Here is a 56,867-nt window from a genome sequence, read left to right on the forward strand (position 1 = left end):
CATGTCGATCAGCGGCTGCGGCACGCGCAGCGCGTGACGCACGGCGGCGGCGATCAGCGCCGCGCCGACGAGCAGCGGCACGTACGCGCTCGCGACCGCGACGGTGCCGTGCTCCGCGGTCTGCGCGAAGCCGAGCACGACGGCCGCGAGGCCGGGCGGCAGCAGACAGGCGCCGAGCAGGTCGAAGGGGCCGGGGTCGCCGCTGCCGCTTCGTTCGGTCGGCCCCAGCGCCCGCCGTGCCAGCAGCAGCGCCGGGATCGTCAGCGGGATGTTGATCCAGAAGATCCAGCGCCATGGGGCGTTGTCGATCACGAGGCCGCCGAGCAGCGGGCCGAGCGTCGGGCCGAGCACCATCGGCACGCCGATCAGGCTTGCGACACGGCCCGCGTCGCCGCCTGCGGAGCGCACCAGCATCGTCATGCCGACCGGCACGATCATGCCGCCGCCGAGCCCCTGCAGCACGCGGAAGGCGATCAGCGCCGGCGCCGACCAAGCGGTCGCGCACAGCAGCGAGGCGAGGCCGAAGAGGCCCAGCGACGCGCTCCAGACGCGGACCGCGCCGAACCGCTCCAGCGTCCAGCCGCTCAACGGGATCGTCGCGGCCAGCGCGAGCATGTAGCCGGTCGCGACGTACTGGATCTCCGAGACGGGCGCGTGCAGATCGCGCGCAAGCGTCTCCAGCGCGACGTTGACGACGGTCGTGTCGAGGAAGGTCATCGTCACGCCCAGCACGACGGCGACGCGCAGCAGCAGCTCGGCGCGCGCGGCGGCGGTGCTGGCGGCGGGGACGGGGGCGGGCGACCGGGCCAAGTGACGCATTGAATATATGATATAGATATCTTGTCCGGTGCAGAGGAAGGGAACTGACGATGGCTGCAGGTCCACTCGACGGCGTGCGCGTGCTCGACATCGCGACGATGCTCGGCATCGGGCACGCGACGTCGCTGCTGGCGGACTTCGGCGCCGAGGTGATCCACGTCGAGCTGCCCGGCCGCGGCGACAGCCTGCGGCAGATGGGCCCGTTCCAGGACGGGCAGTCGCTGCGCTGGGCGGTCGTCGGGCGCGGCAAGCGCTCGATCACGGCGGACCTCCACACCGCGGCGGGCCAGGCGCGCGTGCGCGAGCTGGTGCGCGTTAGCGACGTCGTCGTCGAGAACTACCGCCCCGGCACGCTCGCGCGCTGGGGGCTCGACTACGCAGCGCTGCGCGAGGTCAACCCCGCGATCGTGATGCTGAGCCTGACCGGCTACGGGCAGACCGGGCCCAGCAGCCACAAGCCCGGCTTCGGGCGCGTGCTGGAGGCCGTCAGCGGGCTGATGAACAGCACCGGCGCGGCCGACGGGCCGCCGCTGCAGATCGGCGTGCCGCTGGTCGACTACATCGCCGGCACGACCGCGGCGATGGCGATCTCGATGGCGTTGTACCGGCGCGAGCAGGACCCCGACGGCGCCGGCCAGGCGATCGACCTGTCGCTCTACGAGACGCTCGTGCGGATGCTCGACTCGCTGATCACGCGCTACGACGCGACCGGCGTCGCGCCCCAGCGCCAGGGCAACCGCTACGTCAACGTCGCGCCCTCCGACGTCTACGCGACGCGTGACGGCCGCTACCTCTTCCACAGCTCCGCGACGCAGACGGTCTTCGAGCGGCTCGCGCGCGCGATCGGTCGGGCCGACATGCTCGAAGACGAGCGCTACAGCCGCAACGCCGCGCGGATCGAGCGCGTCGACGAGGTCAACGACATCGTCGCGGCGTGGTTCGCTCAGCACGACTTCGCGGACGCGGTCGCGATCATGGAGGCCGCCGACGTGCCGGTCGGCCCCGTCAACACGATCGCCGAGGTCGCCGCCGACCCGCACCTGCGCGAGCGCGACAGCCTGATCCGCGTCGAGGCTGACGGCGTCGGCTCGGTGCTGATGCCCGGCGTGATCCCGAAGTTCTCGCGCACGCCGGGAGCGGTCCGCCATGGTGGACCTGCGCTGGGACGCGATGACGCGGAGCTCGCCCGATGAGCGGCGCGTGCATCCGCGACGTCGTCGTCACCGTCGTCGCGGTCCCCTACAGACCCGGCGTCGGGGCGATCGTCACCGCCGGACTCGTGCTGACCGAGGCGCGCCACGTGCTCGTCGAGGTGCGCACCGACGACGGTGTCGTCGGGCTCGGCGAGGCGGTTCCGCGGCCGTCGATCTACGGCGAGACGGTCGAGTCGATCGTCGTCGCGCTCCAGCAGCTGCTGGTCCCGCCGCTGCTGGGCATGAGCCCGCTCGACGTCGAGCGGATCTGGCAGCGCTGGGAGCGCGTCGTCGGCAACACGACCGCGAAGGCCGCGCTCGACATGGCCTGCCACGACATCCAGGGCAAGCTCGCCGGCCTGCCGCTGCACCGGATGCTCGGCGGCTGGGCGGGCGGGCGCATCCCGCTGACGATGCCGGTCGCGATCGCCGACGACATGGTCGAGCAGGCGAAGACGGCGGTCGCCGGCGGCTACGGGGCGGTCAAGCTGAAGGTCGGCAAGGACCTGCGCCGCGACGTCGCGACGGTCGAGGCGGTGCGCAGCGCGATCGGCCCTGACCCCATGCTCTACGCCGACGCCAACCAGGGCTACGGGACCAGCGACGCATTGGAGGCCGCGCGCCAGTTCGGCAGCCTCGGCGTCGACCTGCTGGAGGAGCCCGTCAGCGCCGGCAACACGGCGGCGCGCGTGCAGCTCGCGCGAGAGGCGCACGTGCCGCTGCTGCTCGACGAGACGCTGATGACGCAGAGCGACCTGCTGCGCGAGATCCAGCTCGGCACGCCGTCGGCGATCAGCGTCCGCAGCCCGCGCAGCGGGATCACCGGCAGTCGCAAGGTCGTCGCGTTGGCGGAGGCGGCGGAGGTCGCCTGCCTCGTCGGCAGCCACCGCGAGCTGGGCGTCGCGACGATCGCGAGCGCGCACCTGGCGGCCGGCTTCCGCGCGATGAGGCTGCCGGCCGAACTGGGCGTCAGCACGCTGCTGTCGCACAGCCTGCTGACCGAGCCGCTGCGGATCGACGACGGCTGGCTGACGCTGCCCGACGGCCCCGGCCTCGGGATCGAACTCGACCGCGCGGCGGTCTCGCGCCACCGCGTCGGCGACGCGATCGCGATTGCCGAGGCGGTCCGATGAAGCCCGCACGCAGCCTCCTGAGCACGCCGGGCAACCGCCCCGCGATGCTGGCGAAGGCGCTCACGTGCGGCGCCGACGCGATCGTCGCCGACCTGCAGGACTCGGTTCCGGCGGGCGAGAAGGAGCATGCGCGCGAGGCCGTGCGGGAGCTGATCGAGCGGCGCGGGAGCGGCGCGGCGAGTGCGAGCGGCGCGGCCGATGCGCCCGGCGCAAGCGCGACGGAGATCCTCGTCCGCGCCAACTCCGCCGCCAGCGGTCTGCTCGCCGACGACGTCGCCGCGATCGTCGCCCCGGGGCTCGCGGCCGTGCAGCTGCCGCAGGCCGAGTCGCCGGGGGACGTGCTGACGCTCGCGCGGCTGCTCGACGACGCCGAAGCCGCGGCGGGACTTGCGCCCGGAAGCGTCGAGATCCTCGTCTCGCTCGAATCGGCGATCGCGGTGCTGCGGGCGTTCGAGATCCTCAGCGCGTCGCCGCGCGTCGTCGCGACGATGCCCGGGATCGCGGAGAACGGCGACTTGGAGCACGACCTCGGCGCGGTCTACACGCCCGACGAGGTCGGCACCTTCCACGCTCGTGCCCACGTGCTGTTGGCGGCCCGCGCCGCCAAACTCGCGCACCCGGTCGACGGCGTCTACGCGCGCGTCGCTGACGAGGACGGGTTCGTCGCGAGCGCGACGCTCGCGCGCCGGCTCGGCTATCGCGGCAAGAAGGTGATCCACCCTCGCCACGTGCCGCTCGCCAACCGCATCTTCCAGCCGACCGCCGCGGAGCTGGACTTCTCCGCACGCGTGCTCGCCGCGCTCGACGCGGCAGAGGCGCGCGGCGGCGGCGCGACCGTCGTGGACGGGCGCATGGTCGACGTCGCGATGGCCGCGACCGCGCGACAGGTGCTGGCGTGGGGTAGAGACGACCGTGACCGAACGGCGGCCGCTGGCGCGCGCAGCGACCGCCGCGACGACCGCCCGGCAGTCGCCGACGCAAGCAGAGACAGCGAATGAGAACCCAAGGGAGCAACCGATGCAGGCAGTAGTCGCCGTCGAGCACGGACCACCGTCCGCGCTGCAGTTGCAGGAGCTGCCGGAGCCGGTCGCCGGCGAGGGCCGCACCGCGATCCGCGTCGTCAGCGCCGGGGTCAACTTCTCCGACGTGCTCACGATCTCCGGCAGATATCCGGGGCCGCCGCTGCCGTTCGTGCCCGGGATCGAGGTCGCGGGCAACGCGCTCGACGACGGCCGCCCGGTGATCGCGCTGCTCGAGTCCGGCGGCTACGCCGAGGTCGCGACGGCCAACGCGCGGATGGTCTTCGACGCCGACGGCCTCGACCTCGAGAGAGCCGGCGGCTACGCGCTCGTGACGCTCGCCGCCTATTTCGGCCTGCGCTACGCGGCGCGGCTGCAAAGAGGCGAGAGCGTGCTCGTGCTGGCCGGCGCGGGCGGGCTCGGCTCGGCCGCGATCCAGGTTGCGCGGGCGCTCGGTGCCGCGCGCGTCGTCGCGGTCGCCTCCAGCGAGCGCAAGCGCGAGATCGCGCTCGCGCAGGGCGCCGACGAGGCGCTCCCGTACGGCGAGCAGCTGCCGCCGACCGACCTCGTCGTGGACGGCGTCGGCGGCGAGGCGTTCGGCCAGGCGTACCGCGCGACGCGGCGGCTCGGGCGGGTGCTGCTGGTCGGCGCCAGCTCCGGCACGCCGCCCGCGCTGCCGGCGTTCCAGGAGCTGCGCGAGCGCGGCGTCGGGCTGGTGCCGTTCAGCTTCAAGGCGCTGCGCGAGAGCGACGGCGAGTTCGTCGCCCGCACGGCGCCGCAGGCGCTCGACCTGATCCGCAGCGGCGAGGTGCGCCCGCTGCTGGGCTCGTCTCATCCGCTCGCCGACGCGCCCACGGTGCTGGCGGCGCTGGCGGGCCGTGACACCGTCGGCAAGCAACTGCTGAGGACCGGACGATGAGACTCGCGACGATCGCGATCGATCGAAGCGACGCCACCACGGCCGCCGTCATCACCCCCGCCGGCGCGATCCCGGTCGAGGGCTACCGCGACGTCGGCGCGCTGCTCGCGGCCGGCGACGGCGGGCTGGCGGCGGCGCGCGCGGCTGCCGCGGCCGCGCACGCGGGACTCGCCCGGCCGCTCGCCCCCGGCACGCTTCGGGCGCCGGTCCTGCAGCCGGGCGCGACCGTCTGCGTCGGGCTCAACTACAGCAACCACGTACTGGAGATGGGCCGCGAGCTGCCGAAGCATCCGACGCTCTTCTCCAAGCTGCCGCGCGCGCTCGCGCAGCGGCCCGACCGCGCGAGTCTGCCCGCGCCGTCGCTGTCGCAGCAGGCCGACTGGGAGGGCGAGCTGGTCGTCGTGATCGGCCGCCGCGTCGGGGGCGTCCTCGAGCGCGAGCAGGCGCGCGACGCGATCGCCGGCTACACGCTGATGAACGACCTCAGCGTGCGCGACGTGCAGCGCCGCACGACGCAGTGGTTCGCCGGCAAGAACATCGCCGACTCGACCCCGACCGGCCCGTGGCTCGTGACCGCCGACGAGTTCGGCGATCCCGCGCGGCACGAGCTGGTGCTGGAGGTCAACGGCGAGCAGCGCCAGCGCTCCTCGCTCGGCGAGCTGATCTTCGACGCCGCCGACCTCGTCGTCTACGTCGCGCAGCTGTTCGCGCTGGAGCCCGGCGATCTGATCGCGACCGGCACCCCCGGCGGCGTCGGCCAGGCGATGACGCCGCCGCAGTACCTGCGCGACGGCGACCGCGTCACGGTGACGGTCGCCGCGATCGGCACGCTGGAGACGACGTTCGGCGTGCCGCGGGAGCCGGCCCGGGCGGCTCAGACGCGGGGGTAGGGGTACTGCGCCGCGCGGTGCTGGAACGAGAGGATCGCGGGGTTCTGCACGCGACCCTCGCGGATCTCGATCGCGCGGCGGACCGTTTCGCTGCCGTCCCACGCCGCGCCGCCGGCCATCACGATCGGCAGGTACTCCAGCAGCGCCTCGCTGTTCTCCCACGTCGCCGAGTTCCACAGGTACGACGGCGTGTGGTCGACGCCGTAGTAGTGCAGGCCTCTGCCGACGGGGAAGATCGGCGCTTCGAACGAGGTTGGTCGCGCCCACTCGAAGCCCATCCCGAGGTCGCACGAGATGTCGACGAACAGCGTGCCCGGCGCGAAGTGGCCGAGGTCTTCGTCCATCACGAACATCAGCGGCTCGTCGGGGTCCTGCAGGATGCAGTTGACGACGACGTCGTACTGCGCCAGCACCTCCGCGAGCGGTCCCGGCTCCGGATCCTTCAGCGCGAGCGTGCGGCTCGGGTTGGCGGGATCGCGCGCGAAGTGCTGCATCCGCACGGAGGCGAAGGGCGAGGCGACCGCAGCGACGCTGCGCTGCGTCAGCACCGTCACGTCGCTGATCCCGAGCGCCGACAGCGCGCGCACGGCGCCGCGCGCGGTCGCGCCGAAGCTGATCACCGCGGCGCGCAGGCGGCGGCCGTAGTCGCCCGTGGAGCCCAGCAGCGTCAGCGCGTGCAGGACCCCGCAATAGCCCGCCAGCTCGTTGTTCTTGTGGAACACGTGGACGTCGAAGTGACCCTCTCTCGTCCAGTGGTTCATCGCCTCCCAGGCGATCAACGTGAGTCTGCGGTCGATCGCCAGCTGGGCCATCCGCCGGTCCTGCACGCAGTGCGGCCAACCCCACACGACCTGCCCGGGGCGCAGCGTCTCGAGGTCCTCCGAGAGCGGCTTGGGCAGCAGCAGGACGTCGGTCTCCGCCAGCAGCTGCTCACGCGTGCGGATGCCTCCGACGAGCGGTTCGAGCTGGTCGTCGTAGACGCCGAAGCGATCGCCGTAGCCGCGCTCGAGGAAGATGTTGGCGCGCACGTCGGCGGCGATCCGCTCGAAGTGCGCCGGGTGGATCGCCAGCCGGTGTTCGTCCTGCTTGCGCGATGTCGCGACGACGCCGAAGCTCAGTTGACCCATCGACGGAGTGTAGGCGGCGCATCCGCAGCTCCCCGCGCGAGTAGGGGGTTCGGGCGGAACACCGTATGCTCAACGCGTGGCCGCGATCTTCATCACCCCTTCGCAGCCGCCGATCGATCGTCGTCGATGACGACGCTCGTGACCCGCGTGCTCGCGAAGCTCGAGCCCGGTGGGGCGCAACTGTCCGCTCTGCGCGTCGTGCGCGGACTGGAGGCGCACGGCATCGGCTCGCGCGTGCTGGTCGGCTGGGCGTCGCCTGACGGGCTCGCGCTGGCGCAGCGGATGGGCGTCACGGTCGACGTCTACGGCTCCGGCGGCGACCAGCAGTGGCAGGCCGACCCGCGCTTCGCGCGCTGGCTGGAACCGCGCCTGCGCGACGCCGCGCTCGTGCACGCGCACATGTTCGGCGGCTGGTGGGCGGCGAGCTGCGCGATCCCGGACGGCGTCCCGCTCGTCGCCAGCGAGCACAACGCGCTGACGTGGCCGACGGGCGAGCCGCCGCACGCCCTGCGCGGCGGACTCAGACGCGTCGACCGCCTCTACGCGCACGGCCCCGGCGCGCGGCGCGCGATGCTCGACGCGGGGATCGAGCCCGCGCTCGTGCACGACGGGATCTCCCCGGTCGCCGACCTCGACGGGCCGCAGCTGCCGGGCCTGCCGTCGCCGCGGATCGTCTTCGCCGGCCGCCTGCACGCCGAGAAGGGCCCGGACGTGCTGCTCGACGCGCTCGCGCTGCTGCCCGACGCGCCGCCGGCGCTGCTGCTCGGCGAGGGGCCGTTGAGAAGCCAGCTCGCGCGGCAACTGCGGCGCCTGGGCCTGCGCGGGCGCGTGAGACTGCTCGGCTGGCAGGCGCGGCCGAGCGGCACGATCGCCGGCGCGACGGTGCTCGTCGTGCCCTCGCGCGACGAGTCGTGGTCGCAGACGGCGGTGCTCGGGATGGCGCGCGGCGTGCCGGTGATCGGCACCGACGTCGACGGCCTCCCGAACACGCTCGCCGACGGCCGCGGGATCGTCGTCCCGGCCGCCGATCCCGCCGCGCTCGCGGTCGCGATCGACGACGTGCTGCAGGGCCGCCGCACGACCGATCTCGTGGGCGCCCGTCGCTATGCCGTGCGCTTCAGCCTCGAACGCGTCGCCGCGCAGTACGCCGCGGCCTATCGCGAGCTGACCGGCGCGCCGCGAGACGACGCGCCGGAGGACGACCAATGGACCGAACGGGCGGTGGTGCAGGCATGAGCGGCGAGGTGGAGGAGCGCGCGGGTGCGAGCGGCGAGGCGCGTCCGAGCGACGCCCGCGGCGGCGAGCGCGACGGCGGCGAGGTCGAGTGGATCGCGAGCGATCTGCTGGCGTTGCAACTGCTGCGGCCGCTGCTGGACGGCGGCGGCTACCTGCCGTGGAGCAGCGGCGCGATGCGCCCCGGCGGGCTCGTGACGATCTGCAACGAGATCGCGCTCGGCGGACGTCGCCGGGTTGTCGAGCTGGGCGCCGGCGCCAGCACCGTGCTGCTCGCACGCTTGCTGCGCGAGCAGGACACGGGCGCGACGCTCGACGCGATCGAGCACGACGCACGCTGGGCCGAGTGGGTCGGCAAGCGGCTCGCGCGCGAGGGTCTGGACGCGGTCGCGCAGGTCACGTTGGCGCCGCTGGAGCCGCATCCGAGCGCGGCCCTCCCCTGGTACGCCGCGGAGCCCCTCACCGCGGCGCTGGCAGGCACGCCGGTCGACCTGCTGATCGTCGACGGACCGCCCGCGTACGCGCCCGGGACGGGTCTCGCGCGCTATCCCGCGTTGCCGGCACTGCTGCCGTTCCTGGCGCAGGACGCGATCGTCGTGCTCGACGACATCCTGCGCGTCGGCGAGTCCGAGATCCTGCAGCGCTGGGAGCGCGAGACCGCGTTGCGCTTCGAGCGCCGCGAGGCCGAGGCGATCGCGCTCGGCCGCCGGATCGCCTGAGGCGCTCACCGCCCCGGAGAGCGCATCGTGCACTCCGGTCGCCGCGCTCACCGCGAGCGGCGGCAGGCGCGCCGTAACCGTCGAATCGGGCGAAAGCGGGTAGTAGCGTGGCTCTATGCGGCGGATCGCCAGAATCGTGAAGCGGACGCTGGTCTCGTTCTACGACGACCAGATGACCCAGCACGCCGCGGCACTGACCTACTACGGGTTGATGTCGCTGTTCCCGGGGCTGCTGCTGGCGATCTCGCTGCTGGGGCTCGTCGGCCAGTATCCGGCGACCTACAACGCGATCATGAGCTACATGCGCGAGGTCGCGCCGGCCTCGGCGCTCGATCCGCTCGACAGCTCGCTGCGCGCCGCGTTCCAGCACAAGGGCACCGCGGCGACGGCACTCGCCTTCTCCGTCGTGATCGCGTTCTACGGCGTGACCGGCGTGCTGGAGTCGATGCGACGCGCGATGAACGTCGTCTTCGAGGTCGAGAGAGGCCGCAGCTTCCTGCACCGCAAGACGGTCGACGTGCTCTCGACGATCGTGCTGATGACGTTGATCCTCGTCAGCCTGATCCTCGTCTTCGTCGGCGGCGGCTTCGCGGCGGATCTGCTGGGCTTCATCGGCCTCGGCCCCGAGGCCGCCGACGTCTGGAACATCGCGCGCTGGCCGGCTGCGGTCGCGGTCGCCGTGCTCGTCTTCTCGTTCCTCTACTACGTCACACCGGACGTCGCGCACCGCACCTTCCGCTGGGTCACGCCGGGCGCGATCGTCGGCGTGGCGCTGTGGCTGGGCGCCTCCTGGGCGTTCGCGCGCTACGTCTCCGGCGTCGCCAACGTGGGTGCGATCTACGGCGCCTTCGCGGGCGCGATCGTGCTGGTCGGCTGGATCTGGCTGTCGAACGTCGCGCTGCTGCTCGGCGCGGAGTTGAACGCCGCGATCGAGCGCGAGCGGGCGCAGCGCGACAGCGCCCGGCGTGAGCGGACGGTCGAGCTGCCGGTGAAGCCGGCGGGCGCGAGGTGACTACGGGCACCGATCGATTCGTGCCGTTGCCGGATCGGCATCGCGCGTACCCCACGCGTCGGCGTTGGGACGACAGTGCAACGGACGATCGATTCGATGTCGAGCGGTCGCCGAGACCGCGCTCAGCAGTTGCGGGACCGGGTTGATCGGCGTGCCGAAGAGGCGCACTTCGAAGTGCAGGTGAGGGCCGGTCGAGCGGCCCGTCGAGCCGACGTAGCCGATCCGGCTGCCGCCCGCGACCGACTGGCCGACGGAGACCGCGAAGCGCGACAGGTGCGCGTACCAGGTCTCGTAGCCGAGCCGGTGCTGAACGACGACGAGGTTGCCGTAGCCGCCGGTCGTGTACTGCGCGAGCGTCACGGTCCCGACGCCGGCCGCGTTGACCGGCGTGCCGAATGCCTCCGGGAAGTCGAGCCCGGTGTGCCGGCGCCCGCCGACCCAGCCGAACCCGTCCGTCCAGCCGCCCGGCACCGGCCGCAGGAACGCGACGGAGCCGCTCGGCGAGCCGGTCGACACGGTCCCGCTCGACCCGCTGCCGCTCGATCCGGACCCGCTGGATCCGCTCCCGCTCGACGGCACCCGCCGATGCCGCAGCGCGCTGATCGTCGCGGGTCCGGCGACGCCGTCGACCGACAGCCCGGCGGCGCGCTGGTAGCGGACGACCGCGTCGCGCGTGTTCGGTCCGAAGCCGCCGTCGAACCCGTCCGGCCCGAAGCCGCGTGTGTGCAGCAGGAACTGCAGCGCCGCGACGTCCCAACCGCGCTGCCCGCTGCGCAGCGGCCGGCTGCCGAGCGTCGGGCGCCCGCGCCGGCCGAGCGCGTGGCGCGTGCGCGGCCCGGGGACGCCGTCGGCTGCCAGCCGCTTGCGGTGCTGGAAAGCGCGCAGCGCGCGCTGCGTGCGCGGCCCGGCGATCCCGTCGACCGGACCGGGTGAGAGCCCGACCGCGCCGAGCGCGACCTGCAGCGCCGCGGTGCTGGAGCTTGCGGCGCCCGCCGGCGCCGTCGCCGGCCCGAGGGCGACCGCCGTGACGAGCGCTACCGCCACGCCGATCGATGCTGCGACGGTCCGGCGTGAGGACACACCGTCACGATGCCCGCCAAGGTGGTGCGCCGATGCGCCTGGGAAGCGTCTTGCAGGTTGCGGCGCGGTGCCGCTACGTGCGCTCTGCGTCAGCCGCTCGGCCGGGCCGGTCCTTCTTCGCCCTGACCGACTCCCAGCCGTCGTGCGCGTTCTGCTGCAGCGCGAGCAGCACGCCCTCGATGCGCGTGCTCCAGCGCTTCGAGCGCTCACCCGTCAGCGGGACGGTCAGCTCTCCGTCGCTGACCTCGGCGCCTGACCAGTCGAGCTGGCGCGCCGTCGTCTGGGTGCTCATCTGCGTCGTCCCGCCTTCCTGATCGCCTCCAGCACGTGAAGTTCCGGCAGGTGCCCGAGGGTGCGGTGGCGGCGAGTACCGGAATGCCCTCGTCTCAAGCTGTGTCTCACGGCCAGCATGCGTCTCATCGCGGTGTTCGAATGCGTCGTCATCGTGCGCTGCTCCCGGTCGTCGTGCCTGTTCGGAGCCTTCCCATCGGACGCGCAAGACATGTCGGTTTAACGACCGGGCCACGATCGCTTCACCGCACCGCAACGAGATCGGCGTGAACGCCTCTTACGCTCGCGCCGGATGCGCGCCGTGCAGGGAGCCGAGGCGCGTGCCTGTCCGTCTTGCCGATCCCTCCGGAGGACTCTCCATGCCATCATCACGTGCCCGTCTGGGCACGCTGTCCGCGCTTGCCGCAATCGCCGCGGCCGTACCGCTCGGACTGCCATCGCTCGCATCAGCCTCGTCCAACGGCGTCGTCATCTCGGAGCTGCGCGTCGGCGGCCCGCAGGGTGGCAACGACGAGTTCGTCGAGCTGTACAACTCGTCACCCGCCGCGGTCGCGATCGGCGGCTGGAAGCTGCAGGGCTGCGCCAGCGGCTCCGGCGCCGCGAGCGATCGCGTCGCGGTCCCGTCCGGCACGTCGCTGCCGGCCGGCGGTCGCTACCTGTTCGCCAACACTGCCGCCAACGGCTACTCGGGCAGCGTCAGACCGGACGCGACCTACGCGACCGGCTTCTCCAACTCCGGTCAGTCCGGTGCGCGCCTCGTCACGGGCAGCGGCACGATCGTCGACCAGATCGGCTTCGCCGGCTCGCCGTGCGCCGAGGGCTCCGGCTTCGACCTCGCCAGCATCGGCACGACCTCCGGCAACAGCGGTCACCGCACCGGCACCGGCGAGTCCACCGACACCGACGACAACGCGGCCGACTTCAGAATCGGCGCGGCGAACCCGCAGGCGTCCGGCGGCGGCACGACCGACCCCGGCGACCCGGGCGATCCGGAGGACCCGGACATCACGCCGATCCACGCGATCCAGGGCAGCGGCGCGGCCAGCCCGATGAGCGGCCAGACGGTCACGATCGAGGGCGTCGTCACCGGCATCGACGACCTGATGGGCTCCAACTACACGTCGGTCTTCCCCGAGGACGCCGGCATCTGGGTGCAGCAGTCGCCCGGCACCGAGGACAGCGACCCGAACACCTCCGAGGGTGTCTTCGTCGGCTACGTGCGCGGCCCCGGCAACGACCGTGAGGCGCTGCTCGGCAAGCGAGTGCGGCTGTCCGGCGTCGTGAAGGAGAAGTTCAACCAGACGCAGGTCAACATCACGCAGAACACCGAGCCGGTCGTGCTCGGCAACGGCACGCTGCCGGCGCCGGTCGCGATCGACACGGCGAAGGCCGAGGCGCAGACGGTCACCGGCGTCGACAGCAACGGCACGCGCAGCTACTACGAGACGCTCGAGGGCATGCGCGTGACGCTGCCGACGGCGATCGCCAACAGCGGCGGCACGTCGAAGTTCGGCGAGCTGTTCCTGAACCCGGGCGCGACCCGCCAGCGCGTCTTCAACACGACGACCGGCGCGCAGCTCAACTCGCTGATCGCGCTCGTCGACGACGCCGGCGCCGGCGATCCCGACAGAGCCCAGATCGACACGCGCGGGCCGAGCAGAACGCTCGTCGCCGCCGACCTGTTCGCGAGCGTCGACAACGCGACCGGCCCGATGGGCTTCGCGTACTACAACTACGACGTCGTCACGCAGGCCGACGGCATGCCGACGGTGACGCCGGACGCCGACGTCCCCGCCACCTACACGCTGCCGCCGGCAGAGCCGAACGAGCTGCGGATCTCCGGCTTCAACGTCGAGAACCTCTTCCCGCCCGGCGCGATCCTCGACCTGCACACGGTCTCGCAGGCCGAGTACGACGCGAAGCTGGCCGGACTCGCGAACGCGATCCGCGACCGCCTGCGCTCGCCTGACGTCGTCGCCGTGCAGGAGATCGGCGACAGCATCCACGACGTCGCCAACCCGATGACGTTCCCGGCGAAGAACAGCAGAGAGGTCCTGCAGGACCTCGCCGACAGAATCGGCGGCGGCTACGTCGCGTACGCCCAGGAGGGCTTCGACGGCCGCGGCATCGACGTCGGCTACCTCGTCAAGCCCGGTGTGACCGTGCACGGCGACGCGACGCAGGTCGCGCTCGGCGTGCCGCGCCCGGCGACCGAGTGCAACAGCCGCGCAGACCAGGCCTTCGACCGCGTCCCGCTCGCGCTCGACGTCGAGAAGGACGGCCTGCGCACGACGATCGTCAACAACCACTTCAAGTCCAAGGGCGGCACGGACCTGTGCCGCGAGGTCGAGGCCAGAGCGGTCCGCGAGGTCGCCGAGGGCATGGTCGCCGGCGGCAGGAACGTGATCGTCACGGGCGACCTCAACTCGTTCGAGTTCGAGACGCCGCTGACGATCCTGCAGAGCGGCGGCACGCTGACCAACCTGTGGGACAGAGCGCCGGCGCAGGAGCGCTACAGCTACCACTTCAACGGCCGGCTGCAGACGCTCGACCACGCGCTCGTCACCTCGGCGCTGCTGCCGCGCGTGACGGACTTCCGCTACGCCCACCTCGACAACGACTACCACCGCGACTACGCCGTCGGCCAGGGCGTCTCCGACCACGACCCGCCGGTCCTGACGCTGCGCACCGACTTCGTCGCGCCGGCCGACCCGGCGAAGTTCTCGACCGACGTCGCGTCGGTCGACGCCGGCTCGCAGCCGCTCTACACGAGCGGCCCGGTGCAGAGCGTCGTCGTGCGCAACGCCGACCTGCTCGGCCTGCCGGGCGGCGAGGACCTCTCGATCGACCGCATCACGGTCGACGGCGCCGACCCGAGCGACTTCGCGGTCACGTACACGACGTGCACCGCGAGAGCGCTCGCGCCGAACGCGACCTGCTTCGTGCAGCTCCGCTTCAACCCGTCCGCCACGGGTGCCCGCTCCGCGACGCTGACGTTCGAGACGAACGTCGGCCCGCAGACGCTGTCGCTGAGCGGCGCCGGCGTGGACGCGCCGGCGGGGAGAGACGGCAGCGACGGTACTCCGGGGACGCCTGGCAGAGACGGGACCGACGGTAGAGACGGTGCGCCGGGTACGCCTGGCGTCGACGGCAGAGACGGCGCGCAGGGCCCCGCCGGTCCGAGAGGCGCCAGAGGCGAGAGAGGCGCGCCGGGTAAGGACGCCGTCGTGACGTGCTCGATCAGAGGCAGCGCCAACGTCAGAATCAGCTGCTCGATCACGTACAGAAGAGGCGCGAGAGCGGCCTCGAAGGTCAAGTCGAGCGCGAAGGCCGTGCTCGTGCGCAATGGCCGCACCTACGCGAAGGGCCGCGTCGGCAAGCTGAAGGCGACCCGCGCCGTCAAGCGCGGCCGCTACACGCTGCGCGTCGGCACGCTCGAGCTGCCGGTCACGGTTCGCTGAGCTCGTCGCGGTCGCGCACGGTGCTCGCCGCGGGTCGCGGCGAGCACCGCCGGTCGGCTGCATCCGCGCCGCGAGCGCCCCGCAGCGATGCGGGGCGCTCGCGCGTCCGGGCCGCTGGCGACGCCAGATCCTTCCCCTCCTGGTGGCGCTCAAACGCGCGCCGGTCAGCGCCGCAACCACTCGCCTGAACGTTCACGTATCGGCAACTTCGGCGCGTCGGCGCGCGGGGATCGTGCGTGCCGACCCGTCAGTCGGTTTCCCCTCAGGACGACGCGAATGAACCCTTTCTCCCGCCCGCTCACGACGACCCGCCGCGAGCTGATCGCGACCGGCGGCGGCGCGCTGCTCGCCGGCTTCGCGCTGACGACGCCCGCGCACGCCCGCCTGATCGCTGGCGCCCGCGGCCTCGGCGCAGGTGCCTTCCTCGACGGCGTCGCCTCCGGCGAGCCGGCGCCCGACGCCGTCACGCTGTGGGGGCGCATCAGCAGCGAGCGCCCGCGCACCGCCGCGCGGCTGATCGTCGCCTCCGACCCGGATCTGTCGCGCGTCGTGGCGACGGCGCTGGTGCCGACCTCCGCAGCCGTCGACCACACGCTGAAGCTGCGCGTCGGCGGGCTGCAACCGGACACGCGCTACTGGTACGCGTGGCAGTCGCGCGACGCGCTGTCGCCGATCGGGCGCACGAAGACGGCGGCGCCGCCGGACAGCGAGAAGGCGATCGTGCTCGGCTTCTCCAGCTGCCAGCGCTTCGGCGACGGCTTCTTCAACGCGCACGCCGACGCCGCCGCGCGCGAGGACCTCGACCTCTACGCGCTGCTGGGCGACTACACCTACGAGTACGAGTACGCGGGCGACGCCGAGCTGGGGCGGGGCCCGGATCCCGCCAGCACCGACCTGACCAGCTACCGCGCGAAGCTGCGGCTCTACCGCGCCGACGCGCACCTGCGCGAGCTGCACCGGCTGCATCCGGTCGTGCACGTCTGGGACGACCACGAGGTGGCGGACAACTACACCGACGGCGAGCCGGCGCCGTCGCCGCAGCAGCGCGTCGCGGGCTACCGCGCGAGCTTCGAGTGGATGCCGCGGCTGTCGCTGCCCGGCGACCGCTACCGCCTCTTCCGCACCTGGCGGCTGGGCCGTCACGCGGAGCTGTTCATGCTCGACGAGCGCCAGTACCGCGACGCCGGGACGCCCGGCACGACGCTGCTCGGGCGCCGGCAGCTGGACTGGATCAAGGCGGGGCTGACGGGCAGCGACGCGAGCTGGAAGCTGGTCGGCAACCCGGTGATGATCGCGCTGCTCGGCCTCAACGGGCCAGGCGGCGGGATCTCCTTCAACAGAGACCAGTGGGACGGTTACCCGGCGGAGCGCGACGAGCTGCTCGGTCACATCGGCAGCGGGCCGATTGACGACGTCGCGTTCCTGACCGGTGACATCCACATGTTCTTCGCCAACCATCTGCAGGCCGACAGCAGACCGGGATCTGGTAGCCCGGTCGTCGCGACCGAATACGTCGGCGGCTCGGTCACCTCGACCGGGATCCCGTCGTGGCTGGAGGGGATCGGCAACGGCGCGATCAGACTCGCCAACCCGCAGATCCAGTACCTGCAGGGGGCGCAGCACGGCTGGTCGGTCCTGCGCGCCGACGCGCAGCAGCTGCGCGTCGACTACCGCGCCTCCGACATCAGCGTGCCCGGCGCCCCGCTGACGACGATCGCCTCGTTCGTCCAGCAGCGCGGCGCCAACAGCCTCGAGCAGGTCGCGGGCGAGCAGGAGGCGATGGTCGCGCAGACGCTCGGCGAGGACCCGGCGGCCCGCGCCGCCCGCCCCGGCACCCCGCTGGCCCGCCGCCGCGCAGCCGACGCGCTGTTCGCGGAGGCCGATGGGCGCGAGCGGCCGGCGCTCGCGGCGCGGGCGGCGAGGACGCGGACGAAGCAGCTGGGGGCGGGGCGATGAGCATGCGGGACGTCATCGCCGACCGTTCGCGGTCGCGCCGCTGGGCCGGCGCAAGCGCGGGCAGTCGCTTCGGCGCCGGCGCAAGCGCAGGCAGTCGCTTCGGCGCCGGCGCTCGAAAGCTCGTCGCCGCGCTCGTGCTCGCGGCGCTGCTCCCAGCGTCCGCCGCCGCCGCGCCGCCGGACGCCGATCGCCCGGCCGGCGCCGCCGACTTCGTCGCGGTCACGGCCGAGAACGGGACGCCGGGGGACCTGCAGGCGCTGCTGGACGTGCGCGAGGCGGGGCCGGACGCGGGCGTGCCGCGCTGCCTCGGCGACGCCAGCTTCGCGCGCACGGCGTGGGCCTGGATCGCGGCGAGCGATCGGCCGCAGCGGGTCGTCGTGGAGGCGACGCCGCAGGACGGCTCGACCCGGGTCCCCGACCTCGCGCTCTTCCCCCAGGACCCGGTCGTCCGCTCGACTGCGGACGTCAGCGAACCGTCTGCCTGCGACGGCCGCGAGACGCTCGGGGACGGCATCTTCGCCGACGGGCCGACCGTGCCCTTCGACGTCGCCCGCGGCGACGGATCCGCCGCCGTGTCGGCCGTGCTGCGGGCCGGGCGGCCGGCGCTCGTGCAGGTCGGCTGGCGCGAGGGAGACGAGCCGGCGCCGCTGCTCGTCACGCTGCACCGCGAGCCTCTCGACAGACAGCCGCTGCCGGCCGGCGACGACCCGGCCGACGCGCCCGTCCTCACGCTCGGCACCCCGACCGCCGTCGTGCTGCGCGGCGCGACGCTCGGTCGCGGTGATCCGGCCGAGCCGGCGTGCCCCGCCCCAGCGACCGTCTGGCGCCGCGTCGACCTCCCCGCCGCCGGCGCCTATGCCGTCGCCGCGACCGGTGCCGCGCAGACGCTGACCGCGTTCGCGGGCTCCGCACCCACCGGCGACTCCTCTCTCGCCTGCGCCGATCTCGCAGACACGGCCACGCTCGGGCTCACGCCGCGGATCGATGCTGCGGGGACGATGTGGGTCCGGCTTGGGGTCGATCGACCGGAGGCGGACGCGAGCGCGCAGGTCGTCGTCAGCGGCCCGTATGCCGACGAGCGCGCAGCGACGGACGCGCTGCCGAGACCCGGTGAGCCGCTCGTGCCGGGTCGCGCCAGAGCATCCGGCCTGGCCTGCGTGCGCGCAGCCGCCCCCCGCCTGACGATCTCCGCCGCCTCCATGCGCCGGCTGCACACCCGCCGCAGCCGCACGCTCGCCGGCACGGCCCGCCAGCCCTGCGACCCTCGCCACCCCCGCGCGCAGCACATCTCGATCGCCCTCGCCAAGCGCGCCGGCAGACAGTGTCGATGGTTCAAGCGCGGCCGCTTCGGTGGCAGGGGGGCGCGCTCCGCCTCCTGCAGCAGACCGCTCATCACGCTGTCCGCCCGCGGCGTCACGCGTTGGTCGCGGAGGCTGCCGAGGCTCGCTCCCGGGCGTTACCTCATCGTCGTGCAACTCGAGGCGAGCAGACCGAGAAGTCACGTCCGGCGGATCGGCTCGCGGACGCGGCGCGCGTTCACCGTCGTGCACGGCGGTGCGATCCGGAGAACCACGACCACCAGACGCGGAGGCACGCGCAGATGACCGCCATCACCCGCCGCCGGCTGCTGCAGTCCGGCTTGCTGACCGCCGCCACGGTCTCGTTCGGACCGGGCTTCTGGCGCGCGGCGCTGGCCGCGACCGCCGCGCCGGCGCAACCCGGGCCGGGGCCGTACGGGATCCTGCTGGCGCCCGACGCGAACGGGATCCAGCTGCCGCAGGGGTTCAGCTCGCGGCTGATCGCGCGCGCCGGCCAGCAGGTCGCCGGCACCGGCTACACGTTTCCGGTCTTCCCCGACGGCCAGGCGACGTACGCGACGCCGGACGGCGGCTGGATCCTCGTCACCAACAGCGAGGTCCCGCTCGTCGGCGGCGCTTCGGCGACGCGCTTCGACCGCGACGGCGAGATCGTCGACGCCTACCGGATCCTCGGCGGCACGAGCACGAACTGCGCCGGCGGCCCGACGCCGTGGGGGACGTGGCTGTCGTGTGAGGAGGTCGACGACGGGACCGTCTGGGAGTGCGACCCGACCGGCGCGACCGAGGCAGTCGAGCACCCCGCGATGGGCGTCTTCAAGCACGAGGCGGCCTGCGTCGACCCGGCCGAGCAGGTCGTCTACCTGACCGAGGACATCGGCGGCGGAGGGCTCTACCGCTTCACGCCGACCGACTACCCGGACCTGTCGCTCGGCCTGCTGGAGATCGCCTGCGACGGCGGTGACGGCCGGGTGGAGTGGCGCGCCGTGCCGAACCCCGGCGGCGGCTCCAGACAGCCGACGCGCGAGCAGGTCGCCGGCTCGATCCCGTTCGCGCGCGGCGAGGGGATCTGGTTCGACGAGGGAATCGTCTACGTCGCCACCACGAGCGACGAGACGATCCACACCTATGACACGCGCACGCAGACGCTGTCCGTCCTCTACCGCGCCGACGACGCGCCCGGCACGCCGCTGCGCGGCGTCGACAACCTGCACGTCTCGCGCTCTGGCGACCTGTTCGTCGCGGAGGACTCCTACGACAACGACCCCGACGCGATGGACGTCTGCATCATCAGCCCCGAGCGCGAGGTCGCCCGCTTTCTGAAGCTGACCGGCGATCAGCACTTCCTCGGCGGCGAACTGACATCGGAGACCGTCGGCCTCTGCTTCGACCCGAGCGGCACGCGCCTCTACCTCGGCTCGCAGCGCGCCTGGTTGACGGGCGCCGTCTACGAGATCAGCGGCCCGTTCCGGACCGAGCGGCCGGCGACGGGCGGCAGACCGGACGGACCGGCCCAGCCGAGCGGGCTGGGCCCCCCGGCTGGGCCGGCCGGCCCGGCCGGCAGCGGGGATGGCACACCCGCCGGTGGCCCGGGGCCGGGTGCGCCCCAGGCCGTCAGAGGACCGCAGCGCGGGGGTGTCGTGGGCCTGCCGTTGGGCCTCGACGTCGCGAAGCGGGTCTCGGCGGAAGGCTTCGCCGCACGAGGACTCGCGCTCGCGCTGACGCTCGATCGCTCCGCCACGGTGCATGCGAGGCTGACGGCCAGACTTCCCAGAGGCGACCGCCTGCGCACCGTCACGCTCGCGCGCCTCACGAAGAGACCAGGCCGCGGCAGCACACGGCTGCGGCTGAGACCGGCGAACCGCGCGATCGCGAGACTGCTGCGCGCGCGCCGCAGACCGCTCGCGGCGACGCTGGAGATCCGCGTCATCAGCCCGGGCGCTCCCGCCCGCACGTTGCGTCGCAGCGTGCGGATCATGCCGCGCGACTGAAGCGCTGAGCGCTCGCTTCACGCAGGCACGGCAGGTTTACTGCTGCTCTGCGATAGCAGACCTGCGGTCCTCGGGCGCCGAGACCGGCATCCGCTCAGCCGAGCGCCCGCTCGACCCTGTCCGCGATCGACCGTGCGAGCGCCAGCGAAGCGGTCGCGGCGGGGGAGGGGGCGTTGCGGACGTGCAGCGCGGCGGCGCTCTCGCTGACGACGAAGTCGTCGATCAGCGCGCCGTCGCGCCCGACCGCCTGGCCGCGCACCCCGGACGGGCCGGGCAGCAGATCCTCGGCCTGGATCTCCGGGATGAAGCGGCGCGCGCTCTTCGCGACGGCCTCCGTGCTGAAGGCATGGCGCAGCTCGTCGAAGCCGGTCCGCCACCATCTGCGCACCATTCGGTAGGTGCCGGGCCAGCGCAGCGTCGCGGCGACGTCGGCCGGGACGATCCGCGAGAGCCGGTAGGCGTCGCGCGCGGCGACCATCAGCGCGGTCGGCCCGACATGCACCTCTCTGTCGATCCCGCGCGTGAGGTGGATGCCGAGAAACGGCAGCTCCGGATCCGGCACCGGATAGATCAGTGCCTTCACCAGCTCCGCCCGCGGCTCGCGCAGCACCCGGTAGGCGCCGCGGAAAGGGACGATGCGAACGTCGGGCACCGCGCCGCCGCCGACCGCGCCGCCGCCGACCGCGCTACCGCCGGCGGCCCCGCCGCGACTCGCCCCCCGCGGCACCAGCACATCCGCCCACGCCCCCGCGCAGACGACCGCCCGGCGCGCGCGCGTGCGGCCGTGGGCGTGGACCAGTTCGACGCCGCCGCCGGCGGGCTCCAGCAGCTGCTCGACCGCGCAGCCAGTCGTGACAGTCCCGCCGGCCGCGACGACCTCGCCGGCGAGCGCCCGCGCGACCGCGGGGAAGTCGACGATGCCGGTGTCCGGCGAGTGCAGCGCCGCGACGCCGCGCACGTGCGGCTCGATCTCGGCCATGCCGGCCGCGTCGAGCCGTCTGAGACCGGGCACACCGTTGGCGACACCGCGCCGCTCCAGCTCGTCGAGCCGCGGCAGCTCGCTCGCATCCGTCGCGACGACGAGCTTGCCGCAGCGTTCGTGGTCGATCGCGTGCTGCTCGCAGAACGCGTACAGCTCGCTCGCGCCGGTGACGCACAGCTGCGCCTTCAGCGAGCCGGGCTTGTAGTAGATGCCGGCGTGGATCACGCCGCTGTTGTGGCCGCTCTGGTGCGCGGCGACATCGGGCTCGCGCTCGATCACCGCGACCTTCAGGCCGGGCTGGCGGCGCAACAGCTCACGGGCGGTCGCGAGGCCGAGCAGACCGGCCCCGACGATCGCGAGGTCGCACGCCGCGGGCGGCACCGGGGTGGTCGTCGCCGTCATAGGCGGGGGACCCTAGCGGATCCAATTCTGTGCGTCCATGCGCCGATCGGGATCCAGGTGGGCCAGAATATCCGCCAAACGGCGAACAGTCTCAGAATTAGGATCCAATCCATTGACGGGTGCTCTGAACGCCCGTACGCTGGGACGATCACATGGCGAGCAACGATCCAGTCGAAGAGGCGCTCGGCGCGCTGAGGCCGCTGGCCGACGGCACCGCCGCGACGGCCGCCGGCGACGGCTACGAGCCGATCGGCCAAGCGGTCACGCGACGGCTGCGGGAGGCGATCATCGAGGGTCAGCTCGCGCCCGGCACGCGGATCCGGCAAGAGGCCGTCGCGCACCACCTCGGCACGAGCCGGATCCCGGTCCGCGAGGCGCTGCGCGCGCTGGAGACCGAGGGCCTCGTGGTGCTGGTGCCGCACAGCGGCGCGCGCGTCGCGCGGCTGGACTTCGCCGAGCTGACCGAGCTGTACCGGATCCGCGAGGCGATCGAGCCGATGGCGATCGCCGCCAGCGCGCCGCTCCTGAGCGACGAGCAGCTGAGCGAGCTGCGGGAGCTGGTCGAGATCGTCGAGCACTCGTTCGACGACCCGCTCAAGTGGCTCGAATACGACCGTCTCTTCCACGTCAAGAGCTATCAGGCTGCGCCGCTGCCGCGCGTGCTGGAGATGGTCGACAGGCTGTGGAACACGACGCAGCACTATCGCCGCGCGTACAACAACACGCTCGACGCCGACGACATCGAGATCGTCCGCGTCGAGCACCGCGTGATCCTCGACGCGCTCGAGCGGCGCGACGGGGAGGACGCCGAGTCGCGCCAGCGCTCGCACATCCGCCGCACCCGCCTGACGCTCACGGCCCACCAAGAGGTCTTCACCACCTGAACGTGTGCGGGGCTGCTGCGCCCGCCGCCCCCAGGTTCGCCATTCGCCATTCGCCACCCGCCAGTTCGCAGTCCCGAAGGAGATCGTCGATGACCGCAACAGAAACCCCCGTCCACGGCCTGCTGATCGACGGCGAGTGGAGACAGGGCGCCGGCGTGCTGGAGCGTCGCAACCCTGCGCGCCCGAGCGAGCTGGTCGCGCGCGTCGCGACCGCCGGCCCCGACGACGTCCGCGCCGCCTACGACGCCGCCGCGGCGGCTGCGCCCGGCTGGCGCCGCACGCCGCCGCCCAAGCGCGGCGAGATCCTCTTCGCCGCGGCCGCGCTGCTGGCGCAACGGGTCGACGCGATCGGTGAGGAGCTGTCGCGCGAGGAGGGCAAGACGCTGGCCGAGGGCCGCGGCGAGGTCGCGCGCGCGGTTCAGATCTTGCGCTGGTTCGCGGGCGAGGCGTCGCAGCCGCTGGGCGACGTGCTGCCGTCGGCGGGCGCGACGACGTTCGTCTGGTCCGAGCGCGCGCCGCTGGGCGTCGTCTGCGTCATCACGCCGTGGAACTTCCCCGTCGCGATCCCGATCTGGAAGATCGCGCCGGCGCTCGCGTTCGGCAACACGGTCGTGTGGAAGCCGTCCGAGCTGACGCCGCTGTGCGCCGTGCGCGTCGCGCAGGTGCTGACGGAGGCGGGCCTGCCGCCGGGCGTGCTGAACGTCGTGCACGGGCTGCCGAGCGAGATCGGCGACGCGGTCACCGGCGACGAGCGGATCGCGGCGCTGACGTTCACCGGCTCGACCGCGACCGGCCGCCGGATCCAGCGGGCGGTCGTCGGGCGCGGCGTGAAGGTGCAGCTGGAGCTGGGCGGCAAGAACCCGGTGATCGTGCTCGACGACGCCGACCTCGAGCAGGCCGTCGAGCAGACGCTGCGCGGCGCGATGATGTCGAGCGGTCAGAAGTGCACGGCCACCAGCCGCGCGCTCGTGCTGCCCGGGATCCGCGACGCGTTCGCGCAGCGGCTGATCGACCGCGTCGGCGCGCTGCGCGTCGGCGACCCGCTGCTGGAGCGGACGCAGATCGGTCCGCTCGTCTCCGAGGGGCAGCGCGACCGCGTCGTCTCCTACCTCGACGTCGCGGCGCAAGAGGGTCACGAGCTGGCCGTCGGCGGGCGCGACGCGGCGCCGGACGGCGACGGCTGGTTTGTCGCGCCGACCGTCTACCGCGACGTCGACCCGGCCTCGCGGCTGGGTCAGGAGGAGGTCTTCGGGCCGGTGCTCGGGCTGATCGCCGTCGACTCGCTGGAGCAGGCGGTCGAGGTCGCCAACGGGACGCAGTACGGGCTGTCGGCGTCGATCTTCACGCGCGACATCGCGCGCGCCTTCGCGTTCGTGCGCGAGGTCGAGGCGGGCATGGTCCACGTCAACTCCGAGACGGCCGGCGCCGAGCCGCAGGTCCCCTTCGGCGGCAGCAAGGCGTCCAGCTCCGGCTCGCGCGAGCAGGGCAAGGCCGCCGTCGCCTTCTTCACCGAGACGAAGACCGTCTACCTCGACATGCCGTCGAGCTGACGGCCGCGCTATTGCTGGTCGAACAGCTCGTGGTGCGCGTCCAGCAGCACGCGCGTGCGGCGGATGTGCGAGCGGATGCGCTGCTCGGCGTCGACGGGGTCGCGCCGGTCGAGCGCGTCGAGGATGTAGCGGTGGTCGAGGTCGACGAAGTCGAAGTCGGCCGTCGCGAGCATCGTCCGGTACGCGCGGCGGTAGTGCTGCGTCGTGTTCCAGAGGTCGTCGATCAGCGCCAGCAGGCGCGGCATCTCGGCGGCCGCGTAGCTGCCGAGATGGAAGCGCCGATCGAGCTCCAGCCAGCGCGGCTCGTCATCGACCGCGGCTGAGATCTCCTGCTGCAGGCGGTGCAGCTCGGCGAGCTGCTCGTCGCTCAGGCGCGGCGCGCTCTCCGCGATCGCGATCGGCTCCAGCGCCTCGCGGATGCGGTACAGCTCGAGGTGCTCGGCGAGGTCCAGGCGCGCGACGCGCGCGCCGCTGTGCGGCACCAGCACGACGAGGCCCTGGCTCTCGAGCTGGCGCAGCGCCTCGCGCACGGGGATGCGGCTGACGCCGAAGCGCCGCGCGAGCGCCTCCTGGCGCACGCGCGTGCCGGGCGCCAGGCGCCCCGACAGGATCGCCTCGCGCACGTGCCGCGCGATCGCGTTGCCGAGCGGCTCGTAGCCGGCGCCCGCCGCGGCGGCCTCGGCGGCGACCGGCTCGATCGCCGCCAACAGCGCGTCGTCTGCCTCTGACTGCTTGCTCACGTGCGTTTCCCCGTTTGACCGCGCCAGATCCTACTCCGGCGCTGATCGGATCCAAACAATAAATGCGCTGACGAGATTTGGATCCGAACTTTGCCAAATGGCAGAGAAATCGGCGGCAAATCACGCCAAATGGATCCCTGAATTCCTTGACGCGATCAGAATGGATCCGATACGGTCCTCGACGCTTGGGCGCGCCGCCCTCGTGGAGCGCGCGGCGCGCGCCGTCAGACGACTGCGGGAGGACCCCACCACATGCCCGGCAACCGCCCGACCGAGACCGTCGACGTGCCGTCGCAGGCGACGCTCGACGAGATCCGCCGCATCGCCGCGCTCGTGCGCCATGAGACCGTTCGCCTGATCGAGGTCGCCGGCAGCGGCCACTACACGAGCGTCTTCTCCTGCGCCGAGCTGCTGGGCGCGCTCTACGGCGGCGTGCTGCGGCTGTCGAGCGACCCGGACTGGCCGCAGCGCGACCGGCTCGTGCTCAGCAAGGGCCACATGGCGGTCGGCGTCTACCCGCTGCTGGCGGAGCGCGGCTACTTCCCCGCCGACTGGCTCGACGGCTACACGCGCGTCGGCAACCCGCTCGGCGACCACCCCGACATGCGCCGCGTGCCCGGCATCGACTTCTCCTCCGGCTCGCTCGGCCACGGGCTCTCGATCGGCGTCGGGATGGCGCAGGCGGCGCGCATGAGAGGCGCGCCCAGCCGCATCTGGGTGCTGCTCGGCGACCAGGAGCTGAACGAGGGCCAGATCTGGGAGGCGGCACAGGCCGCGGGCCACTTCGGCCTCGGCAACCTCGTCGCGATCGTCGACCGCAACCAGATGGGGCTCGACGGCCTGACCGAGGACGTCATGACCGTCGAGCCGATCGTCGACCGCTTCCGCGCGTTCGGCTGGGACGTCGTCGAGGTCGACGGGCACGACCCGGCCGCGGTCTGGCAGACGCTCGGCGCCGCGCCGCCGACCGACAGCGCGAAGCCGACCTGCATCGTCGCCCATACCGTCAAGGGCAAGGGGATCGGGTACATGGAGCTGTCGCGCACGTGGCACCTCGGCTACCTCGCCCCGGCCGACGCCGCCGATGCCACCCGCGAGCTGGAGCAGTTCCATGCCTGAGCCCGTCGCAGCGCCGTTCCGCGCGCCCGTCCCGTCCGACGCACGCAGCTGGGACATGGCCAGATCGGAGCAGCTCGCCGACTCGGCCGTCGCCGGCCGCGTGCTCGCCGACCTGGCCGACGGCGACGAGCGGATCGCGGTCCTGACCGCCGACCTGAAGTTCTCCAACCGCACCGTCGACTTCGAGCGCCGCCACCCGGAGCGCTTCCTCAACGTCGGCATCGCCGAGCAGCACATGGTCACGATGGCTGCGGGGATGGCGACGTTCGGCTACGTCCCCTACGTCGCCACGTTCGCCAGCTTCGTCGGCCTGCTGTGCGCCGAGCAGCTGCGCACCGACCTCGCCTACCCGGGCCTGCCGGTGCGCGTGCTGGCGCACCACGCCGGCATCTCGCTCGGCTTCTACGGCACCTCGCATCACGCGACCGAGGACCTCGGCCTGCTGCGCGCGATGGCGAACATGACCGTCGTCTGCCCGTGCGACGCGGCTTCCGTCGAGCAGGCGCTGCGCACGACCGTCGACCACGACGGGCCGATCTACTTCCGGCTCGGCCGCGGGCGCGACCCGCAGGTGTACGCGGCCGGGGCGCCCGGCTTCGAGGTCGGCCGCATCGCGACGCTGCGCGCCGGCGGCGACCTGACGATCGTCGCCAACGGCATCACCGTCTCCGCCGCCCTGCAGGCGGCCGAGCAGCTGGCCGCCGACGGGATCGAGGCGGCCGTGCTCGACGCGCACACGGTCCGTCCGTTCGACGCCGAGACGCTGTGCGCGGCGGCGGCCGGCAGCGGCCGCCTGCTCGTCGCGGAGGAGCACAACGTCGTCGGCGGCCTCGCCTCGGCGTGCGCCGACGCGCTCGTCGACGGCGGGATCGGCGACGTGCGCCTCGCACGCGTCGGCATGCCGCCCGACGAGTACGCCCTGATCGGGCCCCCGACCCATCTCTACCGCCACTACGGCCTCGACGCGGACGGTCTCGCCGCCCGCGCGCGGGACCTGCTCGAGCAGCGCTGAGGCGCCTGGAGGAGCAGCACGATGACGAACGACACCCGTTTCTGGCATCCCTTCTCGGACATGGGCGCCGTCGGCGCCGACGGCCTCTTCACGCTCGCGCGCGCCGAGGGCGTGTGGATCTGGGACACGCGCGGCGAGCGCTACCTCGACGCGACCGCGAGCCTCTGGTACGCCAACGTCGGCCACGGCCGCGCCGAGATCGCCGACGCCGTGCACGACCAGCTGCTGAAGCTCGATGCCTACTCGACCTTCGGCGACTACGCCAACGAACCGTCGGAGCGGCTCGCGCAGCGGCTCGCCGCGCACGCGCCGATGGACGACGCGCGGATCTACCTCACGAGCGGCGGCGGCGACTCGATCGACACCGCGGCGAAGCTCGCGCGGCAGTACTTCAGCGTGCTCGGGCAGCCCGAGCGGGTGGTGCTGCTGAGCCGCACCAACGGCTACCACGGCACGCACGGCTACGGCACCGCGATCGGCGGGATCGAGGCCAACCGCGCCGGCTACGGACCGCTGATGGAGCACACGGCGCTGGTGCCGTGGGACTCGCTGCCGGCGCTGGAGGAGACGATCCAGCGGATCGGCCCGCACCGCATCGCCGCCTTCTTCGCCGAGCCGGTGATCGGCGCGGGCGGCGTGCTGCCGCCGCCGGACGGCTATCTCGAGGGCGTCGCGGCGATCTGCCGCGAGCACGGGATCCTGTTCGTCGTCGACGCGGTCATCTGCGGCTTCGGCCGTCTCGGCGAGTGGTTCGGGATCGAGCGCTGGGGCGTCACGCCGGACATGATCGTCTTCGCGAAGGGCGTCACGAGCGGCTACCAGCCGCTCGGCGGCGTCGTCGTCGGGGGCGAGATCGCCGAGCCGTTCTTCGCCGCGCCCGGGCACTTCGTGCGCCACGGCGCGACGTACGCCGGGCATCCGGCCTGCTGCGCGGCGGCGAACGCGAACCTCGACATCCTCGAACGCGAAGGGCTGATCGCGCGCGGGCGCGAGCTGGAGGAGGAGCTGGCGGCGGTGCTGGCGCCGCTGACGGACCATCCGCTCGTGCGCGAGGTGCGCGCCGGGACGGGGCTGCTGGCCGCGTTCGAGCTGGAGCCCGCGGCGCTCGCGGGCGGGCTGACGGTGCCGCAGGTGTCGTTGGAGATGCGCGCCCGCGGCGTCCTGACGCGGCCGCTCGGCAACGCGGTCGCGGTCTCGCCCCCGCTGACGGTGCAGCGCGCCGAGCTGGAGCTGATCGGCGAGGTCGCGCGGATCTCGCTCGACGCGATCCTCGAGCGGATGCCGCCGCTGGCGGCGCGCGCATGACGGGCGTCGAGCGGCGGGCCGCCGCGACGAGCCTCAGCACGGTCGCCGACCCCGCGCTCGCCGGCGGCGCGGCGTGGATCGAGGGCGAGCTGGTGCCGGTCGAGGAGGCCCGCATCCCGATCCTCGACACCGGCTTCGTGCGCTCGGACCTGACGTACGACGTCGTGTCGGTCTGGAGAGGGTCGTTCTTCCGCCTCGACGACCATCTCGCGCGCTTTCAGCGCAACTGGACGCGCGTGCGGCTGTCGCCGCCGTTCGGGCGCGACGAGATCCGCGCGCTGCTCATCGACATGGTCCGCCGCAGCGGCCTGCGCGACGCCTACGTCGCGATGATCTTGACACGCGGCGTGCCGGCCCCGGGCGAGCGCGACCCGCGCAGCTTCCGCAACCGCTTCTACGCGTATGCGGTGCCGTTCGTGTGGATCCAGCGTCCCGACCAGCAGGCGGCGGGCACGCACCTCGTGATCGCGCGCGACACGATCCGGATCCCGCCGACGGCGGTCGACCCGACCGTGAAGAACTTCCACTGGGGCGATCTCGTGCGCGGCCTCTACGAGGCGTACGACCGCGGCGGCGCGCTCGGCGCGCTGACCGACGGCAACGGCAACGTCACGGAGGGGCCGGGCTTCAACGTCTTCGCGCTCGTCGACGGCGTGCTGCGCACCCCCGCGGACGGCGTCTTCGACGGGATGACGCGGCGCACGCTGATCGAGCTGGTGCAGGAGGAGGGAGCCGCGCCGTTGCAGCTCGGCCCGCTGCCGGTCGCGGAGCTCGCGCGCGCCAGCGAGGTCTTCCTCTCCAGCACCGCCGGCGGCGTGATGCCGGTGACGACGCTGGACGGGGCGACGGTCGGCGACGGGAGGCCCGGCGAGCTGACCAGACGGCTGCAGGCGCGCTACTGGCTCGCGCACGAGGATCCGCGCTTCGCGACGCCGGTGACGCGATGACGGCGGGTGCGCGCGGCAGTGTCTGCGTCGTGTCGGCGCTGCTTTCGCCATCGGGCGCAAGCCGGATCCAATTTGCTGGCCGCTCGGCGGAATGGGATCCCAACAACCCGTTCTATCGTCCTGAAATGGCCTGCGAAGCGACATTTAGGATCCGATTTCTTGACAGAGGATTCGATCCTCGGATACGGTCGGTCAGGGAGAGCGACGACGGAGCACCGCAGACGACCGCTGGAGCGGCCGCCCCCACGCACCCGTCCAAGGAGCCAGCCCTGTGAGCACTTCTGCCGGATATCTCGAGCTCGTCGGCGTCGAGAAGAGCTTCGGCGACACCGCGGTCCTGCACGGCATCGACGTCTCGATCGCCGAGGGCGAGTTCATCTCGCTGATCGGACCGAGCGGCAGCGGCAAGACGACGACGCTGCGGATCATCACCGGCGCCGACCAGCCGACCGACGGCTCGGTGCGGCTGGCCGGCGCGGACATCACGTTCGTGCCGCCGCACAAGCGCGGCTTCTCGATGGTCTTCCAGCACTTCGCCCTGTTTCCCCACAAGAACGTCTACGACAACGTCGCCTACGGCCTGCAGCTGCGCAAGGTCGGCAAGCGCGAGCTGCAGCAGCGCGTCGACGCGATGCTCGAGCGCGTGCACATGCGTGAGTACGCGCGGCGCCGCGTCGGCGAGCTGTCGGGCGGCCAGCGCCAGCGCGTCGCGATCGCGCGCGCGCTCGTGATCGAACCGCGGCTGGTGCTGCTCGACGAGCCGACGGGCGCGCTCGACGCGAAGCTGCGGCTGCGGATGCAGAGCCAGCTGAAGGAGCTGCACCGCGAGCTGGGGCTGACCTTCATCCACGTCACGCACAACCAGAGCGAGGCGCTCGCGCTGGCCGACCGCGTCTTCGTCATGAACGACGGGCGCGTCGAGCAGTCGGGGCCGCCCGCCGAGGTCTTCAACGCGCCCGCGACGCGCTTCGTGGCGGAGTTCGTGGGGCGCAACAACCTGATCGACGGGACCGTCGACGGAGGCGACTTCGTCAGTCCGCTGGGCTCCTTCCGGCTCAACGGCCGCGCCGACTGCGAGGGCCTGCACGGCCCCTGCACGGCGGTCATCCGCAGCGACTCGCTGCGGCTCGGCGAGGCGCCCGACGGTGCGCAGGGGGCGAGCGCGCAGTTGCAGGCGCTCGAGTACGGCGGGTCGTACGTGACGTGGTTCTTGACCGCAGGGGGAACGCAGCTGCAGCTCGACGTGCGGGCGGAGGAGTCAGGGGCGCTGCGACCAGCGATCGGACAGCGGTACGCCGTCTGGTGGAAGCCCGACGACGCCCACTACCTGCGCAGCGCCTGAGCCGGGCTGCCCAGCAAACGACCAGTCATGAGGGAAGAGGGAATGACTCATCTCAGCTATGAGGAGATGTCGCGGCAGCGTGCGCTCGCCGAGGCGCGCTACACCCGCCGCACGATGCTGCAGGGCGGGCTGAAGGCGGCCGGCGGCCTCGCAGCGACGGGCGCGCTCGGCGTGCTGCTGAGCGCCTGCGGCAGCGACAGCACGAGCGGCAGCACCTCCGGTGGCGCCGGCGCGACCGGCGGCGGCGCGACGGAGGGCGGCACGGTCCGCGAGATCGGCCTCAGCCTGACCGAGGACCCGCGCATCTTCGGACCCGCGCAGAAGGAGCTGGGGATCAAGATCGAGGGCAAGTCCGACAACCTCGGCAACCAGATCACCTTCTGGCAGCAGAACTACAGACAGTTCGACATCGACCAGCTGAACTTCAACCAGCTCGGCGCGATCCAGGACACGATCAGAGAGATCCCGGTCAGCGAGATCAGAGCCTGGAACGACCAGGTGATGCCGCTCTTCCGCGAGCCAGGGCAGCCGGGCTACAACAGAAGATCCGGCTGGCCGATCGCCGGCACGTACACCAGAGAAGCGATCGAGAGCAGAAGATACGACGTCTTCCAGGCCGTCCCGACCTGGTTCGGCTTCGACGCCTTCGGGTACCTCGACGGCCAGGCGAGAGGCGATCTGAAGTCCTACGGCGCGATCTTCGATCCCGTCAACAAGGGCCACGCAACCCTGCTGAACGAGCCGATCACGAGCGTCATGAAGGTCGCGACCTTCCTCGAGGGCAGCGGACAGGCTGACTTCAGAGGACCGATCAACAACCTCACCAGAGAGGACCTGGCGATCGTCTTCAGATTCCTCGGCGAGCAGAAGTCCAACGGCCAGTTCCGCCTCTTCTGGAGCGACTTCGGCCAGCTCGTCGACCTGCTGACCGCGGGCGAGGTGTGGATCGGCGACTTCTGGGCCAGCGCGGTCGCCGCGGCCGCCGACGGCGGCGCCAGAGCGATCTTCGTCAACGACCCGACCGAGGGCAGCAACGGCTGGATCCAGGGCTGCGCGGTCTCCAAGGAGGCGGCCGACTACGACGCCGCGATCCGCTACATCGACTGGAGCCTCGAGAGCGGCGTCGTCGGCTCGATCCTCGGCACGCAGGGCTACTACTCGCCGCGCCCCGACGCCGCGCAGAGACTGCTGGAGGCGCAGGACGCCCCCAGCGGCGGCGGGACCGCGTGGGACTACTGGTACGAGGGCGCCGTGCCGGACGAGCGGCCGTCGCTCGACGAGCGCCTCAGACACGTCGCCGACTGGCAGGCGTACCCCGACGAGTTCCAGGAGTACTCGCGCCTGTGGACGGAGTTCACGGCGGCCTGAGATGTCGCTCTCGGTGCGCACCCCAGCAGAGTCGGCCGGCACGCGCGGGCGCGCGCCGGCCGCGTCCGACCACGCCGCGCAGCTGCGCGCGCAGACGCGCCGCAGACGCCGCGAGACCGCGCTGCTGCTGACGCCCGCGCTGCTGTGGGTGCTCGTCGCGGTCGTGATCCCGCTCGGGATGATCGTGTGGGTCAGCTTCTGGCGCGCGGACGGCCCGACGCTCGTGCACACCTTCGACCTGACGACGTGGGACAACGTCATCTCCAGCGGGGCCTTCCGCTCGCTCGCGTGGCAGACCGTCAAGGTCGTCCTGATCGTGCTCGCGATCGTCGCGACCGTCGGGCTGCTGAGCGGCTACTTCCTCGCGCGCTTCGTGCGCTCCAGACGGCTCGCGGCGATGCTGCTGATGCTCGCGATCCTGCCGTTCTGGACCAGCTACGTGATCCGCATCATCACGTGGCAGCCGCTGTTCGGCAACAGAGGCGTGCTCAACTACATACTCACCAAGGTCGGGATCCTCGACCAGCCCGCCGACGTCTTCCTCTACAACCAGACGGCGATGATCTTCGCGATGGCGTCGCTGTACGTCGTCTTCGTGATCGGTCCCGTCTTCTGGGCGCTCAGCCGCATCGACGACGACGTCATCGCCGCGTCGCGCAGCCTCGGCGCGAGCGCGTGGCAGACGTTCTGGCGCGTCGAGTTCCCGCTCGCCAAGGGCGGCCTCGTCGCCGGCTGCTTCTTCGCCGCGATCTTCCTCTTCGGCGACTACGCGACCGAGCAGCTGATCGGCGGCGGCACCAACCCCGCGCTCAGCGGCACGATCCGCGCGATCGCCGGCTCGGGTCAGTGGCCGACCGCGGCCGCGCTGTCGGTCGTCCTGCTCGCGCTCGCGGCGATCGTGCTCGGCGTCTTCATGAAGATCCACGACCTGCGGCGGGAGCTCTGACGATGAACCGAAACCGACTGACAAGCGGCCAGCGCGTCGTCAAGGGGATCTCCGGGACGCTCTTCGCGTTCGTGCTGCTGCTGCTCTACGCGCCATTCGCGGTGATGATCTCGTTGTCGTTCCAGGAGCGCGGCACCGCCGTCTTCCCGCCGACCGAGTTCAGCACGATCAGCTATCAGAAGCTGTTCGAGCCGAGCAACTACAGCCTCTTCACGATCGCCGGCGAGCCGCTGACGAACTACTTCCCGCCGCTGCGGCTGTCGCTGCTGCTCGGGCTGCTGACGGCGCTGCTGGCGACCGTCTTCGCGCTGATGGCGGCGCTCGCGTTCCGGCGCGCCTTCCGCGGCCGCGGCCCGCTCTTCTACGTGCTGCTGCTGGGGATGCTGACGCCGGGCGTGATCCTCGGGCTCGGCATGCGCCTGTTCGCCGACGAAGTCGGGCTGGACGCGCACTGGTACACGACCGGGCTGCTGCTGCACGTCGCCTGGACGATGCCGTTCGGCTTCATCGTCTTCCTGATCTTCCTCAACCGCTATGACGACTCCGTCGAGGAGGCCGCGGCATCGCTGGGCGCCTCGCGCTGGACCGTCTTCCGCACGATCACGCTGCCGCTGCTGGCGCCCGGCGTGATGGGCTCGCTGCTGTTCGGCTTCACGCTGTCGCTGGACGAGGTGCAGCGCTCGAGCTTCGTGATGGGCAACGACCAGACGCTGCCGATGGAGCTGCTCGCCGTGACCGGCGTGCGCATCACGCCGGTCGTCTACGCGCTCGGATCGCTGATCGCGGTCGCCTCGTTCGCGTTCCTGGCGCTCTACTTCGTCGGCTTCGAGCGCGAGCGCCGCCGCACCGCGCTGATCGCGCCGGACGAGGACGACGACTTCACCCTCGCGCCGCCGACGGCCCCGGCCGCGGCCGCCTGACATCCGCCTCGAGAACTGAAGGGAACCCACGTGGGCTATCGCATCTCGGTCGACACCGGAGGAACGTTCACCGACGTCGTCGTCGCCGACGACGACGGCGAGCTGCACATCGCGAAGGCGCTGACGACCTACGAGCGCGCCTTCGAGGGGATCGCGGCCGCGCTCGCCGACGTCGCCGCTTCGCTGGGGCTGCAGCTGGCCGAGCTGCTGGCGCGCACCGACGGCTTCACCTACGGCACGACCCGTTCGACGAACGCGATCGTCGAGCGCAAGACCGCGCGCACGGCCTTCTTCACGACTGAGGGCTTCCCCGACATCCTGCTGCTGCGCGAGGGCGGCAAGCTCGACCCGTTCCGGCAGATGGCGTTCCCGCCGCCGTACGTCCCGCGCCACCTGACGTGGGAGATCCGCGAGCGGATGGACAGCGACGGCAGCGCCTTCCGCGGGCTCGACGAGGCGGCCGCCGTCGCCTCGATCCGCGCGGCGGTCGCGGCCGGCTGCGAGGCGATCGGCGTCTGCCTGCTGTGGTCGACGGTCAACTCGGCGCACGAGCTGCGCGTCGGCGCGCTGATCGCCGAGCACGCGCCCGGGCTGCCGTTCACGCTCTCGCACCAGCTCAACCCGATCGTGCGCGAGTACCGGCGGGCGTCGTCGACCGTCATCGACGCGTCGCTGAAGCCGGTGATGCAGGCGTTCCTGGAGGAGCTGGAGCGCGACCTGCGCGCGGCCGGGCTGGCCGGCGACCTCTTCATCTCGACGTCGTTCGGCGGCGCCTGGCGCCCGCGCGAGGTCGTCGAGCGGCCGATCTACTCGGTCGGATCGGGGCCGTCGATGGCGCCGGTCGCCGCGCTCACCTACGGCACCGTCGAGCTGGCCGACCACACCGTCGCGCCGCCGACGCCGCCGGACCTGCTCGTCTGCGACACCGGCGGCACGACCTTCGACGTCGGCCTCGTCAGCGGCGGCGAGGTCCACTACACCTCCGAGACGTGGCTCGGCGGCCGCTTCACCGGCCACATCACGGGCACGCGCGCGGTCGACGTCAAGTCGATCGGCGCCGGCGGCGGCTCGATCGCGTGGATCGACGCGGGCGGGCTCGTGCACGTCGGCCCCGAGAGCGCGGGCGCCGATCCCGGACCCGCGTGCTACGGCCGCGGCGGCACGCAGCCGACGATCACCGACGCCGCGCTGCTGCTCGGCTACCTCGACGGCTCGAACTTCCTCGGCGGCCGCCTGACGCTCGACCGCGACGCCGCCGAGCGCGCCTTCGCGCCGCTGGCGCAGCAGCTCGGGATGACGGTCGAGGAGGCCGCCGACGCGTCGCTGACGATCGCGAGCGAGAACATCGTCGGAGCGATCCGCGAGATCACGATCTCGCAGGGGATCGACCCGCGCGAGGTCGCGATCGTCGCCGGCGGCGGCGCGTCGGGCCTCAACATCGTCAAGATCGCGCGCGAGCTGGGCGTGCGGCAGGTGCTGCTGCCGAGCACCGCCGGCGCGCTGAGCGCGTGCGGCGCGCTCTACGCCGACGTGATCTCGGAGTTCGCCGTCAGCCGCTACGCGGAGACGCGCAGCTTCGACGCCGACGACGTCAACGAGGCGCTCGCGACGGCCGAGGCGCAGGCCGACGCGTTCCTGGCGGACCTGTCGGGCGTGCGGACGGTCGCGACGCGCAAGGAGTTCTTCGTCGAGGCGCGCTACCGCCAGCAGGTGTGGGAGCTGAACGTCGCGCTGCCTGGCGACCGCTTCCGCACGCGCGCGGACGTGACGGCCGTGGAGGATGCCTTCCACGCGACCCACCGCCGCATCTTCGCCGTCGACGAGCCCGGCCAGTACCTCGAGTGCCTCGTCTGGAAGGTGCGCGCGACCGCCGAGCTGGCGAAGCCGAGTGTCGCCGGGCGGCCGCTCGCGCCGGATGCCGACGAGGCGCCGGTCGAGCGCCAGCCGGCGTACTTCCGCGGCGTCGGCCACGTCGACGCGGCGCGCTACGACGGCGCGCTGCTGCCGCGCGGCGCGACGGTCGACGGGCCCGCCGTGATCCGCGAGCCGACGACGACGGTCGTCGTCTACCCGGGCTCGCGCGCGACCGTGACGGCGTCCGGCAACTACATGATCGACACAGCCGCCGAAGCGGTCCAGCCGCTCGGCGCGGAGAAGGGCGAGGTGACGGTATGAGCCAGATCGACCCTGTGCTGCTGGCGGTGATCGCCAACCGTCTCGACACGATCGTGCGCGAGATGGAGAACACGCTCCTGCGCACCGGCCGCTCGGCCGTCATCAACATGGCGCGCGACTTCTCGTGCGCGCTGATCACCGGTGACAACCGGCTGCTGTCGACCGCCGAGGGCCTGCCCGTCCACGTGATCGGGACCGAGTACCTCGGCGAGGCGATGTGCGAGCTGCACGACGACATCGCCGAGGGCGACGCCTTCCTGCACAACGATCCCTACCTCGGCAACACGCACCCGGCCGACCACACGATCCTCGTCCCCGTCTTCTACGAGGGCGAGCACCTCTTCACGACGGCCGCGAAGGCGCACCAGGCCGACATCGGCAACGCCAGCCCCACGACGTACATGCCGTTCGCGAGAGACGTCTACGAAGAGGGCGGCCTGATCTTCCAGGCGACGCGGATCCAGCGCGGCTACCAGGACGTCGCCGACGTGATCCGCATGTGCAGACGCCGCATCCGGGTGCCCGAGCAGTGGTACGGCGACTACCTCGCGATGATCGGCGCCGCGCGGATCGCCGAGGCGCGTCTGAAGGAGCTCGCCGACCGCTACGGCGCGCAGACGCTGAAGGCGTTCGTGGAGGAGTGGTTCGACTACTCCGAGCGCACGATGCAGCACGCGATCGCGCAGATGCCCGGCGGCACGATCGTCGGCCGGGGACTGCACGACCCGCTCGCGCCGGTGCTGCCCGACGGTGTCCCGATCAACGTCAAGATCACGGTCGATCCCGACGCGGGCATGGTCGAGCTGGACCTGCGCGACAACATCGACTGCGTGCCGCTCGGGATCAACGAGTCGAGAGCGTGCGCGACCAACAACGTGATGACCGGGCTGTTCAACTCGATCGACCCGAGCATCCCGCACAACGCCGGCAGCTTCCGCCGCGTGCGGGTGCTGCTGCGCGAGAACTGCATCGTCGGGATCCCGCGCTTCCCCGCCTCCTGCTCGGTCGCGACGACCAACGTCGGCGAGCGGCTCGTCGTCACGACGCAGAAGGCGATCGCGGACGCATGGGACGGCTACGGCCTGGCAGAGGGCGCCTGCGGGATCGGCGCTGGCTTCGCGGTCGTCTCCGGCCGCGACGAGCGGCGCGGCGACGAGCCCTACGTCAACCAGAAGTTCCTCGGCTCCCAGGGCGGACCGGGCGGACCCGAGCACGACGGCTGGATCACGTACGGCAACGCCGTCACCAACGGCCTGATGACGCGCGACTCGGTCGAGATCGACGAGCAGAAGTACCCGGTGCGCGTGCGCGAGATCCGCATGCGGATGGACTCCGAGGGGGCCGGCCGCCGCCGCGGCGCGCCCGGTGCCGACGTCACCTACGGACCGAAGACGACGCCGATGCACGCCGCCTACGTCACCGACGGCTTCGCCAACCCGCCGCGTGGCACGCGCGGCGGCGGGGGCGCCGCGGCCTCGATCCCCTACAAGGTGCTCGCGGACGGCAGCGAGCAGCCGCTGGACCCGATCACGCAGGTCGAGATCGGTCCCGGCGAGCTGCTCGGCCACGCGCTCTCGGGCGGCGGCGGCTACGGCGACCCGCTCGCGCGCGAGCCCGAGCGCGTGCGCGAAGACGTGCTCAGCCAATGGGTCTCCTTCGCGCGTGCGCGCGACGTCTACGGCGTCGTCTTCAGCGCGGACGTGCTCGCCGACGAGCTGACCGTCGACGCTGAGGCGACGGCGACACGGCGGGCGCAACTGCGCACGGCCCGTGTCGGCGGCTGAACGGGCGGGCGGGGGTCGCACGCCGCGCCGGGCGCCATCGGCGGTTGCCGACGGCGCCCGCTGCGCCCGAGCGCAGGACGACGTCGGTTCGGATCGCGCTGACGGACCTCGCCGCGCAGTCGCCCGGGTCGACGTCGGGGCGATCCGTCGCAACGTCGAGCGGCTCGCCGCCGTCGCGGGCGACGGCGTGCTGCTCGCGCCCGTCGTGAAGGCCGACGGGTACGGGCACGGCGCGGCGTTGGCGGCCGGCGCCGCGCGCGCCGCCGGTGCGCGCTGGCTGTGCGTCGCGACGGCGGCGGAGGCGCTGGCGCTGCGGCGGGCTGGGCACGACGGGATCCGCATCCTCGTGCTCGGGGCGCTGTCGGAGGCCGAGCTGCCCGACGCGCTGGCGGCTGGCGCCGACATCGCGCTGTGGGATCCGGCGCTGCTGCGGCGGCTGCCGGGCGACGCGCGCGTGCATGTCAAGCTCGACAGCGGCCTCGGCCGGCTCGGCACGCGCGACGCGCGCGCGGCGAAGGACCTCGCCGACGCCGCCGGCGACCGGCTCGCCGGTGTCTGGACGCACTTCGCGACCGCTGAGGACCACGACGACCCTTTCTTCGAGCAGCAGCTGGAGCGGTTCGCGCGCTGGGCGCTGCCGCTGCGCCGCCCGGGGGTGCTCGCGCACGCGGCCAACTCGGCGGCGCTGCTGCGCGCGCCGGGCGCCCGCGTCGATCCGCGCTTCGACCTCGTCCGTCCGGGCGTCGCGATCTACGGGCTCGACCCGTTCGGAGGCGATCCCGCCGCGCACGGGCTCGTGCCGGCGCTGCGGTTCCTCTCGTGGGTCGCCGCGGTGAAGCGGTGCCGCGCGGGCGAGAGCGCCGGCTACGGGCGTCGCTTCGTCGCGCGTCGCGACACGTTCCTGGCGACGCTGCCGATCGGCTATGGCGACGGCTGGCGTCGCGCGCTCGGCGAGCGTGGCGGGGAGGTGTCGATCGGCGGCCGCCGCTTTCCGCTGGCGGGAACGATCAGCATGGACAACATGACGGTCGACCTTGGGCCCGCCGGTGGCGGGGTGCGCGTCGGCGACGAGGCCGTCCTGCTCGGCGACGGGATCACGGCGGAGCAGGTTGCCGCGTCGATCGGGACGATCAACTACGAGGTGCTCACGGCGCTGTCGGCACGCGTCCTGCGCGTGCCGGTGGGCTAGCGGTGTGTCGGGCGGACGTTGCCCGACACGCCTTCAGGCGTGACGCTCTTCGCCGCGCTCGACCGGCGCCAGTATCGCGGCGTCGACGCGCGGGGCGGGGAAGCCGGCGGCGGTCAGCGTCGTGCGCCAGGCGTCGTCGATCGGGCCGCGGTGTATCACGCGCAGCGTGTCGCGATGGAGCGTGGGAAGCACGTCGCGGACGTCGCCGTGGGTGAACAGCGCCCAGCGGATCGCGGGCTGCTGAGCCGCGGCATCGTACGACGGGAAGTGGAGGTCACTGGAGTTCACGACCGGCTCCTTCGGGCAGGGGGCGACGAAGAGGCGAGGCGGTCATGACCTCGGCGGCGCCGTTCGTGAGCGCCGACAGGAACGGTAGCACCCGCCCGCCGCCCGCTCGCCACCTACCCCGGCCGCCGCTGCCCCGCGTTCTGCGCCTGCAGCCAGTTCGGGTAGAACGGACCCGGTCTGCCGGCCGCGTCGAGCGTCTCCAGTTCCTCCGCGCTCAACTCGACGTCGACCGCGCCGAGGTTGTCGGTCAGCTGGCCGAGCCGGCGGGCGCCGACGATCACGCTCGTGACGGCCGGCTTCGCCAGCAGCCATGCGAGCGCGACCTGGGCGGCGCTGACCTCATGGCGCTCAGCGATCGGGATCAGCGCCTCGATCACGTCGTAGCCGCGCTCGCGGTCGATCGGCAGGAACTCCGATTGCGCGAAGCGTCCCTCTGCGTCGCTCGTCTCGCGCGTGTACTTACCGCTCAGGAAGCCGCTCGACAGCGGGCTCCAGACGAGCAGGCCGAGCCGCTCGTCTTCGATCAGCGGCAGCAGCTCGTGCTCCAGGTCGCGCCCGACAAGCGAGTAGTGCGCCTGCAGCGAGACGTACCGCTCCAGGCCGTGCAGGGCGGAGACCCCGAGCGCTCTGGCGAGCTGCCAGGCGGCGTAGTTGGAGCAGCCGACGTAGCGCACCTTGCCCTGGCGCACCATGTCGTCGAGCGTGCGCAGCGTCTCCTCCAACGGCGTCAGCGGATCGAAGCTGTGCACCTGGTAGAGGTCGACGGTGTCGGTCCCGAGCCGGCGCAGGCTGCCCTCCAGCGCGCGCATCAGATGCACGCGCGACTGGCCGACGTCATTGGCGCCGGGGCCCATCCGCCCGTGCGCCTTGGTCGCCAGCACGACCTCGTCGCGGCGCCCGCCGAGCGCTCTGCCGAGCAGCTGCTCGCTCTCGCCGGCGGCGTACATGTCGGCGGTGTCGAAGAAGTTGACGCCGGCGTCGAGCGCGTGGCCGACGAGGCGGTCGACGTCGGCGGCGCCGAGCGCGCCGATCGTCTCCCACCCCGCGCTGCCGGCGCCCCCGAACGTCATCGCGCCGAGGCAGATGCGCGAGACGAGCGTCCCGCTGTTTCCGAGCTGCGTGTACTGCATGGCCATTGGTCGGCTCCTTCGCGCGATCGTGGGGTGCTCCCCAGGCTAGCCCGCTGGATCTGGATGAAACAGTGTCTAGACTCCACGATTCATGCGCGATCGTCCGACATCGACGGCGGATCCGCTCTCCGACGTGCTCGACCTGCTGCGCGTCGAGCGCGCGGTCTCGGCAGTGCTGGAAGCCGGCGGCGCGTGGGCGGTCCGCTTCCCGCCTTACGCGCACGTCAAGTTCTCCGCCGTCCTGCGCGGCAGTTGCTGGCTCGTCGCCGACGGCGTCGCCGAGCCGGTCCGGCTGCACGCGGGCGACGCCTACCTGCTCGCCGACGGCGCCCCGTACGTGCTCGCGAGTGACCTCGGGCTGGAACCGGTCGAGGCGGGTCCGATCTTCGAGCGGGCGCGGGCGGAGGGGCGGGCGGCGCGCGTCGGGGATCAGGCTTGCGGCGGCCACCCCGACCTCGTCATCAGCGGCGGCGGCTTCTCCTTCGACGCGCGCAACGCCGCCCTGCTGCTCGACGCGCTGCCGCCGCTCGTCGTGATGCGCGGCGACGATCCCGCGGCGCCGCGCGCGGCCGCGGTCGTGCGGGCGGCGGTCGAGCTGCTGGCGGCCGAGCGGGCGCAGCCGTCGCTCGGCAGCGGCCTGATGCAGGAGCGCCTGGCCGACGTGCTGTTCCTGCAGGCGCTGCGCGTCGTCGTCGCGTCGGGCGCGTCGCCGGCGCAGCGCGGCTGGCTGAGCGCGCTCGGCGATCCGCAGATCGGCGCCGCGCTGCGGCTGATGCACGGCGAGATCGCCCGCCGCTGGACGGTCGCGGAGCTGGCCGCGGCGGTCGGGATGTCACGCTCCAGCTTCGCCGAGCGCTTCCGCCGCCTCGTCGGCGCCGCCCCGCTCGACTACCTGCTGCAGTGGCGGATGCGCACGGCGGCGCGCGCGTTGGAGGACCCCGCCCGGACCGTCTCGTCGGTCGCATACGCGTGGGGCTACACGTCGGACAGCGCCTTCAGCAACGCCTTCAAGCGCGTGATGGGCAGCGCCCCGGCGCACTACCGCCGCGGCGATACCCTGAAGGGGTGGCGACCGCGACCAGACCGTTGAGACTGACCGTCAAGGGCGCCGCCACGCGGGCGCGGATCGTCGCCTCGACCGCCGACCTGATCCTCGCGCGCGGCGTCGGCGGCACCAGCCTCGACGACATCCGGCTCGACACCGCCACCAGCAAGAGCCAGCTGTTCCACTACTTCCCCGAGGGGAAGGCGGAGCTGGTCCGCGCCGTCGCGGAGTTCCAGGCCGACCGCGTGCTCGACGCGCAGCGACCGGAGCTGGAGACGCTCGACGACTTTGCGACGTGGGAGCGCTGGAGCGGGCGCGTGCTCGACCACTACGGCAGCCAGCAGCATGGCTGGGGCTGCCCGATCGGCGCGCTCACGAACGAGGCCGCCGCCGGCGACGACGCGCTGCGGCGCCAGCTCGCCGCCTACTTCGACCGTTGGGCCGGCTACCTGCAGCGCGGGATCGAGCGGATGCGCGACGCCGGCCTGCTGCGCGCCGAGGTCGACCCCGCCGCGCTCGCGACGAACATGCTCGCGACGCTGCAGGGCGCCCTGCTGCTGACGCAGGCGCACCAGTCGATCGCCCCGCTGCAGACCGCGCTCGACGGGATCCTCGCGAGCCTGCGGGCGTGGGCGGCCCCAACCTGACTCACGCGCCGGCGCCCGCCCCCGCTGGTAGCTTGCGCGCGTGAGCCAAATGCCGGCCCCGCCCGCGATCGACGGGCCCGCCTACCTTCGTCTCGTCGGGCTCGGTGCGTTGGTGGGCATTCCCGCCGCGCTGCTGGCGGTCGGCTTCATCGCGCTCGTGCACCAGCTCGAGCACCTGCTGTGGACCGAGCTGCCCGACGCGCTCGGCGCCTCCTCGCCGCCGTGGTACCTCGTGATCGGCCTGCCGGTGGTCGGCGCGGCGATCGTCGTGTTCGCGCGCACGCTGCTGCCGGGCGACGGCGGCCACGCGCCGCTGGGCGGCATCAATGCGACCCCGACACCGGTCCGCTACGCCCCGGGCGTCGCGCTCGCCGCGCTCGGCGCGCTGCCGTTCGGCGCCGTGCTCGGCCCCGAGGCGCCGCTGATCGCGCTCGGCTCGGTCGTCGGGATCGGGCTCACGTCGTGGGTCAGACTCGGCGACGAGGAGCGCGCGGTCGTCGCGACGGCCGGTTCGTTCGCCGCGATCGCAGCCCTCTTCGGCGGTCCGCTCGTCGCCGGGCTGCTGCTCGTCGAGGCCGGCATCAGCCGTGGTGCGGCGCTGATCGCGGGCCTGCTGCCCGGGCTGGTCGCCGCCGCGATCGGCTATTCGATCTTCATCGGATTCGGCGACTGGGGCGGGCTGAGAGAGGCGACGCTGACCGTTCCCGACCTGCCCGGCTACACCACGCTGCGCGTCGTCGACCTGCTGCTGGCGATCGTCATAGGCATCGTCGCGGCGCTGCTGATGTCGCTCGTGCACGGGACCGGCAGAGCGATCGAGCGGCGCGGGCCGGGGAAGCTCGGGATGGCCGGGCTGCTGATCGCCGGTGGCCTCGTGGTCGGGCTGATCGCACAGCTCGCCGACGTGCTCGGCGCCAACTCGCAGGACGTGCTGTTCTCCGGCCAGACGTCGATCCCGGCGGTCGTGGCGGAGGGGTCGTTCGGGATCGTGCTGCTGCTCGTCGTCGCGAAGTCGCTCGGCTACATGATCTGCCTCGCGTGCGGCTTCCGCGGCGGCCCGGTCTTCCCGGCGATCTTCATCGGCATCGCGCTCGCGATGCTGGCGGTGGTCGCGTTCGACGTCTCGCCGACGCTCGCGGTCTCGGTCGGGACCGCGGCCGGGTTGGCGTCCGCGACGCGCCTGCTGTTCGCGGCGCTGCTGTTCGCGACGCTGATCGCCGGCTCGGCGGGCTTCGACACCGTTCCCGCCGTCGTGCTCGCCGCATCCGCCGCCTGGATCGTCGCGACGACGCTGGAGAGACGGCTCGAGAAGATCGAGGCCGAAGCCGGCGCCGCTCAGGCGCGCGGGTCGGGACCCTCGGTCGCCAGCAGCAGCTGACGCAGGTCACCTGCCAGGCGCACCTGCAGGTCGCGGTCGACCGCGGCGAAGATCTCCTCCTCGACGCGCTGGTTGACGTCGATCACCTGCTCGGCGCGCTCGCGCCCGATCGGGGTCAGCGTGACGAGCACCTGGCGGCGGTCGACGGCGTCGACGTCCCGCTGGACGTAGCCGTCGCGTTCGAGTCTCGCGACCCGGTTGGTGATCGCGCCGGAGGTCAGCTGCGCGATGTCCTGCAGCTGTCCCATCGTCACCGTGCCGCCGTACCGTCTGATGCCGGCGAGGATCTCCAGCTCCCACATCTCCATCCCGAGCGGCGCGAGCCCGCGCTTGATCTCGGTGTCGACGTAGTGAGCCGCGCGTCGCAGCCGCCACGCGACCGACTTCGCCGTCAGGTCGCGTTCGGGGTAGATGCTCTCGACGTAGGCGAGCAGCGAGTCGATGCGGTCTGCCGGCGCTGGTCTGGACATCGTCCGCGGACCCTATCAACGTGAAGAATCTCAACGTTGAAGCAATCGTTGGTATCTTCACGTTCAAGCATCTCCCGACCGGACCCGTGGTGAGGCCCCCATGACGGCAGCAGCGATCACGCAGGAGAACAGGAAGACCGTCGCACTGACGATCGCGCTCGCGGTGCTCGGCGTGTTCGTCACCTACGTCCCGATCACCTCGGTCAGCGTCTCGCTGACCACGATCGGCGCGCAGACCGGCGCCTCGACCGCCGACCTGCAGTGGGTGACCGACGGCTACATCATCCCGATGGCCGCGATGATCCTCTCCGCCGGCGTCTTCGGCGACCTGCACGGCCGCCGCCGCGTCTACCTGATCGGGATGGCGCTGACCGTCCTCGGCGCGACCGTCGCCGCGCTCGCCGGCACGCTCGACGGCGCCGACGCGATCCACCTGCTGTGGGCCGGCCAGGCGATCACGGGCGCGGGCGCCGGCCTGCTGCTGCCGACGACGCTGGCGCTGATCGCGCACGCCGTCCCAAACCTGCGCGACCGCGCGCGCTTCGTCGCGATGTGGGCGACCGGGCTGGTGCTCGGCCTCGCCGTCGGTCCGCTGCTGTCCGGCGTGATCCTGCAGCACGCCGGCTGGGGCTGGGTGTTCGTGCCGACCGCGCTGCTGGCGCTGCTGGCGGGCGCGGTCGCCGCGCTGCGGCTGCCGGAGTCGAAGTCACCGGAGGGGCGTCACCTCGACTGGCCCGGCCAGATCACCGCGACGATCGCGATCGCGGCAAGCATCTTCGGCGTGATCGAGGGCGGCCAGTCCGGCTGGGGCTCGCCGCAGGCGCTGATCGGCCTGATCGCCGGCGGCGTCGCGCTCGTCGTCTTCATCGCGGTCGAGCTGCGCTCCACCTCACCGATCCTGAACGTCGCGCTGTTCCGCATACCGGCGTTCAGCGCGAGCGGCTTCTCGGCGCTGATCGCGCTGTTCGCGCTGGTCGGGACGATCTTCCTGCTGAGCCTCTTCTTCGGCGGCGCGCAGCAGCTGTCGCCGCTGGACATCGGCGTGCGGCTGCTGTTCATCAACGGCGTGACCGCGCTCGTGAACCCGTTCGTCGGACGGCTGCTGGCGCGCTTCCAGCCGATCGCGGTGCTCGCCTTCGGGCTCGCGCTCGGGGCGTTCGCGATGGTGCTGCTGACCGGGATGGAGGCCGACACCGGCTTCGGCGGCGCGGCCTGGCGGCTGTCCGTGCTCGGCGTCGCCGACGCGTTCATGCTGAGCGCCGTCGCGGTCTCCGCGATCCACGCGGTCCCGCACAGGCTGGCCGGGATGGCGGCCGCGGCCAACACGGTGCTGCGCCAGTACGGCGGCGCGCTCGGCCCAGCCGTGCTCGGCGTGATCCTCACGAGTCGGATCGCCGGCGGCGCCGACATGGCCTCCGCCCTGCACACGGCGTTGATCGTCAACGCCGTCCTGCTGCTGCTCGCCGCCGTCGCCTGCACGGTCACGGCCCGCCGCGCCGCCTGACGCGTGAGAGACTCCCGGCATGTCCGTGTGGTGGCGGCCGGATCGGCTCGCGTGGTGGATGGGGGTGCTGTTCGCGCTCGGCTCGATCCTGTTCCTGGTGCCGGCCGACGCGGCGCTCGGCTCGTCGGCCGACTGGATCGGCGTCGCCTTCTTCGTCGGCTCGATCGGCTTCACGAGCGCTTCGCTGCTGCAGCTCGTCGCCGCGTCCGAGGTCCCGCACAGGGGACGCCCGTCGCACGAGCGGCGGATGCTGCGCCCGCGCGCATGGCTGCCGCAGCGGATCGACTGGCTCGCGGCGGCGATCCAGTTCCCCGGCACGATCCTCTTCAACGTCAACACGTTCGACGCGATGAACCACGCGCTCAGCACGCACCAGCTGGACGTGCGCGTGTGGGGACCGGACATGATCGGCTCCGGCTGCTTCCTGCTCGCGAGCCTGCTGGCGTTCGCCAACTCCGAGCAGGAGTGGCTGTCGTGGCGCCCGCGCGACATCGACTGGCAGATCGCCGCCGTCAACATGCTCGGCTCGATCGCCTTCGGCGTCTCCGCGGTCGCCGCCTACGTGCGTCCCGCCAGCGGCGAGATCCTGAACGACTGGCTCTCCAACGCCGGCACCGCCGTCGGCGCGCTGTTCTTCCTGGTCGGCGCGATCCTGCTGCCGCTGCAGGCCGCGCGCCAGCAGCGGGCCGGGCCGCATCCGAACTGGGTCAGAGCCGCGGGCGTGACCCCCGTCTGAGTCGAGACGACAGCGCCCCGCTCGACTGAACGGGGCGCTGGAACTGCGTACTGCTCGCTTCCGGGTGATCGGCTACTTCATCGCCGACTGAAGGTTCTCGTCGATCGACGCGAGGAACTCCTGCGTCGTCTGGAACGGCTGGTCGGGACCGATCAGCAGCGCGAGGTCCTTCGTCATCTTGCCGCTCTCGACCGTCTCGATGCAGACGCGCTCGAGCGTCAGCGCGAACTCCGTCACCTCGGGCGTGTCGTCCATCCGGCCGCGCGCCGCGAGACCGCGCGTCCAGGCGAAGATCGACGCGATCGGGTTCGTCGAGGTCGGCTTGCCCTGCTCGTGCTGGCGGAAGTGGCGCGTGACCGTGCCGTGCGCGGCCTCGGCCTCGACCGTCTTGCCGTCCGGCGTCATCAGCACGGAGGTCATCAGGCCGAGCGAGCCGAAGCCCTGCGCGACGGTGTCGGACTGGACGTCGCCGTCGTAGTTCTTGCAGGCCCAGACGTAGCCGCCCTCCCACTTCAGCGCCGCCGCGACCATGTCGTCGATCAGACGGTGCTCGTAGGTGATGCCGGCGGCGTCGAAGTCGGCCTTGAACTCGGCCTCGAAGACCTCCGCGAAGAGGTCCTTGAAGCGCCCGTCGTACTTCTTCATGATCGTGTTCTTGGTCGACAGGTAGACCGGGAAGCCACGATCGAGGCCGTAGCGCAGCGAGGCGCGCGCGAAGTCGCGGATCGACTCGTCGAGGTTGTACATCGCCATCGCGACGCCGCCGCCCGGGAAGTCGTAGACGTCCAGCTCGATCGGCTCGTCGCCGTTCTTGGGCGTGTAGGTCATCGTCAGCGTGCCCTCGCCCGGGACGACCAGGTCGGTCGCGCGGTACTGGTCGCCGAAGGCGTGGCGGCCGATCACGATCGGCTTCGTCCAGCCCGGCACGAGGCGGGGGACGTTGGAGATCACGATCGGCTCGCGGAAGATCACGCCGCCGAGGATGTTGCGGATCGTGCCGTTGGGCGAGCGGTACATCGCCTTCAGGTTGAACTCCTCGACGCGCGCCTCGTCGGGCGTGATCGTCGCGCACTTGACGCCGACGCCGTACTGCTTGATCGCGTTCGCGGCGTCGACCGTGATCTGGTCGTCCGTCGCGTCGCGGCTCTCCATCCCGAGGTCGTAGTACTTCAGCTCGACGTCGAGGTACGGCAGGATCAGCTGGTCCTTGATGAACTGCCAGATGATCCGGGTCATCTCGTCGCCGTCGAGCTCGACGACGGGGTTCTTCACCTTGATCTTGGCCATGGGAAGCGTTGAGTCCTTGTGTCGATTGGAACGGCGCAGGATATTCGTGGCGTGCGCCGGGCGCCGTGCCGTCCGCCCCCGCCTGCTATCGATACCGCGATGCCCGACCAGCGTCTGAGCGCCCGCGCCGCGCGCAAGATCGCGCTCGCGGCGCAGGGGTTCGCCGACCCGCGGCCGAGCGGAAGGGTCGACGCGCGCCAGCTGCGCAGAGCGATCGAGCGGATCGGGCTGCTGCAGCTGGACTCCGTCAACGTCTTCTCGCGCACCCACTACATGCCGCTGTTCTCGCGGTTGGGTCCGTACCCGCGCGAGCTGCTCGACCGCATGGCCGCGCACACCGACGGCAGGGTCAGACGCGAGCTGTTCGAGTACTGGGCGCACGAGGCGTCGCTGGTGCCGCTGCGGCTGCAGCCGCAGTTGCGCTGGCGGATGGCGCGCGCCGACGACGACGCCTGGGGCGGCGTGCGGCGGATCGCGCGCGAGCACCCGCAGCTGGTCGCCGACGTGCTCGCGCTCGTGCAGGAGCAGGGACCGGTGCGCGCCGCCGACACCGGCGCCGAGCGGGCCAAGCGCAGAGCCGGCGAGATGTGGAACTGGCACGAGGGCAAGGTCGCGCTCGAGTACCTCTTCTGGTCCGGCCAGGTGACGGCCGCGCGGCGGATCAACTTCGAGCGCCGCTACGACCTGCCCGAGCGCGTGATCCCGGCCGAGATCCTCGCGCGGCCGACGCCCTCGGTGGAGGAGGCGCAGCGCGAGCTGGTGCGCGTCGCGGCGCGCGCGCACGGCGTCGCGACCGAGCCCGACCTCGGCGACTACTTCCGCCTGCCGCGGGCGGAGTCGAAGCTGCGCGTGGCGGAGCTGGTGGAGGCAGGGGAGCTGGAGCCGGTGACGGTCGAGGGCTGGGGCGCGCCCGCGTACCTGTGGCCGGCCGCGCGGCGCCCGCGCAGGGTGAACGCACGCGCGTTGCTGAGCCCGTTCGACTCGCTCATATGGTTCCGCCCGCGGACCGAGCGGATCTTCGGCTTCCGCTACCGGATCGAGATCTACACCCCCGCGCCGAGACGGATCCACGGCTACTACGTGCTGCCGTTCCTGCTCGGCGACGCGCTCGTCGCGCGTGTGGACCTGAAGTCGGATCGCCAGGCTGGGGTGCTGCGGGTGCAGGGGGCGTACGCGGAGCCGGCGCCGGAGGCCGGGCCCGCCGCGGACCCAGAGCACGTCGCCGCCGAGCTGGCGCAGGAGCTGGACGCGGTCGCCGGCTGGCTCGGGCTCGACGGCGTCGCGGTGGCCGGCAGGGGCGATCTGGCGAGCCCGCTCGCCGCCGCCGTGCGCGCGACGCAGTAGCGCCGCCTCGTGGCAGTTCAGTAGCTCGCTACTGAGGACGCGGCCCGCGTTCGCGCGGAGACTGCCTCCCATGAAGAACATCTACCTCGCGTTCGTGCCGTGGATCCTCTTCGGCGCGATCTCACAACACGACTCGGTCGCCGCCGCCGCGCTTGTCGCGCTGGCCGCCGCGATCGCGATCGGCGTGCCGTCGTTCGCCGCCGGTAGACCGAAGATCCTCGACCTCGGCGCGATCGCCGCGTTCACGCTGTTCGCCGTCGCGGGGCTCGCGCTCGGCTCCGACGTCGAGTGGCTGTCGCAGTACGCGCGCGCGATCGCGGCCGGCGCGCTCGGGCTGATCGCGCTCGGCTCGTTGCTGGCGACTCCGTTCACCGAGCAGTACGCGCGCGAGACGGTCCCGCGCGAGTACTGGGACTCGCCCCGCTTCAAGGCCGTCAACCGCGAGCTGACACAGATGTGGGGCCTCGTCTTCTTCGCGATGGTGCCGTCGCACATCGTCGCGGGGCTGATCGACACGCACCGCGCCAACACGATCTTCAACTGGGTCGTCCCCGTCGTGCTGATCGTGTGGGCGGCGAAGCGGACCGAGGCGGTCACTGCCGCGGCCGACGAGCCCGCCGACCGGGAGCAGCCTGTCACCACGCCTCAGAACCGGAGCCACGCATGAGCCACTCCCTCCTTCACCGCAGCCATCCCGCGATCCCGCCCACGTTCGCCGACGACGACTTCCAGTTCGGCTTCGAGATCGCGCTCGGCGCCACCTATCGCGGCGCCGCCGACGCCGGTGAGGTGCTGGCGACCGCGGCGCGGATCAAGAACGGCGACGCCGACGCGTGGGTGCGCGAGTGGAGCGCGACCGCCGGCGCCGCCTGGGCCGCCGCCGGCGCGGCTGAGGCCGCTGGCCGCCGCGTCAGCGCGCTCAACCACTACCGCCGCGCCGCGACCTACTACGCGACCGCGCTGCATGCGATCGCGCGCAGCTCCGAGCGCGAGCGCCGCGACGAGATCTGGCGCCGCCACCGCGACTGCTGGGAGCGTGTCGTCGACCTGTCGCCGGCGCCCGGCGAGCGTTTCGCGATCCCGTACGAGCAGACGACGCTGCCGGGCTGGTTCTTCCGCGCGCCCGACGCGGCGCCGGGTGAGAGACGGCCGACGGTCGTGATGGTCAACGGCAGCGACGGCGCGACCTCGCAGCTGTGGGTCTACGGCGGCGCCGCCGCGGCCGAGCGCGGCTGGCACTGGATGGCGTTCGACGGCCCCGGCCAGCAGTCGGCGCTGTTCGAGCAGGGGATCCCGTTCCGGCCCGACTGGGAGGCGGTGCTGACGCCCGTGCTCGACACGCTCCTGCAACGGCCCGACGTCGATCCCGCGCAGGTCGTCGCGCTCGGGATCAGCCAGGCCGGCTTCTGGGTCCCGCGCGCGCTCGCCTTCGAGCACCGCTTCGCGGCGGCGGTCGTCGACCCCGGCGTCGTCGACGTCGTCAGCTCCTGGCTGGAGCCGCTGCCGGGCGCGCTGCGCAAGGAGCTGGAGGAGGGCAAGCAGGAGCAGTTCGACCGCAACATGCACGTCGGTGAGCTGATCTCGCCGTCGGCCCGTGCCGCGCTCAGCTTCCGCGGTGAGCCGTACCGGATCGAGGGCGACTCGCGCTACGCGCTCTACAGAGCGGTCGAGCGCTACCGCCTCGGCGACGAGGTCGCGCAGATCGACACGCCGCTGTTGATCACCGACCCGGAGGGCGAGCAGTTCTGGCCCGGCCAGTCGCAGCAGTTGCACGAGCTGCTGCCGCAGACGAGCACGCTGGCGCCGTTCGCCGCCGCCGACGGCGCCGGTCGCCACTGCGAGCCGCTCGCCAGCGCCGCGCGCGACGCGGTCGTGTTCGACTGGCTCGAGGAGCGGCTGGGGTAGGCGCGTCTACGCCAAGTCGCGCCGGTCGCTGACGCCGAGCTTCTGCATCGCGCGGTAGATGTGCGACTCGACCGTGCGGACCGACAGCACCAGCCGGTCGGCGATCTCGGCGTTCGTCAGGCCGCGCGCGGCCAGTTCGATCAGCTGCGCCTCGCGCGGGGTCAGCGCGACTGCCGCGCCGTCGAGGCCGTCGATCGCCGGGGCGACGCCGCCCATGCCGCGTCTGAACAGCTCGCCGCTGCGCGCCGCGGCACGGCGCGCCGAGTCCTCGCGCCCCGCCTGCACGAACACGGACGCCGCGTCGGCCGCCGCCTCGCAGGCGTAGCGCAGCGCGCCGATCCGCTCCAGCAGCGCCGACGCCTCCAGCAGCGCGCCGCCGTCGCCCGCGGCGCGCGCCGTCGCGTGCGCGGACCAGGCGGCGGCGAGCGGTGCGTCGGTGCGCTCCGCCAGCGCCGCGAGCGGGAGCGCGAGCCGTCTCGCGGGCGCGCCGAGCCGCAGCGCCTCGTACGTCATCAACGCCGCGTACAGCGGCGTCTCGGCGAGCGCGTTGGCGGACTCCAGCAGCAGCGCCTGCGCGCGCGGGCGGTCGCCGTCGATCGCGGTCAGCCAGGCGAGCGCGCGGTCGTGGTAGGGCTTCTGGTTGGGCAGCGGATCGGCGCCGCCGAGCCCGTCCTGCATCCGCCGCACGGCCGCCGCGACCCCGTCGGCGTCGCCCGCCGCGTACGCCGCGCCGGCCTGGTAGGAGCGCGTGATCATCAGCACCCCGAAGGCGTCGCGCCGCTCCAGCTGCAACTCCGCCTCCGCCGTCCAGCGGATCGCGTCCGGCACCTGTCCGGCGTACAGCCGCAGCGCGCCGATCCCGACCGCCGTGAAGCCGGCCGCGACGTGGTCGTCGACGCGCACCGCCTCGGCGATCGCAACCGTCAGTTGATCTTCGAGCGCATCCCACTCGATGCCCGCCTCGACCGCGGTCGTGCTCCAGAGGATCCGGCTCAGCTCCTCGCTCGGGCCCTGCAGCGGGATCGCGCCGCGGATCCGTTTCGCCAGCTCCCACGCCTCGCGCGTGCGACCGGAATACAGCAGCTGCGAGATCCGCAGCGGCTCCAACTGGCGGCGCTGCTCGGGATCGAGGTCTGGGTCGGCCAAGACCGCGTCCGACTCCCACTGCTGCGTGCCGAAGACCTCTCTCGTGGCCGAAACGGCGTAGAGCTTGAAGGGGTCCAGTCCGCGCTGCCACGACGCGGTCGGCCACCAGCCGTCCGCCCGCTCCAGCAGCGGCACGAGCGTCTCTCTGCGGCGCAGCGCCCAGTACAGCAGCGTGACCCGCTGCTCGAGATAGGCGAACGACGTCTCCTCGTCAGGCAGCTCGTGCTCGGCGGAGGCGAGCACCGCCTCGGCCTCCTCGAACTGCTCGCGGACGGCGTGAGCGCGCGCCAGCAGCAGCTTCGCCTCGACGCCCGCGCCGCCCTCCACCGCGAGCGCCGACAGCTGTGCGCCGAGGTCGGGATCGCCGGCGGCGTTGGCCGCGCGCGCGGCGTCGAGCAGCAGCGCCGGCGGGACCTGCTCGCCGGCGTCCAGCAGCCAGCGCGCGACGCGCAGCGCGTCGTCGGGTCCGAGCGGCGCGCGCGCCTGCACGACCTGCGCCAGCTGCCGTCGCACCGCGCGCGCCCGCAGGGTCCCGAGCGCCGTGCGGATTCCGTCGCCGTAGAGCGGATGCGCGAGCCGGACCTCCTGCGCGGCTCCGGTGCCCCCGCGGTTCGTTCCCGTTGCACCGGCCGCGTCCGAGACGGCGACCAGCCCCCGCGCCTCGACGTCCAGCAGCGACTGCTCGCCGACGAGCGCGAGCAGGTCCTCGACGCGCAGCGGCTCGCCGATCGCCAGCAGCTCCAGCGCGTGGCGCTGATCGCCGTGCAGATCCGCCGTCCGCTCGCGCACCAGTTCGGCCAGCGTCTGGCTGACCGACGGCTGACGCGACAGCCGCCAAAGGCCGCGCTCTGCCGTCAGAGCGCCCGCGTCGAGCGCGGCCAGCACCAGCTCGCGCACGTACAGCGCGTTGCCGCCGCTGCGCGCGTGCAGCCAGTGCAGCGCACCCTGCTCGAGCGGTCCGCCGAGGAAGTGCTCGACCAGCAGGGTCGTGTCGCGCTCGCCGAACTGACGCAGCTCCATCCGGCGCGCGCCGGCGTCCTTCCACAGCGAGACGATCGCGTCGGGCGGCGGCTCGCCGCTGCGAACGGTCGCGACGACGAAGCCGGCGCCGGTCTCGACCAGCTGCAGCACGAGCGCCGCGGACGGCGCGTCGAGCAGCTGCGCGTCGTCGACGGCGACCAGCAGCGGTCTGCCCGCCGCGCGCTCTCGCAGCGTCTCGATGCTGCCGCGCATCAGCGCCAGCAGGTCGTCCGCGCGCGCCTGCGCCGGCACGACACCGGCGAACGCGCCGAGCGGGACGCTCGCGGCGCTGCGCGTCGCGCGCACCCACGTCGCGTAGGCGCCGTCGCGCTCGGCGATCGCAACCGCCTCGCGCGCCACGCGCGATTTGCCGACCCCGGCGGGCGCGCTCAGCACCACGCCGGGCAGCCCCTCCGCGCGTGCTGCCGCGATCCCCGCCAGCTCGGCGCCGCGACCGACCAGCGGCCACTCGCGCGACCGTTCGGGGGCGGCGTTCGGATCGGCCGGATCGGACACGGAGCCGGCAGTGTAACCGCGCCATGCCGCCCGAAAGGAGAACCTCCTAAATGAGATTGAGTCTTATCTTGTGCTACGGTCCGGCGCATGAACAAGCTGCCTGTGACCGTCCTCTCCGGCTTCCTCGGCGCCGGCAAGACCACCCTGCTCGAGCACGTCCTGCGCAATCGCGAGGGCCGGCGGGTCGCGGTGATCGTCAACGACATGAGCGAGATCAACGTCGACGCGCAGCTCGTGCGGCGCGGCGATGCCGCGATCGACCACGTCTCCGAGCGGCTCGTCGAGATGTCGAACGGCTGCATCTGCTGCACGCTGCGCGAGGACCTGCTCGTGGAGGTCGCGCGACTGGCGCAGGAGGGGCGCTTCGACCATCTGCTGATCGAGTCGACCGGGATCTCGGAGCCGATGCCGATCGCCGAGACGTTCACGTTCGCCGACGAGACCGGCGAGACGCTCGGCGACGTCGCGCGGCTGGACACGATGGTGACCGTGATCGACGCCTCGACGTTCCTGCGGGAATGCGACACCGTCGACGACCTCAGCACGCGCGGGATCGGCCTCGGCCCCGGTGACGAGCGCGCGATCGTCGACCTGCTCGTCGACCAGGTCGAGTTCTGCAACGTCGCGATCGTCAACAAGGCCGACCTCGTGGACGAGCAGACGCTGGAGCGGATCGAGGCGATCGTGCACACGCTCAACCGCGACGCCCGCGTCGTGCGCGCGGTCAACGCCGAGGTTCCGTTGGAGCAGATCCTCGACACCGCGCTGTTCGACATCGACCGCGCCGAGAACGCCGCCGGCTGGCTGCAGGTCGCGCGCGGGGAGGAGCAGCCGGAGACCGACGAGTACGGCATCTCCTCGTTCGCCTTTCGCGCCCGCGTGCCGTTCCATCCGGGTCGGTTGTGGGCGCGGATGAACCAGGGCTGGGAGGGCGTGCTGCGCGCGAAGGGCTTCTTCTGGCTCGCGACGCGCGTCGAGCTGGCGGGCGAATGGTCGCAGGCCGGCAAGGTGTTGACGCTCGGCGCCGCGGGCGAGTGGTTCGGCGAGGACGACCGCCGTCAGGAGCTGGTCTTCATCGGCAACGAGATGGACCGCGAGGCGATCGAGCAGGACCTGAGCGACTGCCTGCTGACGGAGGCGGAGCTGGCCGTCGGCCCGTCGGGCTGGACGCTGTTGGAGGATCCGTTCGCGGCGTGGGAGCCGATGCCGCAGGAGGCCGAGGCGTAGCGGCGCACGCGGCCGAGCCGAGCGGCGCGCGGTGGCGCCGCCCAAGCCCTACGCCACCGCCACCTCGCGCTGCTCCCGCGGCGGCGCGGGCGCCGGCGGCTCCTCCGTGCGGATCCGGTCGCGGCGGGCGAGCGTCTTCTGCACGGCGAGGTTGAGGCCCATCAGCAGCAGCACGCCCAGCAGCAGCATCGTGCCGAGCACGTTCACCTCGGGCGGGACGCCCTGGCGGGTCGCGCCGAAGATGAACAGCGGGAACGTCTGCGTCTGGCCGGCGTTGAAGCTCGTCACGACGTAGTCGTCGATCGAGATCGCCGCGGCCAAGACGGCCGCCGCGGCGACGCCCGGGGCGATCATCGGGAAAGTGACCTTGAAGAAGGTCGTCCAGACGCCGGCGCCGAGGTCCTGCGCGGCCTCCTCGATGAACGGGTCCATCCCCTCCAGGCGCGCTCTCACGGTGACGACGACGTAGGAGACCGTGAACATGATGTGCGCGATCACGATCGTCCAGAAGCCCGTGTCGACGCCGACGACGAGGAACATCGCCAGCAGCGAGGCGCCGAGCACGACCTCCGGCGTCGCCATCGGCAGGAAGACGGCAAAGCCGGCGGCGCTGCGGCCGCGGAAGCGGTAGCGCGTCAGCGCGAGCGCCAGGAACGTGCCGAGCACGACCGCGCCGAGCGTCGTCAGCAGCGCGATCTCCAGCGAGTTGACGAGCGCCTTCGCCAGGTCCGGGTCTCTGAACGGGTGCGCCCAGTGGTCGAGCGTGAAGCCCTGCCAGGTGAAGTTGAAGCGGCCCTTGTTGTCGTTGAACGAGAACAGGACGATCAGGAAGACGGGGATGAAGAGGTACAGCAGCGCCGCTGCCGACCAGATCCCCAGCGCCCAGTTGCGTGCGCGATCGCTGCGTGCCATCAGGTCGCCGCCTCCGTCAGGCTCTGCGTGCCGAGCAGTCGCGAGTAGATCGCGATGCCGATCAGGATCACCGTCATCAGGATGAACGAGAGCGCCGCCGCCGTCGGGTAGTCGAGCACGGTGAGGAACTTCGACTGCACGACGTTGCCGATCATGTACTGCTGCGAGGTGCCCAGCAGCGCGGCGTTGATGTAGTCGCCCGTCGCCGGGATGAAGACCAGCAGCGAGCCGGCGAAGATGCCGGGGATCGCGAGCGGCAGCGTGACCTTGCGGAAGGCCGTCAGGCGGCTCGCGTAGAGGTCGGTCGCGGCCTCCACGAAGCGGCGGTCGATCCGCTCCAGCGCCACGTACAGCGGCAGCACCATGAACGGCAGGAAGTTGTAGGAGATGCCCGCCACGACCGCGGTCCCGGTCGCCAGCACGCGCCCGTTGTCGGCCACCAGCCCGACGTCCTTCAGCCGCTCCACGACCCAGCCGTTGTCGGCCAGGATCAGCTGCCAGGCGACCGTTCGCAGCACGTAGGACATGAAGAACGGCAGCACGACCAGCAGCAGCATCAGGTTTCTCCAGCGGCCCGCCTTGTACGCCATGAAGTAGGCGAGCGGGAAGGCGATGATCAGGTCGATCACCGTCGCCGCGCCGGCGTAGCCGAAGGAGCGCAGGAACTGCTCCTTGTAGTCGCGGATCGCGTTCGTGTACGTGTCGAACGCCCACGTCAGCGTGTAGCCGGCCTCGGGGTCGCCGGTCATCAGCGAGACCTGCGCTTGGTTGATCAGCGGGATCGCGAAGAACAGCAGCAGCCACAGCAGACCCGGCAGCGCGAACATCCACGGCAGCAGCTTGCGCCGCCGCGCCAGTGAGAGACCCATCAGGCCCCCGTGACCTTCGCCATCGCCTCGTACATCGTCTGCTCCTGCCGCGTCGAGAAGGTCGGATAGGAGTGCAGTCGTCTGCGCACGTCGTCGGGCGGGAAGATCAGCTCGTTGCTGGCGATCTCCGGATCGCTTCTCTCGAGGATCTCGCGGATGCCGTCGACGGGCGAGAGATAGTTCACGTACGCGCAGATGACGGCCGCGACGCTCGGCTCGTAGACGTAGTTCATCATCGTCTCGGCGGCGTACGGATGCTCGACCTCCGACGGCATCATCATGTTGTCGGTGAAGAGCATCGCGCCCTCCTCCGGGTAGGAGAAGCGCAGGTTCGGATTGTCGCTCTGCAACTGCACGAGGTCGCCCGAGTAGGCCAGCGCGAGCGCGATGTTGCCCTTCGTCAGATCGGTCGTGTAGTCGTTGCCGGTGAAGCGGCGGAACTGGCCGGCGTCGTTGGCCTTGCCGATTCTCTCGATCGCGCCGAGCTGCTGGTCGAGCGTCGCTCTGGAGGCGTCGATCCCCTCGCCGAGCAGCACCGTGCCGGCGCTGTCGTAGGGCTCGGAGAACATCGTCACGCGACCCTTCCATCTCGGGTCGAAGAGGTCTCTGACCGATCTGA

General features: G+C 72.4%; 48 protein-coding genes (2 of these 48 running past the window's edge). 34 read left to right on the forward strand and 14 right to left on the reverse strand.

The features are described 5' to 3' along the window. On the reverse strand, positions 1–819 hold the 5' portion of the coding sequence (locus Q7L65_RS14930; RefSeq protein WP_304722266.1) for a DHA2 family efflux MFS transporter permease subunit. The gene continues 675 nt to the left of window position 1, outside the view; only the first 819 of its 1,494 coding nucleotides appear in the window; the start codon lies at positions 817–819; its stop codon lies off the left edge, out of view. A gap of 50 nt (positions 820–869) precedes the next feature. Here Q7L65_RS14930 and Q7L65_RS14935 point away from each other — a divergent pair, with 50 nt between their 5' ends. From Q7L65_RS14935 to Q7L65_RS14955, 5 genes are read left to right on the forward strand one after another with little or no spacing between them, the layout of a single operon-like run. Further along, positions 870–2,012 carry a CaiB/BaiF CoA-transferase family protein gene (locus Q7L65_RS14935; protein ID WP_304722267.1) on the forward strand — a complete coding sequence of 381 codons (1,143 nt, stop codon included), beginning with the start codon at positions 870–872 and terminating at the stop codon, positions 2,010–2,012. Then, on the forward strand, positions 2,009–3,145 hold the full coding sequence (locus tag Q7L65_RS14940) for a mandelate racemase/muconate lactonizing enzyme family protein (RefSeq protein ID WP_304722268.1): 1,137 nt from the start codon (positions 2,009–2,011) through the stop codon (positions 3,143–3,145). The genes Q7L65_RS14935 and Q7L65_RS14940 overlap by 4 nt, the downstream gene beginning before the upstream one ends. Continuing rightward, positions 3,142–4,143 (forward strand): CoA ester lyase, encoded by a 1,002-nt coding sequence (locus Q7L65_RS14945; RefSeq protein WP_304722270.1) that lies wholly within the window; start codon positions 3,142–3,144, stop codon positions 4,141–4,143. The genes Q7L65_RS14940 and Q7L65_RS14945 overlap by 4 nt, the downstream gene beginning before the upstream one ends. Before the next feature lie 19 nt (positions 4,144–4,162). Then, positions 4,163–5,083: a zinc-binding dehydrogenase gene (locus tag Q7L65_RS14950; RefSeq protein ID WP_304722271.1), complete on the forward strand. Its 921-nt coding sequence runs from the start codon at positions 4,163–4,165 to the stop codon at positions 5,081–5,083. Beyond that, a complete protein-coding gene (locus Q7L65_RS14955; protein WP_304722272.1) occupies positions 5,080–5,973 on the forward strand; it encodes a fumarylacetoacetate hydrolase family protein in 894 nt (297 codons plus the stop codon). The genes Q7L65_RS14950 and Q7L65_RS14955 overlap by 4 nt, the downstream gene beginning before the upstream one ends. Here Q7L65_RS14955 and Q7L65_RS14960 read toward each other — a convergent pair. Beyond that, the gene (locus Q7L65_RS14960; RefSeq protein WP_304722273.1) at positions 5,958–7,100 is read right to left on the reverse strand and encodes a N(5)-(carboxyethyl)ornithine synthase; all 1,143 of its coding nucleotides are present in this window, start codon (positions 7,098–7,100) and stop codon (positions 5,958–5,960) included. The genes Q7L65_RS14955 and Q7L65_RS14960 overlap by 16 nt on opposite strands. A gap of 126 nt (positions 7,101–7,226) precedes the next feature. On the opposite strand from Q7L65_RS14960, the gene Q7L65_RS14965 reads away from it, so the two are divergent. From Q7L65_RS14965 to Q7L65_RS14975, 3 genes are all read left to right on the forward strand, one after another. Next, on the forward strand, positions 7,227–8,336 hold the full coding sequence (locus Q7L65_RS14965) for a glycosyltransferase family 4 protein (RefSeq protein ID WP_304722274.1): 1,110 nt from the start codon (positions 7,227–7,229) through the stop codon (positions 8,334–8,336). Next, positions 8,333–9,052, forward strand: coding sequence for a class I SAM-dependent methyltransferase (locus Q7L65_RS14970; protein WP_304722275.1), 720 nt, complete (start codon positions 8,333–8,335; stop codon positions 9,050–9,052). Before Q7L65_RS14965 ends, Q7L65_RS14970 begins: the two co-directional genes overlap by 4 nt. A gap of 115 nt (positions 9,053–9,167) precedes the next feature. Next, positions 9,168–10,064 (forward strand): YihY/virulence factor BrkB family protein, encoded by an 897-nt coding sequence (locus Q7L65_RS14975; RefSeq protein ID WP_304722276.1) that lies wholly within the window; start codon positions 9,168–9,170, stop codon positions 10,062–10,064. On the opposite strand, the gene Q7L65_RS14980 is transcribed toward Q7L65_RS14975, so the two are convergent. Both Q7L65_RS14980 and Q7L65_RS14985 read right to left on the reverse strand, forming a co-directional pair. Beyond that, positions 10,065–11,108: a peptidoglycan DD-metalloendopeptidase family protein gene (locus Q7L65_RS14980; protein ID WP_304722277.1), complete on the reverse strand. Its 1,044-nt coding sequence runs from the start codon at positions 11,106–11,108 to the stop codon at positions 10,065–10,067. A gap of 109 nt (positions 11,109–11,217) precedes the next feature. After that, entirely contained in the window at positions 11,218–11,436 is a 219-nt protein-coding gene (locus Q7L65_RS14985) for a hypothetical protein (protein ID WP_304722278.1), read from the reverse strand. A gap of 358 nt (positions 11,437–11,794) precedes the next feature. Here Q7L65_RS14985 and Q7L65_RS14990 point away from each other — a divergent pair, with 358 nt between their 5' ends. From Q7L65_RS14990 to Q7L65_RS15005, 4 genes are all read left to right on the forward strand, one after another. Continuing rightward, entirely contained in the window at positions 11,795–14,896 is a 3,102-nt protein-coding gene (locus Q7L65_RS14990; protein ID WP_304722279.1) for a lamin tail domain-containing protein, read from the forward strand. 276 nt (positions 14,897–15,172) lie between these two features. Further along, complete coding sequence (locus tag Q7L65_RS14995; protein ID WP_304722280.1) at positions 15,173–16,852, forward strand: alkaline phosphatase; 1,680 nt, start codon at positions 15,173–15,175, stop codon at positions 16,850–16,852. Beyond that, positions 16,849–18,456 (forward strand): hypothetical protein, encoded by a 1,608-nt coding sequence (locus tag Q7L65_RS15000; protein WP_304722281.1) that lies wholly within the window; start codon positions 16,849–16,851, stop codon positions 18,454–18,456. The genes Q7L65_RS14995 and Q7L65_RS15000 overlap by 4 nt, the downstream gene beginning before the upstream one ends. Beyond that, positions 18,453–20,159 carry an alkaline phosphatase PhoX gene (locus Q7L65_RS15005; protein WP_304722282.1) on the forward strand — a complete coding sequence of 569 codons (1,707 nt, stop codon included), beginning with the start codon at positions 18,453–18,455 and terminating at the stop codon, positions 20,157–20,159. Before Q7L65_RS15000 ends, Q7L65_RS15005 begins: the two co-directional genes overlap by 4 nt. Positions 20,160–20,253: 94 nt before the next feature. Here Q7L65_RS15005 and Q7L65_RS15010 read toward each other — a convergent pair whose 3' ends face one another. Beyond that, positions 20,254–21,543, reverse strand: a complete 1,290-nt coding sequence (locus tag Q7L65_RS15010; protein ID WP_304722283.1) for an FAD-dependent oxidoreductase — start codon at positions 21,541–21,543, stop codon at positions 20,254–20,256. Positions 21,544–21,695: 152 nt separating this feature from the next. Between Q7L65_RS15010 and Q7L65_RS15015 the strand changes: the two genes are divergently transcribed. After that, positions 21,696–22,427, forward strand: a complete 732-nt coding sequence (locus tag Q7L65_RS15015; protein ID WP_304722284.1) for a GntR family transcriptional regulator — start codon at positions 21,696–21,698, stop codon at positions 22,425–22,427. Positions 22,428–22,516: 89 nt separating this feature from the next. Further along, complete coding sequence (locus Q7L65_RS15020; protein WP_304722285.1) at positions 22,517–23,977, forward strand: aldehyde dehydrogenase family protein; 1,461 nt, start codon at positions 22,517–22,519, stop codon at positions 23,975–23,977. 8 nt (positions 23,978–23,985) lie between these two features. On the opposite strand, the gene Q7L65_RS15025 is transcribed toward Q7L65_RS15020, so the two are convergent. Further along, positions 23,986–24,717: a GntR family transcriptional regulator gene (locus tag Q7L65_RS15025; protein WP_304722287.1), complete on the reverse strand. Its 732-nt coding sequence runs from the start codon at positions 24,715–24,717 to the stop codon at positions 23,986–23,988. Positions 24,718–24,969: 252 nt separating this feature from the next. Here Q7L65_RS15025 and Q7L65_RS15030 point away from each other — a divergent pair, with 252 nt between their 5' ends. The 11 genes from Q7L65_RS15030 (at position 24,970) to alr (ending at position 38,824) form a co-directional block, all read left to right on the forward strand. Continuing rightward, positions 24,970–25,836 (forward strand): transketolase, encoded by an 867-nt coding sequence (locus tag Q7L65_RS15030; RefSeq protein ID WP_304722288.1) that lies wholly within the window; start codon positions 24,970–24,972, stop codon positions 25,834–25,836. Beyond that, positions 25,829–26,848 carry a transketolase family protein gene (locus Q7L65_RS15035; RefSeq protein ID WP_304722289.1) on the forward strand — a complete coding sequence of 340 codons (1,020 nt, stop codon included), beginning with the start codon at positions 25,829–25,831 and terminating at the stop codon, positions 26,846–26,848. Before Q7L65_RS15030 ends, Q7L65_RS15035 begins: the two co-directional genes overlap by 8 nt. 21 nt (positions 26,849–26,869) lie before the next feature. Then, complete coding sequence (locus Q7L65_RS15040) at positions 26,870–28,153, forward strand: aspartate aminotransferase family protein (protein WP_304722290.1); 1,284 nt, start codon at positions 26,870–26,872, stop codon at positions 28,151–28,153. Next, positions 28,150–29,100, forward strand: a complete 951-nt coding sequence (locus Q7L65_RS15045) for an aminotransferase class IV (RefSeq protein WP_304722291.1) — start codon at positions 28,150–28,152, stop codon at positions 29,098–29,100. Before Q7L65_RS15040 ends, Q7L65_RS15045 begins: the two co-directional genes overlap by 4 nt. Positions 29,101–29,371: 271 nt before the next feature. Beyond that, a complete protein-coding gene (locus tag Q7L65_RS15050; RefSeq protein WP_304722292.1) occupies positions 29,372–30,442 on the forward strand; it encodes an ABC transporter ATP-binding protein in 1,071 nt (356 codons plus the stop codon). A 42-nt stretch (positions 30,443–30,484) separates the two neighbouring features. Next, positions 30,485–31,810 (forward strand): PotD/PotF family extracellular solute-binding protein, encoded by a 1,326-nt coding sequence (locus Q7L65_RS15055; RefSeq protein ID WP_304722293.1) that lies wholly within the window; start codon positions 30,485–30,487, stop codon positions 31,808–31,810. A gap of 13 nt (positions 31,811–31,823) precedes the next feature. Further along, positions 31,824–32,756, forward strand: a complete 933-nt coding sequence (locus Q7L65_RS15060) for an ABC transporter permease (protein ID WP_304722294.1) — start codon at positions 31,824–31,826, stop codon at positions 32,754–32,756. Positions 32,757–32,758: 2 nt separating this feature from the next. Beyond that, complete coding sequence (locus Q7L65_RS15065) at positions 32,759–33,676, forward strand: ABC transporter permease (protein ID WP_304722295.1); 918 nt, start codon at positions 32,759–32,761, stop codon at positions 33,674–33,676. A gap of 30 nt (positions 33,677–33,706) precedes the next feature. Beyond that, positions 33,707–35,851: a hydantoinase/oxoprolinase family protein gene (locus tag Q7L65_RS15070; RefSeq protein WP_304722296.1), complete on the forward strand. Its 2,145-nt coding sequence runs from the start codon at positions 33,707–33,709 to the stop codon at positions 35,849–35,851. Then, positions 35,848–37,635: a hydantoinase B/oxoprolinase family protein gene (locus Q7L65_RS15075; protein WP_304722297.1), complete on the forward strand. Its 1,788-nt coding sequence runs from the start codon at positions 35,848–35,850 to the stop codon at positions 37,633–37,635. Before Q7L65_RS15070 ends, Q7L65_RS15075 begins: the two co-directional genes overlap by 4 nt. Next, entirely contained in the window at positions 37,622–38,824 is a 1,203-nt protein-coding gene (alr, locus tag Q7L65_RS15080) for an alanine racemase (protein ID WP_304722298.1), read from the forward strand. Before Q7L65_RS15075 ends, alr begins: the two co-directional genes overlap by 14 nt. Before the next feature lie 33 nt (positions 38,825–38,857). Here alr and Q7L65_RS15085 read toward each other — a convergent pair whose 3' ends face one another. Together Q7L65_RS15085 and Q7L65_RS15090 are read right to left on the reverse strand one after the other, a co-directional pair. Then, on the reverse strand, positions 38,858–39,112 hold the full coding sequence (locus tag Q7L65_RS15085) for a hypothetical protein (protein WP_304722299.1): 255 nt from the start codon (positions 39,110–39,112) through the stop codon (positions 38,858–38,860). Between the two features lie 113 nt (positions 39,113–39,225). Further along, positions 39,226–40,242 carry an aldo/keto reductase gene (locus tag Q7L65_RS15090; protein WP_370552576.1) on the reverse strand — a complete coding sequence of 339 codons (1,017 nt, stop codon included), beginning with the start codon at positions 40,240–40,242 and terminating at the stop codon, positions 39,226–39,228. 91 nt (positions 40,243–40,333) lie between these two features. Between Q7L65_RS15090 and Q7L65_RS15095 the strand changes: the two genes are divergently transcribed. From Q7L65_RS15095 to Q7L65_RS15105, 3 genes are read left to right on the forward strand one after another with little or no spacing between them, the layout of a single operon-like run. Then, positions 40,334–41,332 (forward strand): AraC family transcriptional regulator, encoded by a 999-nt coding sequence (locus Q7L65_RS15095; RefSeq protein WP_304722302.1) that lies wholly within the window; start codon positions 40,334–40,336, stop codon positions 41,330–41,332. Then, positions 41,308–41,934 carry a TetR/AcrR family transcriptional regulator gene (locus tag Q7L65_RS15100; RefSeq protein ID WP_304722303.1) on the forward strand — a complete coding sequence of 209 codons (627 nt, stop codon included), beginning with the start codon at positions 41,308–41,310 and terminating at the stop codon, positions 41,932–41,934. The genes Q7L65_RS15095 and Q7L65_RS15100 overlap by 25 nt, the downstream gene beginning before the upstream one ends. A gap of 49 nt (positions 41,935–41,983) precedes the next feature. Beyond that, positions 41,984–43,312, forward strand: coding sequence for a chloride channel protein (locus Q7L65_RS15105; RefSeq protein ID WP_304722834.1), 1,329 nt, complete (start codon positions 41,984–41,986; stop codon positions 43,310–43,312). On the opposite strand, the gene Q7L65_RS15110 is transcribed toward Q7L65_RS15105, so the two are convergent. Next, on the reverse strand, positions 43,270–43,782 hold the full coding sequence (locus Q7L65_RS15110) for a MarR family winged helix-turn-helix transcriptional regulator (protein ID WP_304722304.1): 513 nt from the start codon (positions 43,780–43,782) through the stop codon (positions 43,270–43,272). The two genes, Q7L65_RS15105 and Q7L65_RS15110, sit on opposite strands and share 43 nt — an antisense overlap. 100 nt (positions 43,783–43,882) lie before the next feature. Here Q7L65_RS15110 and Q7L65_RS15115 point away from each other — a divergent pair, with 100 nt between their 5' ends. Further along, positions 43,883–45,286 (forward strand): MFS transporter, encoded by a 1,404-nt coding sequence (locus tag Q7L65_RS15115; protein ID WP_304722305.1) that lies wholly within the window; start codon positions 43,883–43,885, stop codon positions 45,284–45,286. 19 nt (positions 45,287–45,305) lie between these two features. Continuing rightward, complete coding sequence (locus Q7L65_RS15120) at positions 45,306–46,022, forward strand: YrhK family protein (RefSeq protein ID WP_304722306.1); 717 nt, start codon at positions 45,306–45,308, stop codon at positions 46,020–46,022. 72 nt (positions 46,023–46,094) lie between these two features. Here the strand turns inward: Q7L65_RS15120 and Q7L65_RS15125 are convergent, their stop codons facing one another. Then, entirely contained in the window at positions 46,095–47,309 is a 1,215-nt protein-coding gene (locus Q7L65_RS15125) for an NADP-dependent isocitrate dehydrogenase (protein ID WP_304722307.1), read from the reverse strand. Positions 47,310–47,408: 99 nt separating this feature from the next. Here Q7L65_RS15125 and Q7L65_RS15130 point away from each other — a divergent pair, with 99 nt between their 5' ends. The 3 genes from Q7L65_RS15130 to Q7L65_RS15140 all read left to right on the forward strand — a co-directional run bounded on the left by Q7L65_RS15130 (position 47,409) and on the right by Q7L65_RS15140 (position 50,558). Further along, on the forward strand, positions 47,409–48,653 hold the full coding sequence (locus Q7L65_RS15130) for a winged helix-turn-helix domain-containing protein (RefSeq protein ID WP_304722308.1): 1,245 nt from the start codon (positions 47,409–47,411) through the stop codon (positions 48,651–48,653). 70 nt (positions 48,654–48,723) lie between these two features. Beyond that, complete coding sequence (locus tag Q7L65_RS15135) at positions 48,724–49,320, forward strand: hypothetical protein (protein WP_304722309.1); 597 nt, start codon at positions 48,724–48,726, stop codon at positions 49,318–49,320. Then, entirely contained in the window at positions 49,317–50,558 is a 1,242-nt protein-coding gene (locus Q7L65_RS15140) for a S9 family peptidase (protein ID WP_304722310.1), read from the forward strand. The genes Q7L65_RS15135 and Q7L65_RS15140 overlap by 4 nt, the downstream gene beginning before the upstream one ends. Before the next feature lie 6 nt (positions 50,559–50,564). Here the strand turns inward: Q7L65_RS15140 and Q7L65_RS15145 are convergent, their stop codons facing one another. Continuing rightward, positions 50,565–53,240, reverse strand: a complete 2,676-nt coding sequence (locus Q7L65_RS15145; RefSeq protein WP_304722311.1) for a LuxR family transcriptional regulator — start codon at positions 53,238–53,240, stop codon at positions 50,565–50,567. 87 nt (positions 53,241–53,327) lie between these two features. On the opposite strand from Q7L65_RS15145, the gene Q7L65_RS15150 reads away from it, so the two are divergent. Further along, positions 53,328–54,467, forward strand: coding sequence for a GTP-binding protein (locus Q7L65_RS15150; protein ID WP_304722312.1), 1,140 nt, complete (start codon positions 53,328–53,330; stop codon positions 54,465–54,467). A 48-nt stretch (positions 54,468–54,515) separates the two neighbouring features. On the opposite strand, the gene Q7L65_RS15155 is transcribed toward Q7L65_RS15150, so the two are convergent. The 3 genes in view from Q7L65_RS15155 to Q7L65_RS15165 are tightly spaced (each overlapping or abutting the next) and all read right to left on the reverse strand, a layout consistent with a single transcriptional unit that may run on beyond the window. Beyond that, positions 54,516–55,379, reverse strand: a complete 864-nt coding sequence (locus tag Q7L65_RS15155; protein ID WP_304722313.1) for an ABC transporter permease — start codon at positions 55,377–55,379, stop codon at positions 54,516–54,518. After that, positions 55,379–56,248 (reverse strand): ABC transporter permease, encoded by an 870-nt coding sequence (locus Q7L65_RS15160; RefSeq protein WP_304722314.1) that lies wholly within the window; start codon positions 56,246–56,248, stop codon positions 55,379–55,381. Before Q7L65_RS15160 ends, Q7L65_RS15155 begins: the two co-directional genes overlap by 1 nt. Further along, positions 56,248–56,867 carry the final stretch of a spermidine/putrescine ABC transporter substrate-binding protein gene (locus tag Q7L65_RS15165; protein WP_304722315.1) on the reverse strand. It continues 622 nt past the right edge of the window, so 620 of the gene's 1,242 nt are visible here — the last part of the coding sequence; its start codon lies beyond the right edge, outside the window; its stop codon occupies positions 56,248–56,250. Before Q7L65_RS15165 ends, Q7L65_RS15160 begins: the two co-directional genes overlap by 1 nt.

The organism is Conexibacter sp. CPCC 206217 (assembly GCF_030646165.1).
Taxonomy (GTDB): domain Bacteria; phylum Actinomycetota; class Thermoleophilia; order Solirubrobacterales; family Solirubrobacteraceae; genus Conexibacter.

Excerpts from the sequence above, each read along its gene's own strand:
- Q7L65_RS14970 (WP_304722275.1), top strand. The coding sequence starts at position 8,333 with ATGAGCGGCGAGGTGGAGGAGCGCGCGGGTGCGAGCGGCGAGGCGCGT.
- Q7L65_RS15040 (WP_304722290.1), top strand. The coding sequence starts at position 26,870 with ATGACGAACGACACCCGTTTCTGGCATCCCTTCTCGGACATGGGCGCC.
- Q7L65_RS14935 (WP_304722267.1), top strand. The coding sequence starts at position 870 with ATGGCTGCAGGTCCACTCGACGGCGTGCGCGTGCTCGACATCGCGACG.
- Q7L65_RS15125 (WP_304722307.1), bottom strand. The coding sequence starts at position 47,309 with ATGGCCAAGATCAAGGTGAAGAACCCCGTCGTCGAGCTCGACGGCGAC.
- Q7L65_RS15000 (WP_304722281.1), top strand. The coding sequence starts at position 16,849 with ATGAGCATGCGGGACGTCATCGCCGACCGTTCGCGGTCGCGCCGCTGG.
- Q7L65_RS14950 (WP_304722271.1), top strand. The coding sequence starts at position 4,163 with ATGCAGGCAGTAGTCGCCGTCGAGCACGGACCACCGTCCGCGCTGCAG.
- Q7L65_RS15065 (WP_304722295.1), top strand. The coding sequence starts at position 32,759 with ATGAACCGAAACCGACTGACAAGCGGCCAGCGCGTCGTCAAGGGGATC.
- Q7L65_RS15160 (WP_304722314.1), bottom strand. The coding sequence starts at position 56,248 with ATGGGTCTCTCACTGGCGCGGCGGCGCAAGCTGCTGCCGTGGATGTTC.
- Q7L65_RS14965 (WP_304722274.1), top strand. The coding sequence starts at position 7,227 with ATGACGACGCTCGTGACCCGCGTGCTCGCGAAGCTCGAGCCCGGTGGG.
- Q7L65_RS14995 (WP_304722280.1), top strand. The coding sequence starts at position 15,173 with ATGAACCCTTTCTCCCGCCCGCTCACGACGACCCGCCGCGAGCTGATC.
- Q7L65_RS14990 (WP_304722279.1), top strand. The coding sequence starts at position 11,795 with ATGCCATCATCACGTGCCCGTCTGGGCACGCTGTCCGCGCTTGCCGCA.
- Q7L65_RS14985 (WP_304722278.1), bottom strand. The coding sequence starts at position 11,436 with ATGAGCACCCAGACGACGGCGCGCCAGCTCGACTGGTCAGGCGCCGAG.
- Q7L65_RS15120 (WP_304722306.1), top strand. The coding sequence starts at position 45,306 with ATGTCCGTGTGGTGGCGGCCGGATCGGCTCGCGTGGTGGATGGGGGTG.
- Q7L65_RS15020 (WP_304722285.1), top strand. The coding sequence starts at position 22,517 with ATGACCGCAACAGAAACCCCCGTCCACGGCCTGCTGATCGACGGCGAG.
- Q7L65_RS15150 (WP_304722312.1), top strand. The coding sequence starts at position 53,328 with ATGAACAAGCTGCCTGTGACCGTCCTCTCCGGCTTCCTCGGCGCCGGC.
- Q7L65_RS15130 (WP_304722308.1), top strand. The coding sequence starts at position 47,409 with ATGCCCGACCAGCGTCTGAGCGCCCGCGCCGCGCGCAAGATCGCGCTC.
- Q7L65_RS14960 (WP_304722273.1), bottom strand. The coding sequence starts at position 7,100 with ATGGGTCAACTGAGCTTCGGCGTCGTCGCGACATCGCGCAAGCAGGAC.
- Q7L65_RS15015 (WP_304722284.1), top strand. The coding sequence starts at position 21,696 with ATGGCGAGCAACGATCCAGTCGAAGAGGCGCTCGGCGCGCTGAGGCCG.
- Q7L65_RS14955 (WP_304722272.1), top strand. The coding sequence starts at position 5,080 with ATGAGACTCGCGACGATCGCGATCGATCGAAGCGACGCCACCACGGCC.
- Q7L65_RS15095 (WP_304722302.1), top strand. The coding sequence starts at position 40,334 with ATGCGCGATCGTCCGACATCGACGGCGGATCCGCTCTCCGACGTGCTC.
- Q7L65_RS15135 (WP_304722309.1), top strand. The coding sequence starts at position 48,724 with ATGAAGAACATCTACCTCGCGTTCGTGCCGTGGATCCTCTTCGGCGCG.
- Q7L65_RS15045 (WP_304722291.1), top strand. The coding sequence starts at position 28,150 with ATGACGGGCGTCGAGCGGCGGGCCGCCGCGACGAGCCTCAGCACGGTC.
- Q7L65_RS15055 (WP_304722293.1), top strand. The coding sequence starts at position 30,485 with ATGACTCATCTCAGCTATGAGGAGATGTCGCGGCAGCGTGCGCTCGCC.
- Q7L65_RS15075 (WP_304722297.1), top strand. The coding sequence starts at position 35,848 with ATGAGCCAGATCGACCCTGTGCTGCTGGCGGTGATCGCCAACCGTCTC.
- Q7L65_RS14975 (WP_304722276.1), top strand. The coding sequence starts at position 9,168 with ATGCGGCGGATCGCCAGAATCGTGAAGCGGACGCTGGTCTCGTTCTAC.
- Q7L65_RS15005 (WP_304722282.1), top strand. The coding sequence starts at position 18,453 with ATGACCGCCATCACCCGCCGCCGGCTGCTGCAGTCCGGCTTGCTGACC.
- Q7L65_RS15105 (WP_304722834.1), top strand. The coding sequence starts at position 41,984 with ATGCCGGCCCCGCCCGCGATCGACGGGCCCGCCTACCTTCGTCTCGTC.
- Q7L65_RS15010 (WP_304722283.1), bottom strand. The coding sequence starts at position 21,543 with ATGACGGCGACGACCACCCCGGTGCCGCCCGCGGCGTGCGACCTCGCG.
- Q7L65_RS15155 (WP_304722313.1), bottom strand. The coding sequence starts at position 55,379 with ATGGCACGCAGCGATCGCGCACGCAACTGGGCGCTGGGGATCTGGTCG.
- Q7L65_RS15030 (WP_304722288.1), top strand. The coding sequence starts at position 24,970 with ATGCCCGGCAACCGCCCGACCGAGACCGTCGACGTGCCGTCGCAGGCG.
- Q7L65_RS15035 (WP_304722289.1), top strand. The coding sequence starts at position 25,829 with ATGCCTGAGCCCGTCGCAGCGCCGTTCCGCGCGCCCGTCCCGTCCGAC.
- Q7L65_RS15110 (WP_304722304.1), bottom strand. The coding sequence starts at position 43,782 with ATGTCCAGACCAGCGCCGGCAGACCGCATCGACTCGCTGCTCGCCTAC.
- Q7L65_RS14940 (WP_304722268.1), top strand. The coding sequence starts at position 2,009 with ATGAGCGGCGCGTGCATCCGCGACGTCGTCGTCACCGTCGTCGCGGTC.
- Q7L65_RS15115 (WP_304722305.1), top strand. The coding sequence starts at position 43,883 with ATGACGGCAGCAGCGATCACGCAGGAGAACAGGAAGACCGTCGCACTG.
- Q7L65_RS15140 (WP_304722310.1), top strand. The coding sequence starts at position 49,317 with ATGAGCCACTCCCTCCTTCACCGCAGCCATCCCGCGATCCCGCCCACG.
- Q7L65_RS15090 (WP_370552576.1), bottom strand. The coding sequence starts at position 40,242 with ATGCAGTACACGCAGCTCGGAAACAGCGGGACGCTCGTCTCGCGCATC.
- Q7L65_RS14945 (WP_304722270.1), top strand. The coding sequence starts at position 3,142 with ATGAAGCCCGCACGCAGCCTCCTGAGCACGCCGGGCAACCGCCCCGCG.